We start from the raw sequence: 56,311 nt of genomic DNA on the forward strand, positions 1-56,311 counted from the left end.
CCGTTTTCACCCGGCTCGACGGTATCCCGGCACCCCGGCATGTCGGTCGTGATGATCGGGCGGCCCATCGCCATGGCCTCCTGGATGCTGCGCGGAACGCCCTCGCGGTAGTACGACGGCAGGACGAAGATGCTCGCTTCGGCGATCGCCGGGCGAACGTCGCTGACATGGCCTCGCCATTCGACGACGCCTTCGGCATTCCACGCACGCAGTTCGGCCTCGCTGACGGAACCCGGATTCACGTCGATGCTGCCGAGCAGGATGAAACGTGCGCAAGGATGCATGGCGCGAACCCGCCGGGCCGCCTCGACGTACTCGCGGACACCCTTTTCGGCGAGCAGCCGGGCCGCGAGGAGGAAAGTCGGCGGATCCGTGACCGGCGGCGCGGCGGCGAACCAGCCGAGATCGACGCCGATGCCGCCGAGCATGATGGCGCGCTCGGCAGCGACCATGCGGCTGCGAACGAACAGTTCGACATCATCCCGGTTGAGGAAGAACACGCGATGCGCCGCGGCGAGCCCCGCCCGGTACAAGCCGCTGACCGCGGCGCGCAGCACGCGGCGGCGCAGCGAGAAGCCGGGGCTTTCTTCTGAATAGACATAGCCGGCGCCTTCGACCATCGCGGAGCGATCCGGCACGCCGGCGAGGCGCGCCGCGAAGGTGCCATATATCACCGGTTTGATGAAATACGTGAACGCGTAGTCGGGCTGCAGCCGGCGCAGCAGGCGCACGAGCCGGAAGATGTCGCGCGCGTCGCGCAACGGCCGTATGCCGGCCCGCTCGAGGCTGTAATCGACCGGTTCGGCGCCGAGCGCGGTCACGGCGTCGCGGCTCGCGTCATCGTAGTCGGGTGCGAGCGCGAACACCTGCAGGCCACGCGCGACCCAGTCGCGGATCAACGGACCACGGAAATTGTGGATCGAATACGCCTGGCTCGAGATCAGCGCGAGCCTCGCTTGCCGCAGCGGCGCAGTCGCACGGATTTCCCCCGCAGGCAGCGCCTCAGAACGACCCAAGCTGCTTCCCCGCATGCACCTGGAACACCTTGCGATCCTCGAGTCTCACCGCGGTGAGCTTTTCGCCCCATACGCAGCCGGAATCGAGGGCGAGCAGGTTCGGCTCCCTGCGCAATCCGAGCGCGGACCAGTGGCCGCAGACGAGGGTCGTGTCGCTGCTGGCGCGGTCCGGGTGCGCGAACCACGGCAGATGATTCGCCGGCGCGCTGTCGGGAGGCCCTTTCGCATCGAATTCCATGCGCCCGTCGGGCGTGCAGAAACGCATGCGCGTCATCGCGTTGACGATCACCCGCAGCCGCTCCCACCCGGCGAGGTCATCGCGCCACGCTTTCGGCGAATTGCCCCACATGTGGTGCAGGAACGCTTCGCAGGAATCCCCCGAGAGCGCGGCCTCGACTTCGCGAGCCAGCGCGCGGGCGCGTTCGGCCGTCCACCCGGGCAGCAGCCCGGCATGGACCATCGCGTATCCGCCCTCGAGATGCATCAACGGCAGTGTCCGCAACCAGGCGATGAGTTCGTCGCGATCCGGGGCCTCGAGCACCTGCTGCAGCGTGTCGTGGCGTTTGCGGCTCGAGGCGCCGGTGTAGGCGATCTTGAGAAGGTACAGGTCGTGGTTGCCGAGCACGCTCACCGCGGCGTCGCCGAGCGATTGGACGAAGCGCAAGGTGTCGAGCGACGCGGGTCCGCGGTTCACCAGATCGCCGACCAGCCACAGGCGGTCGCTTGACGGGTCGAAGCCGAACTGGTCGATCAGTTCTCGAAATTCGCGGTAACACCCCTGAATGTCACCGATTGCATAAATTGCCACCCTGGACTTACCTCAACATGCTTCGCGTGCCATTTTCGCCACAACGGGGAAAGGCTTGGGGGGAATTATACGGCGCATATTCCGGAACCCAGCGGCGCAGCACGCGCCGCACCGCGTCGTCGGCGCGGGTGTTGCCGGAGCGCAACCCCTGCAGCCTCTCGGGCATTGCAAACCCGTCCGGCGGCGAGGCGCGCGCGACAGGCATCCGGCTGTTCGAAATTCCGGGGCCCGTTATCCCAAATATACGAGACAATATTCCCAAATCTACGCAGCTAGATTCCCTGTTGCACGATACGATGTTTCACCATGAACAACACGCACTCTCTTTACCCACGGCTGATTGAGGCACGTATTGCCGAAGCAATGGCCGATACGCCCGTCGTGCTGGTTGCCGGTCCTCGGCAGGCAGGCAAGACCACCCTGGTGCGGCAGATCGCCGCGCAGGGGATGCGCTACCTCACACTCGACGACGAGCTCACGTTGCTGGCGGCCAAAGAGGACCCGGTGGGCATGATCCGCAGTCTGGATCGCGCGGTGATCGATGAAATTCAGCGTGCTCCCCAGTTGTTGCTCGCGATCAAAAAGACGGTGGATGAGGATCGACGCCCCGGTCGTTTTCTGCTGACCGGGTCGGCCAACCTGATGGCTTTACCGACCGTGGCCGACTCACTCGCCGGGCGAATGGAGACGCTGACATTGCTGCCTCTGTCGCAAAGTGAAATGCACGGCAGTACAGCAAACTGGATCGACAGCGCCTTTGCCGGACAGATACTGAAGGTGCGACGGGCCATGGTCGGGGATGATCTGGTGGAGGCGGTGCTGCGAGGTGGCTACCCTGAGGCGGTTTCCCGCGCTACGGTCAGGCGGAGAACAGCGTGGGTCCGCCAGTACCTCGACGCCATCATTCAGCGGGATGTCCGCGATGTGGCTGGCATCGACAAGCTTGACCAGTTACCCCGGTTCCTGCGCGCGCTGGCGCAAGTCTCCGGCCAGATGTGCAATTACACCCAATTGGGCGGCCAAGTCGGGCTGGATCACAAGACTGCCGCCCGGTACATCGGGGTGTTTGAGCAAATGTACCTGCTCAAGCGCATTGAGGTTTGGGCAAAGAACCGGCTGAACCGCGTCGTGAAGACGCCGAAAGTTCAATTCATCGATTCGGGGCTGTTGTCCACGCTGGCGGACGTGACCCCAGCGCTTGCTCAGCAGGACCGCGGCCGGTTTGGCAAGGTACTGGAGACCTTTGTTTTCGGCGAGTTGCTCAAGCACACGACGACTGCTGAAGGGGATTACCAGTTGCTCTACTACCGCGACCACGACCAATTCGAGGTGGATTTCGTCATCGAGAATGCGGCAGGCCAGCTGATCGGGGTGGAAGTCAAGGCGGCAGCCACGGTCAGGGAAGGCGATCTTCGTGGCTTGAAGCGGCTGGCGAGTATCGCGGGGGCACAGGTCAAGTTGGGCGTGATTCTTTACGATGGAATGGAGACCCTGCCGCTTGGAGATGGTCTGTGGGCTGCGCCACTGGCTAGTTTATGGGGGCAGTAGTGCTACAACGCCGACGCCGGTCCGCGATTGACCAGACTTACCTCAACATGCTTCGCGTGCCATTTTCGCCGTCACGAGGAAAGGCTTCGGGGGATTATACGGTGCATATTCCGGAACCCAGCGACGCAGCACGCGCCGCACCTCGTCGTCGGTCCGGGTGTTGCCGGAACGCACCCACTGCAGCATCTCGGCCATCTCGAAGCCGTCCGGCAAAGAGGCGCGGGCGACGCGCAGCTTGGGGTGATGAGTCGGCCGGGTGCGTTCGCTGTGCGCGAGGACTTCCTCGAACAGCTTTTCCCCCGGGCGCAGGCCGGTGAACACGATGGGGACTTCGCTCTCGCTCTTGCCGGACAGGCGGATCATGTCGCGGGCGAGATCGAGCACCTTGACGGGCTGCCCCATGTCGAGGACGAAGATCTCGCCCCCCTCGCCCATCGCGGCGGCCTGCAGCACGAGTTGCGCCGCCTCGTGTATCGCCATGAAGTAGCGCGTGATCTCGGGATGCGTGACGGTGACCGGCCCGCCGCGCTCGATCTGCGCCTGGAACTTCGGGATGACGCTGCCGGCGCTGCCGAGCACGTTGCCGAAGCGGACCATCTCGAAACGCGTCCGGCGCGACTGGCGCTGCATTTCCTGGCAGATGATCTCCGCCAGACGCTTGCTCGCCCCCATCACGTTGGTCGGGTTGACCGCCTTGTCGGTGGACACGAGGACGAATCGCTCGACGCCGAGCGCCGCCGACGCCTGGGCGAGGATCCACGTGCCGAGGACGTTGTTGCGCACCGCCTGCCACGCATTCTGCTCTTCCATCAGCGGCACGTGCTTGTAGGCCGCGGCGTGGAACACCACCGCCGGCGCATGGCGCTCGAGGATTTCCATGACGCGGCGGCGATCCTTGACGTCACCAGCGATCGCCACGAGGCCGACCTCCGGAAACTCCTCGGCGAACTCCTCGCTGAGCGTATACAGCGCGAACTCGTTCAGTTCGAACGCAATGATCTGGGCCGGCCCGAAGCGCGCGATCTGCCGGCACAGTTCGGCGCCGATCGAACCGCCGGCGCCGGTCACCATCGCCACCCGCCCCGCGAGCATCTCGCGCACCTGCGGGGTGTCGATCTCCACCGGTTCGCGCCCGAGCAGATCCTCGAGGTCGAGGCTGCGCATTTGCGACAGCGTGTCGTGCCCGGCGATCAGCTGCTCGATCGCGGGGAGGATGAACACCCGCACGCCCGCGCGCACGCACAGGTTTGCAACCCGGCGGTGACGCTCCGCGTTGGCGCCGGGCATGGCGATGATCGCGTGGCGGACCCGCAGCGCGTCCGCCCAGTCGGCGATCTCGCCCACGGACCCCAGCACCCGCACGCCACAGACCTCGCGTTGCCGTTTCGCCGGATCGTCATCGAGCAGGCCCACCACATGCCACTCGCGCGAGCGGCGCAACTCCTGGATCAGGTTCACCGCTTCGCGACCGGCCCCCAGCACCAGAACGGGCTTGCCGACGCCACGCAGCGCACCGAACTCCCGGTGCTCCTTGAAAACACGGTAAGCGGCGCGCCCGCCGCCCATGATCGCCACCAGCAACAGCGGATAGATCAGCAGCAGCGACCGCGGCAGCGCCGGCGCGGGGGCGAGGAACACCGCACCGAGCGCGATCACCACCATGCTGAGCCCGACCGCCCGGCCGATGCGCAGCAGGTCGGGCAGGCTCGCGAACACCCAGATGCCCCGGTACAGGCCCGCGGCGCGAAAGACCACCGCCTCGACCGGTACCAGCAGCAACACCCCGTAGTTGGCGATGGGCAGGTACGCACCCAGCCCTTCGAAATTGAAGCGCAACATGAAGGCCCCGAACCAGGCGGCGACAACTGCCGCGAGGTCGAATCCGAATACCGCCAGCGAACGCCAGCGCACCGCGACGCTCAGGTTCATTTTGCGGGCTCCGTTTCCATATGACGATCCCATTGCCGGTCGATGCGACGCCCGAGGACGACCAGCACCGCGCTCCACGCGGCGGCCCCGATCCATCCGCTCGCCTCGACGAACAGCAACATCAGCACCGCCAGTGACGCGCCGACCAGCATCACGAGCAGCCAGCGCAAGCACATCGCATCGTGGGCGAAGCCGCCGCGTACCATGCGTTGATAATAATGTTCGCGGTGCGCATGCCACACCCGCTCACCCCTGCACGCCCGGCGAACCAGGGTCACTGTCGCGTCGAACAGAAACGGCGCGAACACGAGCGGCGCAAACCACAGCGGCCACGCGCCGATCGAGTAACCATACCAACCGAGGCCGCCGGCAAGAAAACCCGATGGAATCGCGCCGACGTCGCCCATGAAAATTCGCGCCGGATGCCAGTTGAACAGCAGGAAACTCGCCGAAGCAGCGGCCACCGCGATACACAGGCCGGCCAGCGCCGCCTGTCCGGCCTGCGCGAATCCGATCGCATAAGCGGCGAATCCTACCGCGGACATACTGCCAGCGAGGCCGTCGGCGCCGTCCATGAAATTGTAAGCATTTATCGACCACGCAATGACGATGACCTGCAGCGCGACGAGCAGCGGCGATCCCGCGCCGTGAAAAAATACAACAGCCGCGGCCGATGCCAGATGCACGCCGAGCCGCAGCCAGAACGGCAGATCGAGCCAGTCGTCGGCCCACGACACCGCGGCGAGGACCAGCACCGGGATGAGCCATACCGGTGCTGCGCCCGCCCACCCTCCGCACGCCAGCGTTGCCGCGACGATGCCGAGCCCGCCGCCGTGGGGCGTCGGCCGCTCATGGAGCGACCGATGCCCGGGCTGGTCGACGCCGCGATCGGCAAAACGCAGTCGCAGCGCTATCGTGGCCGCCGAGACCACCGCGGCCACCGCAGCCATTGCGGCGAGCGCGATGAAGCCGATTGCCCCGCTCATCGCGCCCGCTCCGCACCGCAGCCCGCGAATGTCTTCTGCAGTCCCTGCTGCAGCGACACCCGCGCACGCCAGCCGAGCTCGCGCTCGATCAGCGCCGGCGAGTAGCTTTCGGGGCCGAGCAGGCGCTCGACCGCCGCCCGGTCGAGTGGAACCGGCCTGCGACACAGCTTCCCGAGCCAATGGCCGATTTCGCCGCCGAATCGAAGGACGCCCGCGGGACAGCGCCAGCGGACCGGCGCCAGCCCCAGTGCCGCGCGCAGCGCGTCGTACAGCTCGCGGCCCGAGTAGCTGCGCGGATCCGCGACGATGTAGGTTTTTCCCGCCGCACGGGCGTCATCCGCGACCAGCAGCATCGCCACGAGCACGTCGTCGACATGCACCAGCGAACGCTTCGCGCCGGTCTCGGGCAGCGGCGGGAACCAGCCCCGGCGGATGCCGCGCGCCATGCGCTCGAGATTTCCCCGGCTGCCGGGGCCATACACCATCGCCAACCGAAGATTGGTCACCCTCATGCCGAAGCGCGGGCCGGCGGCGAGCACGGCGTGCTCCGCGTCGCGCTTGGCCCGCCCGTAGGCGGTTTCCGGCAGCGCCGGCCAGGCCTCATCGACAAGCGCGGCACCGGGCGCGCCCATCGCCTTGACGCTCGACAGGAACACGAAACCGCCCACGCCCTGGCGCCCGGCGGCCTCGACGAGGTTCGCGGTGCCGGCGAGATTCACGTCGCGGTGCCGCCGGTCCGCAGTTTCACCGGGCGAGTCGAAAGCGTGCGCGAGCCCTGCGCAATGGAATACCAGTTCGACGCCGCGGCATGCGCGGTCGAGCGCGTCCGGGTCGAGCAGGTCGGCACGCACCGCCGACGGGCCGGGCAATGCCAGCCGCGACATCCTTCGAACGTATTCGCCCCGCGCCTCGAGCGCCGTCGCGAGCCGGCTGCCGATGAAGCCGGTCGCGCCGGTGACGAGGACGGTGCGTGCTGCCATTCAGGAGCGGTAATAGTCGCGATACCAGGCGACGAAGCGCGCGACGCCTTCCGGCACCGGCGTCGCCGGCGCGAACCCCGTCCATGCGTCGAGCTCCGCGATATCGGCATACGTCGCCGGCACGTCGCCGTCCTGCAGCGGCAGGAAGTTCTTCTCTGCCTTCCTGCCGATCGCGTCCTCGATCGCTTCGATGAACGCCATCAGTTCGACCGGATCGTGGTTGCCGATGTTGAACACGCGGTACGGCGCGTTGCTGCGGGCGGGGTCGGGCTGCAGCGCGTCGAAACCCGGATCGGGTTCGGCGACGCGGTCGAGCGTGCGGACGACGCCTTCGACGATGTCGTCGATGTAGGTGAAGTCGCGCATCATCAGCCCGTGGTTGAAGACGTCGATCGGACGGCCTTCGAGGATCGCCCGCGTGAACAGGAACAGCGCCATGTCGGGGCGGCCCCACGGGCCGTAGACGGTGAAAAAGCGCAGGCCGGTGGTCGGCAGGCCGTAGAGGTGGCTGTAAGTGTGCGCCATCAGCTCGTTGGCTTTCTTGGTCGCGGCGTAGATGCTGACCGGGTGATCGACGCTGTCGTGCTCGGAGAACGGCATCTTCGTGTTGCCGCCGTAGACGCTCGAGCTGCTCGCATACACCAGGTGCCGCACGCCGCCGCGGCGGCAGCCTTCGAGGACGTTCATGAAGCCGACCAGGTTGCTGTCGACGTACGCGTGCGGGTTCTGCAGCGAATAGCGCACGCCCGCCTGCGCCGCGAGGTGGACGACGCGATCGAATCCTTCCACGGCGAAGAGGCGCTCCATACCGCCGCGGTCGGCGACATCGAGCTTGACGAAACGGAAACGCGGATGCGGCGTGAGGCGCGCGAGGCGGTCTTCCTTGAGGCGCGGGTCGTAATAATCATTGAGGTTGTCCAGGCCGACCACCTCGTCCCCGCGCGCGAGCAGCACTTGGCAGGTGTGCATGCCGATGAAGCCGGCTGCGCCGGTGATGAGAACTTTCATGGTCGGGCCCGTCCTGCTCGCGTCGAGCGGTGGATTATCTCATACCCGGTTGTAATGCTGCCTGCGCAACCTCCGGTTACGAAACCGGGCTCGCGCCGCACGCCGCTATACTGCCGAACCGTTTCGGACTCTTTCGATGCTCGCCCGTCTGCTCTACACCCTGCTCTGGATTTTCGCGCTGCCGGTCGTGCTGCTGCGTCTGCTGTGGCGCGCGCGGCGGCAGCCGGAATATCTGCGGCATGTCGGCGAACGTTTCGGGCGTTACCGCGTTGCGGCGCCGGCGCCGGTGTTCTGGATCCACGCGGTGTCGGTCGGCGAGACGCGCGCCGCCGAGCCGCTGGTGCGGGCGCTGCTCGCACGCTGGCCGGATCGCAGCGTCGTGCTGACGCACATGACGCCGACCGGCCGCGCAACCTCCAAGGCGCTGTTCGGCGACGATCCACGCGTGCTTCGCGTTTATCTGCCGTACGACCTCGGTTTTCTTTCGACCCGCTTCCTGCGCCGCTTCCGGCCGCAGGTCGGGCTGATCATGGAAACGGAATTGTGGCCGAACCTGCTCGCAGCCTGTCGACGGCGGCAGGTGCCGGTGCTGCTCGCGAACGCGCGCCTGTCGGAGCGTTCTGCGGCGCGCTATGCGCGCTGGCCGGCGCTGACCGGGCTCACGCTCGGCGCCTTGAGCGCGATCGCGGCGCAGACCGACGCCGATGCACGGCGGCTCGCGGCGCTCGGCGGCGGGCGGGTCGCCGTGACCGGCAACATCAAGTTCGACATCGCGCCGCCCGAGCCACTGTTGCGGCTCGGCGACACTTTCCGCGCGCGTTTCGGCGGCCGCCCGGTGATCCTCGCCGCGAGCACGCGCGAGGGGGAGGAGGGGCCGATTCTCGACGCGTTCGCGGCACGCGCCCCGGACGACGCGCTGCTCGCGCTCGTGCCGCGGCATCCGGAGCGTTTCGACGAGGTCGCCGGGCTGGTCCGGGCGCGCGGCCTGAGCTTGCAGCGGCGCTCCGACGACACGCCGGTGGGGCCGAACACGCGCGTGTGGCTCGGCGATTCGATGGGGGAGATGTTCGCGTATTACGCGGCAGCCGATGTCGCGCTGCTCGGCGGCAGCTGGCTGGCGTTCGGCGGGCAGAACCTGATCGAGGCCTGCGCCGTCGGCACCCCGGTCGTCCTCGGCCCGCATACGTTCAACTTCGCGCTGGTGGCGGACCAGGCGGTCGAGGCGGGCGCCGCGCTGCGCGCGGACGATCCCGGCGCGGGAATGGCTGCGGCGGTCGCGCTGCTCCGGGATCCGTCACGCCGGAAGGCGATCGGTGCTGCGGGACGCGGTTTTGCTTCGACGCACCGTGGGGCGACCGAACGAACGATGACGATCGTCGAAGAGTTGGTCGGCTCCGGCAAAACATCGCCGGCATGCCGCTGGGCCGACGGCGACGACTAACGCGATGCCGGCCCGAGTTGCACCGGCGCAAAGCTCGTCGGGCTCTCGGCGAGCAGCGCGTTGATCACCTGGACGTCCTCTTCGCCGAGCGTCCCCGCCGCCGCCTTCAGCCGCAGCTGGGCAAGCAGCGTGTCGTAGCGGGCGCGGGCGAGCTGGCGCAAGGTGTCGGCGAGCTGGCTTTGCGCGTTCAGCACGTCGATGTTGATCCGTACGCCGACTTCATAGCCGAGGCGGTTCGCCTCGAGCGCCGACGTCGACGAGACCTGCGCGGCCTCCAGCGCGCGCACCTGCGCCATGCCGCTGGTCACGCCGAGATAAGCCTGGCGCGCCGCGAGCGCGGCGTTGCGGCGCGCCTCCTCGAGATCGGCTTCGGCCCTGACCCGCAGCGCCGCCGCTTCACGCGCGCGCGACGAAATCGCGCCGCCCGCGAACAGCGGCAAATTGAACTGCAGGCCGACGGTCTGCGCATCGCTTTCCGTCCGCCCGCCGGCGCCGGCAAAACTGCTGCTGGTGCTGATGCCGCCCTGGTGGCCGTAGGTGGCGACGACATCGACGGTCGGATAATGGCCCGCGCGCGCCAGCTCGACCTGGCGGCCTGCGATCTCGCGCGACACCTGCTGCACCTGCACGCCATAAGCGCCCTGCTCTGCGGCGCTCGCCCACTCGACGATGCTGTCCGGCTGCGGCCGCGACAGCGTGACGCCGCCGCGCAACCCGGCCAGCGGCTCCGGGTCCTTGCCGATGATCTGCGCGAGCGTGTGGCGGCGCACGTCGAGATCGTTGCGTGCGGCGATTTCCTGTGCCACGGCGAGATCGAAGCGCGACTGCGCCTCGTGTACATCGGTGATCGTCACCGTGCCGACTTCGAAGCTCGCTTTCGCGAGCTCGAGCTGTTCGGCCGCAGCGGTGCGCAGCTGCGTCTGCGCGACCAGCACGTCCTGGGCGTTGAGGACATCGAAATAGGCTTGCGACACGCGCAGGATCAGGTCCTGCCGCGCTTCGCCGAACTGCACGCCGGCGAGCGCGGTCTGCAGTTCGCCCTGCTTGTACTGCACCCAGTTCTGCCAGCGGAACAGCGGCTGCGTCAGCTGCACGCCGTACGCGTTGCTGTTGTAGCGCCGCTCGCCGAACTGGCTGCTGTCGACGTCGTTCCACGTCGTGTCGGCCGACGCGCCGATCACCGGCAGCAGGCCTGCACGGCCCTGGACGACCCTTTCCTGGCCGGCATCGAACTGCGCGCGAGCCGCCGCATAGCGGGCGTCGTTCGCCAGTGCGTCGCGATACACATCGAGCAGATCGGCGGACCACGCCACTGCCGGGATCAGGCTCGTCACACAGATTGCCAGCGCCCGCTTCATCGGCTTCACTCTTCGCTTCATTCAGTATCGGGCCATGCCCGGTTCGACCTGCGCCGCCCAGGCTGCGACGCCGCCCGCCAGATTGATGACGTCGCGGAAACCCTGGCGCTCGAGGAACATGCCGACCTGGGCGCTGCGCGCGCCGTGGTGGCAGATGACGACCGTCTCGGCGCCCGCGTCGAGTTCACCGAGGTGGGCAGGCACCGTCGCCATCGGCATCGGCTGTGAACCCTCGATATGGCAGGTTTCGAATTCCCACGGCTCGCGCACGTCGAGCAGCACGGGTTTTTCGCGCGACGCGTCAGCGAGCCGGTCGGCGAGTTCGGAAGCAGTCATCTGGCGCATCGTCACATCCTCCAAAGTGGAGTTTCGCTTACTTTCGCAGCAGTGGCGTGCGCCCGCGATCCGGCCGGCGGAAGCCGCCCGCTGCTCAGAACCTGAATTCGTCGGGGTGCTGCGCGTTCTTCAGCATCGGCACGACGGTTTCGAAAATGTCCTCGCTTTTGTACGCCCCTTCGCCGACACAGGTCACGAGCCGCGCCTTCATCACCGGCGCTTCGCCGACGAATGTGAACAGGCGCCCGCCAAGCTTGAGCTGCGCGAGCAACGCCGGCGGCAGCATCGGCAGGCCGCCAGACATGACGATGACGTCGTAGGGGGCGCGGGCGCTCCACCCCGCGGCCGCGTCGCCGTCCTCGACGATGACGTTCTCGACGCCGTAGCGGGCAAGGTTTTCAGCAGCGAGCTTGACGAGCTCGGGCTCGATGTCGATCGTGCGCACCCAGTCGGAGCACGCGGCGAGCAGCGCGGCGAAGTAGCCGGAACCGGCGCCGACTTCGAGCACGGTGTCGGCGCGCTTGACCTGCAGCGCCTGCAGGATCTTGCCTTCGATGACGGGTTTCAGCATCGACTGGCCGCAGCCGATCGGGATTTCGATATCGGCAAAAGCGAGCGTCTTGTAGGCGGCGGGAACGAACTCCTCGCGCCTGACCGCCATCAGCAGGTCGAGCACGTCCTGATCCAGCACATCCCAAGGGCGGATCTGCTGCTCGACCATGTTGAAGCGGGCTTGTTCGAAATTCATTTTGGGCTTCCTGTGCAAATATTAGCACACGCTAATAGAGTGCGCGACCGGATGAGAAAAACCTTCGCATTCTAACGCACTTGCGGCGCAGCGATGTTCGCCGCGGGACTCCCGGAGCCCTCGCCCGGCGGCGGCTTGACGCGGTACCAGGCCGCATACAGCGCCGGCAGGAACAGCATCGTCAACACCGTCGCGACCGTCAGGCCGCCCATGATCGCGACCGCCATCGGGCCGAAGAACGCGCTGTCCGACAGCGGGATCATCGCGAGGATCGCCGCGGCGGCAGTCAGCATGATCGGGCGGAAGCGGCGCACCGCCGATTCGACGACGGCGTCCCACGCGCTGCGTCCGGCTTCGCGGTCCTGGCGGATCTGGTCGATAAGGATCACCGAGTTCCTCATGATCATCCCCGCCAGCGCGATCGTGCCGAGCATCGCGACGAAGCCGAACGGCTTGCCGAACAGCAGCAGGAACGCGGTGACGCCGATCAGGCCGAGCGGCGCCGTCAGCAGCACCATGAACACCAGCGAGAAGCTGCGCAGCTGCAGCATCAGCACGGTCAACACGACGACGAGGAACAGCGGCACGCCGGCCGCAACCGAACTGCCGCCTTTCGCGCTCTCCTCGGCCGAGCCGCCCACTTCGACGCGGTAGCCGAGCGGCAGTTTCCCGCGCAACGCGTCGATCGCCGGCGCGAGGTCGGCGACGACGCTCGCCGGCTGCGCCGTACCGTACAGGTTCGCGCGCACGGTGACGGTCGGCAGCCGGTCGCGCCGCCAGATCACGCCCTGCTCGAAGCCGTATTCGGCCGTCGCGACCTGCGCGAGCGACACGCTGGCCCCGCTCGCGGTCGGAATCGCGAGGTCCGGCAAGAGGCCCAGATGCACGCGCTCGGACTCGGCACCGCGCAGCACGACCTCGATCGTCTCGGTGCCGTCGCGGAACTGCGTCACCGCGAGACCCTGCAGCGACGTGTTGAGCAGGTTCGCGATATCGCGCGTGCTCAGCCCGAGCAGGCGTGCCTTGTCCTGGTCGATCCTCAGCCGCACCTGTTTCGACGGCTCCTCCCAGTCGAGATGCACGTTCGACAACTCCGGGCGCGCCCGCAGCGCCGCCGCGACCTGGTGCGCGATGCGCCGCATCTGGCCGAAGTCCTGGCCGCTGACGCGGTATTGCACCGGGAAACCGACCGGCGGGCCGTTCTCGAGCCGGTTGACGACGCCGAGCACGTCGGCCGGCCCTCCCTCGAAGAGGCGGATCAGCTTCGTGCGCACCGCTTCGCGCGCCGCCGGACCTTCGGTGAGGACGACGAACTGCGCGAAGTTCGTCTGCGCGAGCGCCTGGTCGAGCGGCAGGTAGAAGCGCGGGCTGCCGCCGCCGAGCCACGCGACGTAGTTCTCGATGCCTTCCTGCTCGTCGAGGAAAGCTTCGATGCGCCGCACCGCTTCGTCGGTCGCATGGTGCGACACGCCTTCGGCGAGCCGCAGGTCGACGAGCAGCTCGGGCCGCGTCGAATCGGGGAAGAACTGCTGCGGCACGAAGCGTCCGAAGACGACGATCGCCCCGGCGAAGGCCAGCACCGTCAGCGCAATGACGATCCAGCGATGCCGCACGCAACCGGTCACGAGCGCGCGCAGGCGCGTGTAGAAGGGGGTGTGGTAGATCGCGTGTTCGTCGTGCAGCTCGTGCCCGTACGCGGCGCGCGCGGCGAAAAACCGCCCGAGCCGCGGCGACAGCCGCCCTGCAACGCGCGCGAGCCGTGACGGCCCGGTGCGCCGGGCGCGAAAGTCCGGCAGCAGATGGAAGCCCAGGTAGGGCACGAACAGCACCGCCGCGACCCACGACACGAGCAGCGCGATGACCGTGACCTGGAAGATCGAGCGCGTGTATTCGCCGGTCGACGACGCCGCGGTCGCAATCGGCAGGAAGCCGGCGGCCGTCACGAGGGTGCCCGACAGCATCGGCATCGCGGTGGAAAAATACGCGAAGCTCGCCGCCTTCGCGCGCTCCCAGCCTTCCTCCATTTTCGTCGCCATCATCTCGACGGCGATGATCGCATCGTCGACCAGCAGGCCGAGCGCGAGGATCAGCGCGCCGAGCGAGATCTTGTGCAGGCCGACGCCGAAGACGTTCATGAACAGGAACGTGATCGCGAGCACCACCGGGATGATGATCAGTACGACGACGCCGGTGCGAAAACCGAGCGACAAGAGGCTGACGATCATGACGATGACGACCGCCTCGGCGAGCACGGTGACGAACTCGCCGACCGAGCGCTGAACGGTGCGCGGCTGGTCGGCGACGCGTTCGAGGCGCACGCCGACGGGCAGCTGCGCGCCGATGCGCTCGACCGCGTCGTCGAGCCCGCGGCCGAGCGCGATGATGTCGCCCCCCGCGCGCATCGACACGCCGAGCCCGAGCCCGTCCTCGCCCATGAAGCGCATGCGCTCGGCCGGCGGGTCGGCGAAGCCGCGCTTGACCTCGGCCACGTCGCCGAGCCGGAACGCGCGGCCCTGGGCGCGGATCAGCGTGTCGGCGATCGCCCTGACGTCGTCGAACGCGCCCGACGGCCGCAGCCACACGCGCTCGTCGGCGGTCTCGAAGAAGCCCGCGCCGGTCAGCGCGTTCTGCTCGGCGAGGGCGTCGACGAAGTCGCGCAGCGACAGGCCGAACGTCGCGAGCTTGGTGTTCGACAGCTCGATGAAGATGCGCTCGGGCTGCTCGCCGAACAGGCTCACCTTGGCGACGTCGGGCACGCGCAGGAATTCGCTGCGGATCGCCTCGGCGTAGCGCTTCAGGTCCGCGTAGTCGAGGCCGTCGCCGACGAGCGCGAAGACATTGCCGTAGGTGTCGCCGAACTCGTCGTTGAAGAACGGGCCGATCACCCCCTGCGGCAGCAAGGGGCGGATGTCGCCGATCTTCTTGCGGATCTGGTACCACACGTCCGGAATCTCGTCCGCGGGCGTCGAATCCTTCGCGGCGAAGAACACCAGCGATTCGCCCGGCTTCGAATAGCTGCGCAGATAGTCCGCCTGCGCGACCTCCTGCAGCTTCTTCTCGATTTCGTCGGTGACCTGCTCGGCGACCTCCCGCGCGCTCGCGCCGGGCCACTCGGTGCGCACGACCATCACCTTGAACGTGAACGGCGGGTCTTCGGACTGGCCGAGCCGGGTGTAGGAATAAAGCCCGACCAGCGTCAGCACGACGATGAAGTACAGCACCAGCGACGGGTGGCGCAGCCCCCACGCCGAGATGTTGAAGCGCCCGTGATCGAGGGGTTCGCCGCCCGCCTCCCCGGCGCCGCGGCTCATCGCCTCACATCCACCGCGACGGGGGCGGTTTCGTCGACCGGCCGCACCATTTCGCCCTCGACCAGGCGATGCACGCCGGCGACGACGACGCGCGCGCCCGGCGGCAGCCCCGAGCGGATCACGACGCCGTTCTCGCGGAACTCGCCGGCTTCGACCGCGAGCGGGCGCACCGTCGAGGCGTCGTCGACGATCCAGACGACGTCGCGCCCGTCGACGCGGGTCAGCGCCGGCAAAGGCAGCACCGTCTGCGCCGCCGCCTCCAACGCGAACGCGACACTCGCTGTCGCCCCGAGCGGGAGCGCCTCGCCGGCGCGCGGGACGCTGACCCGCACTGCGAACGAGCGCGTGGCGGCATCGGCCGCCGGGGCAATTTCGCGTATCACCCCCGCGAACTCGCGGTCCGGATCGGACCACGAGCGCACGACCGCTTTCGCCCCGGCCGCGAGTCCGCCGACGCGGCTCTCCGGCACGTGGATCAGCACCTCGCGTTCGTCGAGCCGTGCCACGCGCACCACCGGCTGGCCGCTGGAAACGACTTCGCCGGGCTCGGCAGGCGCCGCAATGACGACGCCGTCGTGGTCCGCAACGAGCGTCGCGTATTCCGCCTGGTTGCCGGCGCTGGCCGCTTCGGCGCGCGCCTGGCGCAAGCGCGCCTGCGCCGCCTGCAGCGCGGTGCGGCGGCTGTCGAGCGCGGACTCGCTGATGAAATTGCGCTCGCGCAGGCTCTTGCTGCGATCGAACTCGCTGCGCGCGAGCGCCACGTCCGCTTCGGCCGCGACGACCTGCGCGCGGGCGGCGTTCGCGGCGAGCCGGGCATCCTGCGGGTCGAGCCGCGCGAGCACGTCGCCACGCCGGATCCGCGCGCCGACATCGACGCGTCGCTCGGTGATCTTGCCGCCGATGCGGAACGCGAGATCCGTTTCGAAGCGCGAGCGGACTTCGCCCGTGTACACGTTCACGCTCATCGTCGGCACGGACGTCTCGGCGACGCTGCGCACGAGCACCGCGCGCGGCGGCTTGTCGGCGACCGGCGGGTCGGAACAGCCCGTCAGCAGCGCCAGCAGAACCAACGGGGCAGCGAGGAAAATCGGGGCCTTCATCGGGAACCTCCGCTCGCGCGAAAACAGCCGCGAGAGCGTTCAGGATCGAGTCGAAATGGATTTCGGCGTATTTGCCGGTGTCCTGCGCGCGGCAGTACCGGCCGAAAGAATAGCGCGATAGCGCCCGATGGAGCAGCGGCGCAACGAACCGGTAGCGATCGTATCACCTCGACCGGGCGGAACGAGGGGGGGGGCGACAGCGGGATCATCGCCGGCATCGCCGCCGCGGCCAGCACGATCGAACGGAAGCGACGACGCGATACCGGGTACGCGCCTCAGGCGGACCGCAGCGCGGTGAGCCCGCCCTCGAATCGGGCTTTGGCAAACGACGCGCCGGCCCTCAGCAACTCGGCTGCCCCGTAACGGTGGCGCATGTTGCAGCCGTTGCACAGTTCGGCGATCGGCTCCATGCCCTCGCGCCGCGTCAGCACCTCATCCAGGCTGTCGCTCGCCACGTGCCCGATGGCGTGCCGGTGGCCGATGTCGTTGTAGCAGTACAGATATTCTCCCGCCGCCGAAACGAAGACATCGACGTTGCGCGGGATGCAGCGGAAGCGGTTGCGGCGCCATTGCCGCAGCAGGTCGCGGGCGCCGGGAATGAAATCGATTTCCTGCGAGCGCAATCGATGACGCCGGATGAGGTCGCGCAACGTGCGCGTTGCCGGCTCGTCAGCCTTCAGGCTGCCGGCGCGGTTGTACAGCGTCGGCGACATCGTCAGCGTATCCACGCCCTGCGCGCGCAGCCAGTCGATCGTCTCCGGCAGCGAAGGCAGGCATTCGGGCATCGGCGTGAGGCTGATCGCGAGCCGCGTGCGCCGGAGCAGTTTCTGCGCCGCCTGGATGTTCGCCATGACGCGAGCGTGGTCGAGGTTCACATGGACACGTCCATACACCGCAGGATCAATACTGGAAAAGGACACCAGCAGCAGTTCGATCGCGCCATCGAGATGGCGGAGCTTGTCGGGGTCGAGCAGGTGTCCGTTGCTGACCATGTCGAAGCGCACCGGATGGCCGCGAAGGTCGTCGACAAACTCGAAGAACCCCTTGTGCGTGGTCGGCTCGCCATACCCGGCGATGACGACGCGGAAAACCCGCTCCGGCGACAGCCGCCCGAGCACCTGCTGCCAGGTCTCGCGCTTCATGAGCTGAGGGTGCTCGATCAGCTCGCGCGGGCACATCGGGCACAGCGCGTTGCACTTGCTCGTCCATTCGGCGTTGACGGCGATCCGGTAGTCTCCGCCGCTGCGCATTTTCGGTGCTGTCGCGCTCATGGCAAAGGGCCCAGCCGGGGAACGTGGTTCGGGCAGTTCGGCACCACCTGCTCGATGTCGACCACCACTACGCGCGTGCTCCCCGGAAAGAGGGCCAGCAGTTCGCCCGCATCGTGGATGGTCGCCTTGCCGTTGACGCGCAGGCGGCCGCCGTCGGTGAAATCGATGAACAGGCAGCCGACATGCGGATTCGACAGGATATTCCCAAGGCTCATGAAGGCGCCATTGCCGTCGAAATCGGCAAAGACGAAGCGCCTTTCGTCGAGGATGCGCAACAGTCCGGGCCCGCCGCCCTTGAACGAGCAGTCGCAGCGGCCATCGGGCGAGCTGGTTGCGAGGAAGAAGAACGGCGCGTTTTCCAGGCGGGCGTGGAATTCGCCCGGGATGTGGTCCCACAGCAGGCGCCGGCGGCGGGCGTCGTCCCAAATCGTGCGGGTGTTCCAGCGCTGCTGGGCGGCAAGTTCGCCCTCATTGAACGGCGGCAGGTTCATCGGCTGTGGTCGCTCCGGAAAGGGGTCGGTCGGGTGGCGGTGCCCCCCATCACCAGCCGAAAGTCTGTACCGGGAAGATTAAGGTGAGCTTAAGCGGAGAGGGCGAACCAGACTGTTGCTAATCAGCACACAGAATTGCGGCAACCTGTTCGACGAAAACCATCACAGCACGTCGCCGCGCGCCACGACCGCGGCGCAGAATCTCCGGAATCGATAAAAATAACGCTGTGTTTTCAATGTATTGCAAGTAAATTTCGGGTCTCGCCCGACAACTGGCACGGTCTCTGCGATAGGTCTGTCGAGCGCGCGAAAGTGCTCGATGCAAATCCAACCCGTAACAGAGCTCTCAGGAGAACGACCATGAAATCCAGCCTGATCATCAAGGACCTGTCCCTCGACAAAGCCCTCGATCGCAAAGCCATGTCGTCGGTTCGCGGCGGCGTCGGCAACCAGGCCAACGCGACTCAGCAGGGGAACTTCCAGGAAATGTTTGCTCCGGTGGCGGTCGCCAACGGCGCGGACTTCGGCGGCAGCGGCCCGGTGAATTTCCAGGTCACGTCCAAGCCGACCCAGGACGCGTGGAACGACGCCGACAACACGAACAAGATCCGCTATTCGCACTACTACCCCTACGCCGCGTAATACCGACGAGCCCGGCGGAGGCGCCGCCAGCCTCCGCCAGCCTCTGCCGGATCGATACCTCACCAACCTCGCAGGAGAACCATCATGAACTCGACTCTGATCATCAAGGACCTGTCCCTCGACAAGGCGCTCGATCGCAAGGCGATGTCCGCGGTACGCGGCGGCTTCTTCGATCAGGCCAATGCCACCCAGCAGGCGAACGGCCAGACGATGACGGCGCCTGTCGAAGTCGCCAACTTGGCCAACTTCGGCGGCAGCGGCCCGGTGAATATGCAGGTCACGTCCGAGCCGACGCAGTACGCATCGAACGACAGCTACAGCAAGAACAAGATCGGCTATCCGCACTACTACTGGTAATAGCGACGAGCCTGGCGGAGGCGACGACAGTCTCCGCCAGCTTCCGACGGATCAATGCCTGTTTGCCAAACCAACGTTTCAGGAGAACTACCATGAATTCGACTCTCACCATCAAGGATCTGTCCCTCGACAAGGCCCTCGACCGCAAGTCCATGTCCGCCGTCCGCGGCGGCTTCTTCGATCAGGCCAACGCGACTCAGCAGCAGAACTTCCAGTCGATGTTCGCTCCGGTGGCCGTCGCCAACGGCGCAAACTTTGCCGGCAGCGGTCCGGTGATCATCCAGGTCGACTCGATGCCGACGCAGGTGGCATCGAACGACAGCGACAGCAAGAACCGCAACCTCTTCGGCCACCTCTTCGGCGGCATGGCCTGACGACCCCGATCCCGGTGGCGGCCTCGACACGGCCTCCACCGGATTCGAGAAAAGCTGCACCGGAGGCACATCATGGCTGCCATCACCGTCAAGGACCTGCGGACCGACCTTACCCTGGACCGCAAGACAATGTCCTGCGTCAATGGTCGGGGAGGCGCGCCGTGGGTCTATGGATGGATAAGCCCTTATATCGGGCACGCGTCGACCCGCTTCGGCGCCGTCACCAATTTTTACCAGACCAACAACATCTTCGTCGCGGATCAAATGAACAATCAGATCCAGGTGATCGACATCGACAATTCGGCTGCCAATGCGGCCATCAACGTCGCCGCGACCCAGACAGCCATCAACTTCAAGCGGTAGACGCCGCGGTGATGTGCGACCGGAGCATCACCGCACGCGGCGGCGGAGGCCTTGCGGCTTCCGTCGCCACCGCGGCGATGCCGCTCCGGACAGGTCGCGCCGGTGACCTATACTGGGGCATCGGGCGATCGTCATTCCAACCACGAATCTCGAGGAACACACCATGGCCACCATAGTTATCAGGGACTTGCCGGAAAACACGGCGCTCGACCGCGAGGCAATGCGGGCGATCAGCGGAGGCGCCCGCCTGGGCGGACGTTCGAGGGGCGGGCGCGCAGCACCCCGCGCAGCTTTTCGCCCCGCTGCGGTGGAACAGGCACCGCGCCGCGCCGTGCCGACCCTGCTGTTCCAATAGCGGCCGCAAGCGCCCGGCCCGCGAATCGACACCGGACCGACACGAATAGCCGGCGACCTGCCGGCGGCGAGACCCCTCGTGCCCCCTGCCGACCGGATCCGCTGGACCTCAGCGGCCCGCTGCCACGTGGGCCTGGTCCGCAATGTCAACGAGGACGCCTTCCTCGACCGCCCCGAGCGCGGCATGTGGGTTGTCGCCGACGGCATGGGCGGGCATGACGCGGGCGAGCTGGCGAGCCGCATGATCGTGTCGGCGATCGACGGTCTCGCGCCGTGCGCGGACCTGACGAGGTTCATCGCCGCGGCGCGACAACGCCTGCAGGCCGTCAATCGCCAGCTTCGCGCGGAAGCGGCCATGCGCGAAGTCCCGATCATCGGCAGCACCGTCGTCGTCATGCTCGGCTGGGGGCCGTTCTGCGCGTACCTGTGGGCCGGCGACAGCCGCATCTACCTCTATCGCGCCGGCCGGCTGATGCTGCTGAGCCACGACCACAGCCACGCCGAGGAGCTCCGTGCGCGGGGCCTTGTCGACAGCGAAGCGCTCGCGTCCGCGCAGAACCTGGTCACGCGCGCGGTCGGCGCCCTCGACACGCTCGAACTCGACGAAGGCTCGATGCCGGTCGTCGACGGCGACATCTTCCTGCTGTGCAGCGACGGCCTGACGAATTACGCGAGCGAGCGGGACATCGCCAACGCGCTCGCTGCGGGCGACTGCCCGCAGGCGGCGGACACGCTGGTCGAGCTCGCGCTGAAAGGCGGCGGGCGCGACAACATCACCGCGGTGGTCGTGCGCGCCGAAGATTCCTGCAGCGCCGACATGACGATGCTCAACCCCGCACTGTGACGGGGTGCGGGCAAGTAGTCGCTCAGGCTGCCCGCTCAGCGGCCCTCGTCGCCGCGGGACGGCGGGCGGTGGCGGAAGTCCTTCGAGCGGATGCCGTGTTTCTTCAGCAGCGTCTGCAGGTGTGAGCGGTTCATGTCGCAGCGCCGCGCCAGCTCCGCGACGGTGCCGCCGACCTGCTGCAGGCCCCGCTCGAGGAACAGCCTCTCGGCCTCATCGCTGGCGGCACGTTTTGCGTCGCTGAGCGATATCGCGGCTGCCGTCGCGGCCGACGCGTCGCTCGCAGCCGGCAGCGCGGCCGCCGCATTTGCCGGTGCCGACCGCGTCGCATCGGGGCGGATATCGGCAGGCAGATGCTGCAGGTCGGCGGTCTCCCCGGCCAGACAGGAGACGCGGTAAATCATGTTGCGCAGCTCCCGTATGTTGCCGGGATAGGGATAGTCCAGCAGGAACTCCCGCAGCCGCGGCGTCATGCGGACCGGGCGGCGCTTGAGCGCTGCGGCGGCCTCGTCGCCGAAGAACGCGAACAGCAGCGGGATCTCGTCGCGGCGTTCGCGCAGCGGCGGCAGCGTCACGTGGATGACGCCGAGGCGATAGAACAGGTCCTCGCGGAACCGGCCTTCTTCGCTCAGGCGGCGCAGGTTGCGGTTCGTCGCCGCGACGATGCGGGTGTCGACGGCGATCGGCTCGTCGGAGCCGACGCGCTGGATCTCGTGCGATTCGAGCACCCGCAGCAGCTTCACTTGCCCGGACAGCGGCAATTCGCCGATCTCGTCGAGGAAGATCGTGCCGGTGTGCGCGCTTTCGAACTTGCCCTTGCGATCGCTCACCGCGCCGGTGAACGCGCCCTTGCGGTGGCCGAAAAGCTCGGACTCCAGCAGGTTGTCGGGGATCGCGCCGCAGTTGACCGAGATGTAGGGCTTGTCGGAGCGCGAGCCGTTGGCGTGGATCACTTTCGCCATCAGCTCCTTGCCGGTGCCGCTTTCGCCGTCGATGAGGACCGGCAGGTCGGTCGGCGCCGCCTTCTCGGCGATTTCGAGCGCCTCCAGGAGCTGCGGGTTGTCGCCGAACGCGCCTTCGAAGACGAAGCTGCGCTCGAGCAGCGCCCGCCGCCGCGCGCCCGGCGTACGCTCGACGCGCACGCTTTCGGCCGCGGCCGCCTCGACGAAGCGCTCCTTGTGCGACAGCTGCATCACCTCGTCGCGCACCGCGTTGGCCTGCCGCAAGAGCTTCTCGATCTCGGGCCGCGCGAGCGTCGGCGCCCAGCGCAGCGTCGAGCGCAGGATCTCGATCTTCTCGAGCAGCCCGGCGTACGAAATCACCGCACTGCCGCGCAACCCCGGAGTCAGGATCTTCATGCCGCCGCCAGCTGCTTCTGCACCAGTTGGTAATACATGCCGCGCCGCTCGACCAGCTCGTCGTGGCGCCCCTGCTCGACGATGGCCCCTTCGTACAGCACCAGGATCTTGTCGGCGCGCATGATCGTCGACAGCCGGTGGGCGATGACGACCGCGGTGCGCCCGGCGAGGATGTCGTGCATGTTGTTGATGATGTTGCTCTCCGACTGCGTGTCGAGCGCGGAAGTCGCCTCGTCGAACACCAGGAGGCGCGGATCGTGGTACAGCGCGCGGGCGATGCACAGGCGCTGGATCTGGCCGCCGGACAGGCCCACGCCGCGCTCGCCGACGATCTGTTCAAAGCCCAGCGGCATCTTGCGGATGAACGCGTGGGCATCGGCCATGCGCGCGACCTCCTCGATGCGCCGCCGGTCCGGCGCCTCGTCGCCGCTGGCGATGTTCTCGGCGATCGTGCCGGAGAACAGCAGATTGCTCTGCATCACGTAGCCGACCTGCGCGCGGTAGTAGTCCTTGTCGATCGTCGCCATGTCGTAGCCATCGACGACGATGCGCCCGTCGGTCGGCGGGTAGAAGCCGACGAGCAGCTTCGCCAGCGTCGTCTTGCCCGACCCGCTGCGGCCGACGATCGCGACGAGCTCGCCGGGCTTGATCTCGAAGCTGATGTTCTCGAGCACGTACGCCGTCTCGTCGCCGCCGTAGCGGAAATACACGCCTTCGAGGGCGATGTGCCCCTGCAGGTCCGGCAGCACGACGCGCGAGGCGACCTCTTCCGGGCGCTGCTCCGGCTCCATGTCGAGCACGTCGCCGAGGCGCTCCATCGCGACCCCGGCGTCATTGACCTGGCTCCACAGCGCGACCAGCCCCATCAGCGGCGCGAGCACGCTGCCCATCAGGGCGTTGAACGCGATGAGCTGCCCGATCGTGAGCTGGTGCGCCAACACCTGCGACGCGCCGACCCACAGGATCGCGATCGTCGTCGCGGCGTTGAGCACCTGGCTGGCGATGCCGACCAGCACGTTGAAGCGCTGCGCGCGGTATTGCACCTCGAGCGCCTTCGCGTATTTCTTCTCCCATTTCAGGCGCACCGGGCGCTCGATGCCCATGCCCTTGACCGTCTCGACGCCGCCGAGCGCTTCCATCAGGAAGGCTTTGGCGTCGGTCGAGGTGGTGAACACTTCGCGCGCGTAGTTCTTGATCTTCGGCGTCACGAGCACCGTCAGCGCCATGATCGGGATGACGAACGCGAGCAGCAGGAGCGTCATCTTGACGTTGTAGAGGAACAGGATCGTGAAGTAGATGAACACCATCAGCAGGTTGAGCACCGTCGTGACCGTCGATTCGGTCAAAAACGCGCGGATCGTCTGGTTTTCCTGGAAGCGCGCGAAGATGTCGCCGGTCTTGCGCTTGGCGAAGAACGAGAACGGCAGCGACAGCGTGTGCTTGAAGAACTGCGACATCATCGCGAAGTCCATGTTGCGCACCATGAAGTTCGCGAGAAACGCCCGAATGCCCGACATCAGCAGCGTGAAGAGATTGGTGATGACGAGTCCGGCGATCAGGAGGTGCAGCAGGCTGACGTTCTCGTGCACGATCACGCCGTCGAGGATGTTCTGGATGATCAGCGGCGGCACGATGCCCAGCACCTGGATGACGAAAGTCGCCATGACGAGGTGCGCGAGGATCTTCTTGTACGGCCGCAGGTACGAAACAAATCGCAGCCACGGCGAGCGCGACACCGTCAGCTGCGCGAGATTCTGCCCCGGCGTGAACAGCAGGCAGGTGCCGCTCCAGCCGCGCTCGAACTCTTCGATGGCGATCTTCCTGAAGCCGACGGCCGGATCGGCGACCCACACCTGCCGCTTCGAGACGCCATACACGACGATGTAGTGGTAGCCCTCCCAATGCACGATGAACGGCAGCTCGAAGCCGAGCAGCGCATCGAACGTGCACTGCACGCCGCGCGTCGTGAAGCCGAGCGCTTCGCCGGCGCGCGCGAGGCTGTCGAGCGTCGCGCCCTGCGTCGTCACGTTCGCGAGCTCGCGCAGCTTGCCGAGCGTCATCGGGATGTCGTAGTGGCGGCAGATCATCGCCAGGCACGCCGCGCCGCAGTCCATTTCCTCGGCCTGCTCGACGAGCGGGAAGCGCCGGATCAGCCGCTCGCCGAGCTCCGGCTTCGACTGCAGGTCGAGCATGACGCGCAGGTTGCGCCGTTCGGCGAGCTTTTTCTGCCGCTGCAGCTCGCGTTCGACGAAGCGGATGCGCTCGTCGAGCACCTCGCGCAGCTTCGGATTGCGCTCGAGGATCTGGTGGACGGATTTCTCCGGGATCACCAGCAGCGTCGTGTCGACGGTCGCGACGACCGAGGCCGGCTGTTCCTGGCGCATCAGGCACGCTTTCTCGCCGAAGATCTCGCCGTGGCCGAGCGTCGCGAGCGGGTACTCGGTGCCCTGCTCGCTGCGCACGACGCGCACTTCGCCCTGGCGGACCACGTACAGGCGGCGGTCGTCGCGCGCATCCTGCTTGAGGATCTCCCGGCCGGCCGCAACGCGCTTGACGCCGACGCTGCGCACCAGCTCCTCGAGTTCGGCCTTATCGACCTTGCCGCGCAGATCGAACAGCCGCGCGACGACGCCGCCGGCCGAGCCGATCGCGACATAGCTGGTGACGAACGCCTGCGCCGCCGGGTTCTTCGCGAGGACCGGCTCGAACGCCTGGCGCGGGATCAGCAGCAGCTCGGTCTTCGTCGACGCGCGCGCCGAGAATTCGTGCCGGTACTCGCGCAGCATCGCCATCTCGGCGACGGTCTCGCGCGCCTTGCGCACGCCGAGGCTGATTTCCTTGCCGTGCTCGTCGGCGAACACCCGCACGGAGCCTGCGCGGATCACGAACACGCCGTCGGCAGGCTCGCCGGCGTTGCACACGGTTTCGCCGAACGCGAGGAAACGCGGCTGGGCCTGCCCGGCGAGGTGATCGAGTTCGTCGCGCGTGAACGGCGACAGCAGCTCCACCGACGACAGGAAGTCGGCGAGGGAATCGAGTTTCGGTGGGGCGTCGGTGGACATGATCACCTCGGGGGCTAGCGCATTTCGATGATGTGTTCCTGCGCCCGCGCCGCGAGCCAGCCTTCGCGCAGCAGGCGCCGCACTTCGGCCGCGGTCTCTTCGTCGAGCCGCGCCGGGTTCTTCGCGTTCACGAGGAAGATCTCGTGGAACGCGCCGTCGGGCGCGGCGAACGGTCCGAGCAGGTCGCCGGGCGCGGCGTTGAACACCTTGGCCTCGATTTCGGTCTTGAGCGAACCACGCATCACCTTGCCGATGAAGCCGCCGTCGTCGCGCGTGTCGGCGGTCGAGTGCTCGCGCGCGAGCTCGGCGAAGCTGTCGGGATCCTCGGCGAGCAGCGACATCATCTCTTTCGCCTGGCCCTCGGTTTCGAGCACGATGTGGCTGACCTCGATGCTGTCGAACTTCGGCGAGTTGAGCTGGAAGTATTCTTCGACCGCCTGGTCGCTGCAGACGCGCTGCATCATCTTTTCCTGGTACAGGCTGTCGGTGATGAACGCCTCGAACTCGTCGAGGCTCACGCCGCGCGCGTCGAGGTAGTGGTTCATGTCGGCCGCCCGGTGCAGCCCCAGCACGCGGCGGAACTGGTCGGCACGCTCCTGGATCTCGTCGGCCGACACCGCGACGCCCTGCTTCTTCGCCGCATGGACGGTGAGCCGGTCGCGGATGATCTCCTCGATGAGGCTGTCGAAGCGCCCGGTGAGCTTCAGGATGCGGACGAATTCCCCGGTGCCGATGGATTCGTCGTCGATTCGCACTATCGCGGTCATCTGGTGTGCTCCTTGTATAAGCGCGGGGATCGGGTCAGCCGCTGATCTGGCGGAACGGATCGAGCGCGAGGTCGATCAGGCGGCGCTCGCGGACGACGATCTCCGCGGTCGCCGTCATCCCGTAGCGCACCGGATAGCGCGTGTCGGCGACTTCGTAGTGATCGCGCGAGAGCGTCACGTGGCCTTCGTAGACCGGCTCCTTGCTCTGCGCGGCGGGCGAAGTCGCCGGCGAGATGAACTCGAGCCGGCCGTCGATGAGGCCGTAGCGCTGGTACGGGAACGCGTTGAACTTGAGCTTCACCGGCTGACCTTCGCGCAGGAATGCGCGGTCGCGCTCGGCGATGTCCATCTTCAGCACCGCGCGCGCGTCCTTCGGCGCGATGCCGCCGAGCGGCGTGTTCGCCTGGATCTTGTCGCCGGGCTGCGTCGAGGCGACGTCGGTGATGACGCCCGACACCGGCGCGAGGATCAGCAGGAAGTTGTCCTTGTCGATGTTCTCGAAGCGGATCCGTTCGGCCGCGTTCGCCGCGAGGCGCGCGGTCTGCAGCTGCAGCCGCAGCTTGTCCTCTTCGTTCGCGATTTCGCGCGCCGCCGCGTCGTACTGGATGCGCAGCCGCGTCAGCTCCTGGTCGCCGCTTTCGAGCTCGACCGTCGCCCGCGCGGTTTCCTGGCTCAGCCGGAAGTCCAGTTCGCCGAGCCGCGACTGCGCGACGCGCAGCGCATTTTCCGCCGCCAGATACGCGCTCTTCTTCGCTTCGACCTGCAGCTCCGACACCCCGCCGCCGCCGGGCAGCGCCAACAGCCGCTGGAAGCGGTCGAGCTCCAGCCGAGTGCTGTCGCGCATGCGCCGCGCGTTGTCGAGCTCACTGCGCGCCTGCTGCAGCTGCGCGCGCTGGGCTTCGGCGAGCTTCGTCGTGCCTTCCGCGGTGCGCCGCTCGTGCAGCTGCAGCGCCGCTTCGATCTGCTGCTTCAAGGCCGCGACCTTGCGTTCGAACAGCGCTTTGCGTTCGGGAAACTGCTTCCATTCCCGCTCGGCGTCCTCGAGCTTCAACTGCGCCTCGAGTGCGTGCGTCGCCGCCTCGACTGCTCCGCGTGCGTTGAGCCGGGCGAGGACGTCGCCCTGCGACACCGGCTGCCCCGCTTCCATGTAGATGTCGGCGAGCTCGCCGTCGATCGGCGCATAGACGCGCCGGACGTCCGATTCGGGCGCGAGCACGCCGTGCGCGGTGACGATCACGTCGGCGCGCCCGACGAACGACCAGACCAGCGCGGACAGCACCAGCCCGAGGACGGCGGCGACGAGGGCGAGGCCAAAGCGCGACGGCTCGGCGATCAGGATCGCGATCCCTTCGGCGCTGTGATCCTCGAGGGCCTCGGTCAGCGGCTTAAGGTGATTTTCGCTCTTCATCGCTCTGCCCTCCGATCAGCGCCAGCTTGGCCTTGAGCAGCCCCGGCTCCAGCACCCTGTGAAGCTCCTGCAGCGACTGCCGCTGCAGCTCGGCTTCCGCGTCGATCTCGGCCTGGACCGCGACTGCTTGCTCGCCCATCTGCGTTTTCAGCATCTTGTGGATCCGCGCGCCCTGTCGCGCCGCGGACTGCGCCTCGGCGAGCAGCCGGGCCTGCGAGCGGAACGTGCCGGAGATGCCCGATTCGAGCCGCTGCTCGCCGCCGATCCCGCCGGCGCTGCGGTACTGGCGCCACTGCGCCGCGGCGCGGGCCAGCAGGCCGTTGGCGTGCGCGAGCGCCTGGTCCCGGTAGGCGGCGACGTCGGCCCCGGTCGCGCGGATGAAATAGGCGTCCTCGCTCTCATCGAGCGAGGCGTGAAATGCCAGCAGCCGCTCGTCGTAGCCCTTGCCGCCGCGCGCCTGCTGCAGTGCGCCGAACTGCTGCAGCACGGTCTTCTTGCGCGCGAGCTCGGCTGCGGCGACCTCCGCCCACGGCCCCGCGGAAATCTGCTGCAGGCCGGCAAGCGCCTCTTCGCCCCGGCCTTCGCGCCACGCGCGGGCGGCCGCCTGGTGCTGGCGCACGACCTCCCCGGAAGGCAGGCGCGTCTCGCCGAGCCTGGCGAAATGCTGGCGGAAAGGCGGCGTCGAAAAATGCAGTTTCTCGAGCAGCGCGATCAGCGGCTCGAGGCGGCGCGCCTGCAGCGCCCGGTCGAGCTCGACGAACTGGCGCAGATCCTCGCGCACGGCGTCGAGGCCGGCGAGCCGCGGGTACTTCCCGGCGTAGTCGTTCAACAACGCGTCGAGCGTCTCGGCGCGGCCGGCGTCAAGTTCGGCCGCGATGCCCGCATTGAGCCGCTCGATCGCAGCGAGATACACCGACTCGTCGCTTTCGAGCCGGCGCAGATGGGTCAGCACTTCGGCATGGACGTCCCTGAACTCGGGCACGTGCGCCGCGACGCGGGCGAGCGCGCGCTGGCGGGCGCGGGTATCGGCGTGCCAGCGCTGCAGCAGCGTGCCGATGCGCTCCTCGTCAGCGTAGATGCGGATCGGCGCGTCCACGCCACCGCGCTCGACGACGAACCGCTCGAGCTCGCCGACCCACTCGAGCTCGGCGAGCAGCGGCTGCGCGTCGGCGTTGTGCGCGGCCTGCGCCTTCATGTCGGCGACGAGCGCCGCGGCGCGGTCGAACGCGCGCACCTGCAGGTTCCCGACCCACTCGGGGAGCTTCGCCTTCAGCAGCGCCTCGGTGCCGAGCGCCTGCAGCGCCCCATCGTCCGGATCGCTCGCGAGATACGCGTCGGCGACCGCTGCGGCGCGCGCAAAGTCGCCTGCGGCGACGAGGCGCCCGAGCTCGCGTTCCGCACTTCCGGCGCGGTAGAAGCCGAACGCGACCGCGACGAGCAGCGCGACGAGGGGAATGCCCCAGCGCAGCATCCGTTTCACCGTCCCTCGGTCGCCGCCGGCGAAAGCCTTGCCCAGTTCGCGCACGAAGAGCAGGGTCCGGCTGCGCTCCCGCCGCGCCAGCGGCACCGGGCTGCCGGCTTGCGCCGTCTCGTCATTGACTTCGTCCGGCTGCGGCGGCGGGGAAATGCAGAAGATGTCGAGGAACGAGTCGGGCGCCGCGATGAACATCGTCCTGTCCGGGTTGCCCGGATCGTCTTCTGCAGCCGCAGCGGCAGGGGTGAATCCGGTCACCGTCGGCTCGGTCTCGGTCTCGGCTTCGTGTTGCAGGCTCACGCGGTACACGAAGTGATCGCCGCCGAACGCGACGACGTCGCCGTCGTGCAGTTCCACGGCGTGCTCGTCGAGACGCGTGCCGCCGACGAAGGTCCCGTTCGTGCTGCCCAGATCCTCGATGAACGGCGCGCCGCCTTTCAGGAAGATGTGCGCATGGCGACGCGAAATGTAATTGACCTGATGCGGGTACGCGCTCTTGTAGCGCGCGATGATGTCGTCGATCTTGCTGATCAGGAACGGGAAGGAGGCAATGACGACCGGTTCGAGCAGCAGGTCGTCGCGCTCGGGGGTCAGCGTCAGGCTCAGGAGCGTCCCGGCCCGCTGCACTTTCTTCGCCCGCGCCACGAGCCGGACGCGATACGACAGCACGCCGCCGAAGCAGACTTCGTCACCGTCGCGCAGCGCGGAAGGTTTCTCGCCGACGGCGACACCATTGACGCTCGTGCCGTTCTTGCTGCCGAGGTCGGCGACGTACAGCTCGCGCCCCTCCCAGAACACCCGCGCGTGGCGGCGCGACAGCTCGGCGACGATCTCCTTATCGTACGTCGCGAACGGCGGCTCGTTGCGCCCGATCGCGAACAGCGACTCCTCGATCAGGATGTCGCCCAGTTCCGGGCGCGACACCGCCTGCAGGAGCACGTTGCGCTCCTGTCCGGCAACGGTCGGCGTCACGGCGACGAACGCCCCCGCGTCACTCATGCGACAAAACGAACGTCATTAACAGGCCTCTTTCGCATAGCTGATCTGCGTTTCCCCATGGGCACTTCCTCATCTGCGCGCTCAGCGCCGGACATTCGCGACCTCGACGGTCGGCCAGCCGCCGCCGAGCGCTTTGTAGAGCGTCACCGTGTCGGCGAGAATCTGCTGATGGTTGGCGAGCAGCGCGAGCTGCGCCGCGAGCAGCGAGCGCTCGGTCTCGAACACTTCGAGCTGGGAGACGAGCCCTTCCCTGAGCTGGGCCTGGATCTGGGCGGCGACGATCTGCAGCTGGTCGATCTGCTGCTGCAGCTCGGTGCGCTGCTGCCGATGAGCCTCGAGGTTCGTCAGCGCGTTCTCGACTTCCTCGAACGCGGCGATCACGGTGCGCTGGTACTCATGCTCGAAGACTTTGGTCTGGGCCTCGGTCGTCTTGAGGCGCGCCTTGATGCTCGGATCGAACGCGGGGATGTTGATGCTCGGCAGAAAGCCGAACGTGAAGGATTTCAGCAGGTCGCCGAGCGCGAAACTCGACGTGCCGCCGCGACCGGTCAGGCTGATCGACGGCAGCTGCGCGAGCCGCGCCTGCCCGACGAGGTCGTAGGCTTCGAGCAGCCGGAACTCGGCGGCGACGATATCGGGGCGGCGGCTCAGGAGCTCGGAAGGCAGCCCGGCCGGCACCGCCGGGAGCCCGACGCGCTCCTGCAGTTTTCCCGGCGGCACGGTGAATTCGCCTGCCGGCACGCCAAGCAGCGTCGCCAGCGCGTTGCCGGCGAGGCCGCGGGCGCGCTGCAGTTCGAGCAGGTCGCGGGTCAGCGCGTTGTTCTCGGCGCGCTGGCGCAGGACCTGCGTGCGGGGCACGAGGCCCTGCCCGAGCATCGCCTCGAACGTCGCGAGGATCTGCCGGCTGCGGTCGAGCGCGCGCTGCTGCCGGTCGATCTGCTCGTCGAGCTGGAGGATCTGGAAATACGTCGTCGCGACGTCCGAGACCAGCGTCAGATATCCCGCCCGCCAGTCGGCTTCGGTCGCGTGGAATTCTGCGGTCTGCGCCTGGACGCCTTTCTCGACCTTGCCCCAGATGTCGATGTCCCAGTTGACCTGGGTGCCGAGGTTGAACTGCTTGCGGAAGCTCTGTCCGGTGCTTTTCTCGAAGCTCGCGCCGGCGCCGACGTCGAGGGTCGGCAGCGCGCCGGCGCGCGCTTCGCCGATCTGCGCCTCGGCGACCTGGATGCGCGCGGCGAGGATCTTGACGTCGAAGTTGCCGGCGATCGCACGGTTGACGAGCTCGTCGAGGGTCGGATCGCGGAACTCCCGCCACCAGTCGGGCGCGATCGTGTCGGCCGCCGACACCGCGGGACGCGACCACGACGCCTTGCCGGGCGTGTCGGGGCGCTGGTATTCGGGCACCTTCACGCCCGCACAGCTCGCGAGCAGCAGCGCCAGCGAGCCGGCCAGCAACGCCCGCAGCAGCGGCAGGGGCCGCCCGCACGGCCTTGACATCGACATTGGGGAAGCCATTGCGTCTTCACCTTCCACGGGAAAAGTTCGCGCTCCGCGGCCTATGCCGTGGCCCACGCTTTCGATTCGACAAACACCCTGAACAGCCGCGCATCGAGCCGTCCCGCCCGGCATTCCGCATCCAGCAGATCCAGCGCATGCTCGAGCGATATCGCCTTCTTGTACGGACGATCCCCGGCGGTCAGTGCGTCGTAGATGTCCGAGATCGTCAGGATGCGGGTCTGGATGCTGATCTGCGCGCCGCGCAGCCCCATCGGGTAGCCGGAGCCGTCGAGCTTTTCGTGATGGCCGTGGGCGATCGCCGGCACGCCGCCGAGGTCGCGCGTCCACGGGATCAGGATCAGGAACGAATACGAGTCGGCGACGTGCGACTCGATCTGCTTGCGCTCTTCGGCCGTCAGGCAGCCTTTCGACACGCTGAGCGCCGCGAACTCGCTGTCGCTCAGCAACGGCACGGAAACCCCATCCGCTTCGTCGACCGTGCAGCCGAGGATGCGGTCGAGCTCGTGCGAGCGCTCGGTGTACGAGATCGCCGGCTCGTTGGCGCGGCGGATCGCGGCGAGGAACTCGTCGAGACGCGCGACCTCCTCGCGCAGCCCCTGTTCGAGGCGGCGCTTTTCTTCGCGGAACGCGGTGATGCCGAGTTCGCGCTCGCAGTGCAGCTCGGCCAGTTTCCGGTAGGCCTGCCGCTCGAGACACGCGCACGCGTATTTGAAACGCTGTTCGAGCAGGCGCATCTCGGCGTGGTGGAGCTTCTTCTCCTTGCGCAGCACATGCTCGCGCACGCCCACTTTGCCGAAGTCGTGCAAGAGCGCCGCGTAACGGATCTCGCGCAGCTGGTCCGCGGTGAACGCGATGCCGCGCAGTTCGGGTTCGTCAGTGCGGTCGACCGCCCGGGCGAGGTTCTCGGCGTAGTGCGCGACGCGGAACGAGTGCCCGGCGGTCACCGGGTCGCGTTCCTCGATCGCCTGGACCGAGGCGCGGACGAAGCCTTCCAGCAGGCGCTCAATATCCGAGTACAGCTGGAAGTTCTTCAGCGCGACCGCCATCTCCGCGCACACGCCGGTGAGCATTTCGAGATCCTGACCCTTGAACGCGTAGGGATCCGAAGACGTGTCGAGCTGGATCAGTCCCAGCACCTCGCCCTCGAGCAGCAGCGGGACGCACATGACGCTCCGGATGTCCTGTGCAACGATCGATTCCTGGCAGCCGAAGTGGCGATCCGCCAGCGTGTCGACGGAGAGAATCGACAGTTTCCTGTTTAGCACCTCGTCGACGATAGTGCGAGAAATCCTCAGCTGCTCCGGGTCCTCGACGGTGCCGTCGCGCCAGCGCGCCGCGACCGGCACCGGCGCCTCGCCTTCGTTCTTCCTCAGCAGGATGAAGGCGCGCTCGGCGCGCGGAAACAGCTCGAAGATCAGGTTCATGATCTTCTCGGTCAGCGTGGCGGAGTTCGTGACGGCGCCGAGCGCGATGCCGACCTGCGCCATCGCGTGGAGCTTGCGGATCACCCCCTGCGCGTCGCCGTCCTCGCTCTGCGGCGGAGGTCCCTCGAGTGGCCTGGCATACTGGGTCGCGTCCACCGTCTGCCGGATCACGGCCGGCGCGCTGTCGCGAGGCGGCACGAGCAGCGAATGGAACGCGAGCTGCGTGGACGAGATCGACAGCTCGTCGCCGTCGTGCAGCGGATGCCAGACGCCGGGGCGCAAGCGCTTGCCGAGCACGAACGTGCCGTTGAACGAATGCAGGTCCTCGATGAAATACTCGCCGCCGCTCAGGCACACGCGCGCGTGACGGCGGCTGATGGTGTGTTCGGGGATGCAGAGGAACCGCCCCTCCGCCAGCGAATCCTGCGGATCGCGGCCGATCACCGTTTCGTCGTGAAGGGGGAACACCTCGCCCGTTGCGGTGACTTCGAGGTACGCGGTCACTGGGCCCCGTGACTCGGGAACGGCCACTGTGTTTCGCATTCCCCACCCTCCCGCGTGCGCCGGACGATCGCTTAACTTCGACTCGTGATGGAAATAGCGGTTCCGGGCAAGCGGGGCCGCGCCGCGGGGCAGTCCCGCCCGGGTTATCGTCAAAACGCCTGTCCGCCCTGACAGCCGCCACGCACCCCGGCCATCGCGCTGCGGTCCGGTTCTTCGGTCACGGACAGGTCGCTGATCGTCAGGGTTTTCATGGTGGATCTCCTGTGAGGTCTCTGTTACGGGTTGGATTTGCGTCGAGCACTTTTCGCGCGCTCGACAGACCTATCGCAGAGACCGTACCAGCTCACCAGATGCGCTCGGTAAAGCACTACAAATGATTGAAAAATATGATTTTCATTACAGCGCAAGGGAGATCGTCCGCGGCGCTCGCAGGGCGGCGCGCCGAGTAGTGGTTGCTTGCGCCGAACACATTCCCGCAGCTCTGTTCGTCAAGCAGAAACACATGATTCTGGCGCCCGTGTTCTTCGACCGCCGCGCCCACGATCGCAACTCCGCCCACCCACCCGCCAAGCCCGTCCGGATGGGCTATATTTTTTAAGGAAACTTCGATTGACGAATCCCTGCACGGTGACGCCACGATCGTTCTCCCTGTTCGACAATACGCTTCGATGCGCGCCCATCTATCAACCCGCACCATCGCCCCGCTCATCCTCGTCATCCCGACCGGGCGCGAACGTGAGCCCGGAAGACTCCTGACCGACCGAGGGGAAGCAGATGGCTAGTCTTTCGCACGCGATTCACGCTTTCCGCAGCGGCGGTCTGTCTCCCAACGAGTTTTTCGCGCAGGTCGATCGCGTCCTGGCGACGAACGAGCCCGACCAGGCGAAGCTCCTCGAAGTCCTGAGCGAAGAGCACACCAAGCTGCCGCTGCCGCCCGACGTGTACGCCGAGGTGCATCGGCGCATCGAGCACCTCACGGGCACCGGGCACAAGGACGCGAACGACGACCAGACGCGCATGCAGATCGCTCCGGGCGTCCACGCTCCCGGTGTTCCCGGCATTCATTTTCCCGCCGCCGGCACCGCGCCCTCCGAGCCGGACCGCATCAAGGGCGTCGGAGACACGGTCAATGGCCGCTTCCTGCTCGAGGAATGCCTGGGCTTCGGCGGCATGGGCACGGTGTACAAGGCGCTCGACCTGCGCAAGCTCGAAGCTTCCGACCGCAACCCGTATATCGCGATCAAGGTGCTGAACGTCCAGTTCCGCGGCCATCCGAAATCCCTGATCGCGCTGCAGCGCGAGGCGCGCAAAGCCCAGGCGCTCGCCCACCCGAACATCGTCGCGGTGTACGACTTCGACCGGGACGGGTCGATGGTGTATCTGACGATGGAGTACCTGTCCGGCAAGCCGCTGAGCCGGGTGCTGCGCGCGCAGGGTTTCCGCGGCATGCCGTATGCGGAAGCGCTGCCGATCATCACCGGCATGGCCAACGCGCTGGCCTACGCGCACGAGCACGGCTTCGTCCACTGCGACTTCAAGCCGGCGAACGTTTTCCTCACCGACAAGGGTCCCGTCAAGGTCATCGACTTCGGCATCGCGCGGGTCTTCCGCCGCTCGGAGGAGGAGGCCGAAGCGACGGTCTTCGACGCCGGCAGCCTCGGCGGCCTGACTCCGGCGTACGCGAGCCCGGAGATCCTCGAGCACCGCGAACCGGACCCGCGCGACGATATCTACGCGCTCGCCTGCATCACCTACGAGCTGCTGACCGGTGCGCATCCGTTCGGACAACTGCCGGCGACCCAGGCGCGCAACGCCGGGCTGCGTCCGCCGCGACCGAAGAATCTGCCCGCGAAGGCTTGGCGCACCTTGCGCAGCGCGCTGTCGTTCGAGCGGGAAACCCGCACTCCGAGCGTCGCGCAATTCCTCGCCGGGATGAAACCCCAGCGGCGCATCGCGCTGCCCGTCACGGCGGGGATTGCAGCGGTGGTGGCCGCGGCGCTCGTCGCGATCGCGCTCCTCTACGATCGAAAACCCGCGGAGCTCGCGCAGGGCGAAGCACCCTCCCCCGCTGCCGGCGCCCCCCGGGAGGCGCCTCCTCCGGTCGCCGCCGCGCCCGCCGAGCCCTCGGCACCCGAGCCCGCACCGCCCGCCGTGATCCCGCCGCTGTCGGTCGCGTCGGTCGCGCCGGTGCTGGCGAAAGTGCCCTGCTCGGCCCTCGCGGCGTCGAGCAGCGGCAACACGCTGCAAGTGCAGGGCTACCTGCCCGGCACATTCGGGCTCGGACGCTTGCGCGACGCGCTGACCGCGATCCCCGGCGTGACCACGCTGAACACCGATGTGCAGCAGGTCAGCGCCGACAAATGCAGCGTGATCGAAGCATTCGCGCCTTACTGGACGAAGAACCGGCAGGCCGGCGGCAAGACTTCGATCCGCATGCAGGCGGGCGGCACCGCGCTGACGGAGGGCGACTCGCTGATCATCGACGTGACGACTCCCGCATACGAGTCTTATGTCCATGTCGATTATTACGCCCTCGACGGCACCGTCGTCCATCTCGTGCCGAGCCGGCGGGCGAGAGCCAACCGGGCGCCACCGCGTTACAGCGCGACGATCGGCACGGTGGCCGGATGGACGATTTCAAAGCCTTTCGGCACCGAGCTGATCGTGCTGCTGGTCACGCCGGTGCCGCTTTTCGACGGGCTGCGCCCCGAATCGGAATCGCGACCGGATTATCTGCGCGCCGTCGACAAGAGCCTGCGCGAGATCGCCGCGAAGCACGGGCAGGACAAGATCAGCGCGGACTTCGTCCAGATCACGACCCGTGCCCGCGAGCCCTGACCCCTGAAAGCGCCAATGCGCCGGACCGGGGCCACATGCCCGGATCGCCATTTGGCTATTCGATGTCGCGCGCGACGCGGAACCCGTTCTGCGAGTGGCGCACGCTGACACCGTACTTGAAGCGGGTCGACGACAGCATGTAATCGGCCCCTTCGCGCCATGAGCCGCCGCGTATCACGCGCACGCGGCAATCCGGTTCGTCCCACGAACGCCCGTCGGCCGGCGCCCCCTTGTAGGAGTTGTGCCAGCAGTCGCTGACCCATTCCCAGACGCTTCCGTTCATGTCGTGCAGGCCGTACGGATTGGCGCGGAACGAGCCGGCATTCGCCGGGCCGCCCTCACGCCACGGGTCGCCGCATCCCTTGCAGTTCGCGTTGCCGCCGACCATCTGGTTGCCCCACCAGTATCGCGTCGTCGTGCCGCCGCGGAGCGCGTATTCCCACTCCGCCTCGGTCGGCAACCGGTAGGTCTTGCCGGTGACACTGCTCAACCACTTCGCATAAACCCGGGCATCGTCCCAGTGCAGGTCGCGCACCGGGGCGTTCTTCGCTGCGCCCTCCTCCCTCGCCAGTTGCGGACACGCACTGGCGGCGACGCAGGCGTCCCATTGCTCGTTCGTGACCTCATACTTGCCGATCGCGAATGGCCGCGCGATCGAGACACGATGCGCGGGTCTTTCCGACGGATCGTCGGTGTTGCTTCCCATGACGAACTCGCCGCCGGGCAGTCCGACCATCACCGGGCAGGCGGGGCAATCCTTGATCTCGGCCACAGGCGCCGCTGCGGCCGGAGGGTTTCCGGCGCCGGCGCTGCAGGGGCAGGGCGGGGGCAGGGCTGCGCGCGGTCGTTCCGGCGCGGCGGAGCAGCCGGCGCGGGCCGCGCGCGCTCGAGGCGGGCGGTATCGCGCGGGGGCCGGTGGCTCGACCTTTGGCGCCGCCGCGCGCAGCCGCTCGATGCGGGCGCGGGCGAGCGGTGCGAAACGTCCGTTCGGGTACGCCTTCAGGTACGCCTCGTAGTCGCTCGCATGTTCGCTGTCCTTGATCGACTCCCAGAACGTCAGCTCGTACTGCTCCGCGCTGTCCTTGGGGAGGATTCCGGCAAGCAGGGTGGGCGCCGCATGTGTGCTCCACTGCCCCGTGCCGACGCCGGTCGCGCCCTGGGCAAATCCGGATGCGAACGCCCCGAACACCCCGACGATCAGAAGTTCTCGCCACACGTACAGACCCCGCTTGTCCCGTAGTGGAGGTGCAGCTCCCGCAACGCCGCTCCGGGAGCTGGATTCAATACGCTTCGCACGGGAATGCGCCGCACGGAGCAGGACATATTTCCGGCCATCACCGACCGGATTTCCGGCCCCGCACCGGGCCCGGAAGCGGCCATGTCCCGATTCATTATATGTATCTTTCGGCCAACTTCCGTCCTAATCTTAGGTGGCGATCAGGTTGGTCGGAGCGAACGCGACGAGCGTTCGCTCCGCGTTTACCCGACGTTTACCCCGCATGCTTCCTGGGGAGGATGCCCGACATGTCCAGGGAAATCATTCTTGCCTCGATAGCAACAGTCGTCATGACAATCGGGCCCGCGCCTGCCTCCGCGGCGGGAACACCCTCGCCGAAAGATGCCGAGGCCTACATCATCTGGCCGCCGGACGGCGCCGTCATCAGTGGCGGCAAGCTGTGGGTACGCATGGGGCTGCGCAACATGGGCGTGTGCCCGAAAGGCGTCGAACTGCCCAACGTGGGCCATCATCACCTGCTCATCGATACCGAAATCTCCGCCGACGGCCAGATTCCGCTGGACCGGAATCATCTGCATTTCGGCGCCGGCGAAACCGAGGCGCGCCTCGAGCTTCCGCCCGGCAAGCACACGCTGCAGCTGCTGATGGGCGATCACAACCACGAGCCGCACGACCCCCCCGTATATTCGAAGAAGATATCGATCACGGTGCCCTGACCGGGTGACGTCCGGAGTTCCAGTTTGATCTTCCGACAAGACCGGGAGCCGATCCATGCACAAGCTCATGCACAAGCTGTTCATCGCCGCCGCCACCGCGTTCCTGCTGCTCGCCGAGGGCGCCCTCGCCGGCAGCACCGCTGCGCCGCCCAATGCCTATCTTTACATCGGCTGGCCCACCGATGGCCAGGTCCTGCCCGCCGGACGGCCGTTCAAAGTGTGGTTCGGACTGCGCAACATGGGCGTCGCACCGAAGGACGTCAGCTTTCCGAACACGGGCCACCATCACCTGCTGATCGACACCGATCTGCCGTCGCCGGACCAGGAAATCCCCTCCGACCGCAACCACCTGCATTTCGGTGCGGGGGAAACGGAAACGACACTGGAACTGCCTCCGGGCAGGCACACCCTGCAGTTGCTGATGGGCGACGACAAGCACATACCGCACAACCCGCCCGTATATTCGAGGAAGATCACGATCACCGTGCGGTGAGAGCCTCACCCCCGAGCGTGTTACGGGAAGCCGGCGCATGACGCGTCCGTACCGATATCTACAAACCCCTGTAAGACTTACCCCGCGGCGCCGCGCCAGGGCCAGGAGGGAGCACGCTCGCATTCCACCCCCGATCGCACCCGCCCCCTCGCCGCTCACCCCTCCAGCGCCCGCCCAGCGCGGGAACGGCGCTTGCTAGGGTCGACTGCAGTCCTAACTTTTGATGGAGGCCAGTCCATGAACCCGCTGATGCGCAAACTCTCTCCGAGTGCGACGCACATGATCCGCACCGACCACTCGCACGTGCTGTCGGTCTTCCATCAGTACGAGACCGACACCTCGCCGCAGACGAAGAAGGCGCTCGTGAACAGCGCATGCCTGTCGCTCGAGATCCACGCCCAGCTCGAGGAAGAAATCTTTTACCCGGCGATGCGGCAGGCGATGGCCGAAAGCGCGACGGTCGACAAATCCGTCAGCGAGCACGAGGAAATGCGGCGCCTGATCGCGCAACTGCGCGGCATGGAGCCGAGCGACCCGCAATACGACGAGACTTTCATGAGCCTGATGCGCGACGTGCTGCATCACGCGGCCGAGGAAGAGACCATCATGCTGCCGAAGGCGGAACGCCTGCTCGGCAACCGGCTCGCGGAACTCGGCGCGGAGATGATGAAGCGCCGGCTCGAACTGTCCGCCCCGCATGCCGGCGAGATCGCGATGAACGGCGTGCGCACGATGCACACCGGCACGCTGGTAATGACGACGGGGGCGGCGGTAGCGGGCGCGTACCTCCTCAAGAAGGTGTTCGAGCGCGGTCATCATCACGCCTGACCGCCCGCAGCGACGATTTCCCGGCCGCCGCAGCACCACGAGGGCCGCGGGCTTCCAACAGCCGCGGCCTTCGTCGTTCACATCGTGCGTTTACGGACGCAGGGCCACCGGCGGCCACGGCGCAAGCAGCGCCGGCGTCGCCATGTCGGGCGGCATCTCGAAGTCCTTGCGTGCCGCGCCGCGCATTGCCACCGGCGGCAGCGGCAGACCGCGCCGGTCGTGATAGTCGCGCGCCGGAGGCCGCCCCCGCCGCTCGATGCGGTCCAGTGCGTTCGCGCAGCCTGCGTCGAGCGCGGCGACCGCGGCCACCCCGGCAAGCAGCGCCCGCGAGGCGGGCCGGCGGGCATTGCGTGCGTTGCCGAGCGCCGCGAAATCGAACGCGTCGCCGGCGACGCGCACCCACATCCACGGTCCCGGCCGACGTGCGGCCAGGATGCCGATGCCGGTGACGATCTCGCGCACGCCGCACGCGCGGACAAAGCGCTCGCTGCCGCGCATCCCGGTCACGCCGGCCACGAGGCGCGGCATCAGCACCTGCGCGACGCCGAGCCCGATGCTGAACCAGCCGAGGCCGCGGGCGGCGGCACGGGTGCGGCGGTGACGGGTCGCAGTCCTCGTGAAGGCAGTCGCACTCATCGCTCATCTCCTCAGGGCTTCAGGACGACCTTGATGCAGCCGTCCTTCTTGTCGCGAAACGTCTTGTACATTTCCGGCCCGTCCTCGAGCGCGGCAACGTGCGTGACGACGAAGGCCGGGTCGATCTGTCCTTCCTCGATGCGGCGCAGCAGGTCGCTGGTCCAGCGGTTGACATGGGTCTGGCCGGTGCGCAGCGTCAGCCCCTTGTTCATCAGCGCGCCGAACGGCAGCTTGTCGATGAGCCCGCCGTACACGCCCGGCACCGACAGCGTGCCCGCCGGGCGGCACACGTAGATCATCTCGCGCAGCACATGCGGCCGGTCGGTTTCGAGCATGATCGCCTGCTTCGCGCGGTCGTACAGCGAGTCGAGCGACTGCGTTGCGTGGGCTTCCATGCCGACCGCGTCGATGCACTTCTCCGGCCCCTTGCCGCCGGTCAGCTCGTTGAGCCGCTCGACGACGCTCTCGTCCTCGCAGTTGATCGTCGTCGCCCCCCCGGCCTGCGCCATGCCGAGGCGTTCGGGGACGCGGTCGATCGCGATGACCTGCTTCGCGCCGAGCAGCACGGCGCTGCGGACCGCGAACTGCCCCACCGGCCCCGCGCCCCAGATCGCGACCGTGTCGGTCGGCTGGATGTCGCACTGCACCGCTGCCTGCCAGCCGGTCGGCAGGATGTCGCCGAGGAACAGCACCTGGTCGTCGGAAAGTCCGCTCGTGATCTTCACCGGCGCGACGTCGGCGTACGGCACACGCACGTACTCGGCCTGCCCGCCGGCATAACCGCCGGTCAGGTGCGTGTAACCGAAAAGCCCCGCGGTCGAATGTCCGAATGTCTTGTCGGCGAGCGCCTTGTTGCGGTTGCTGCGTTCGCAGACGGAAAAGTTGCCGCGGCAGCACTGTTCGCATTCGCCGCAGCAGATCGTGAATGGCACGACGACGCGGTCACCGACCTTGAGGCGATGGTCCGCCGCCCCGACTTCGACGACTTCGCCCATGAACTCGTGGCCGAGGATGTCGCCGGACTCCATGCCCATCATGAAACCGTCGTAGAGATGAAGGTCCGAACCGCAGATCGCGCAGCTTGTCACCTTCACGATCGCATCGCGCGGATCCTCGATGCGGGGGTCGGGAACGGTGTCGCAGCGAACGTCCTTCTTGCCATGCCAGCAAAGCGCTTTCATCGGGTGGCTCCTTCGATTCCCGGTATATATCTCGGCGACGGCATCGCCCGGCGGCGACCGGCGTCACGCGCGTCCGCAGCAATCGTCATTCCTGTCCCGACCCGCATCGCGGCTGCCGGCACGGGAAAAAAGAGGGTGGAGGACGGTGGAAGCGGGGCCCGGAGCGCAAAATGCTTGGCCGCACGGATTCCCGGCGCGAGGGGCTGTTCATGAGGAAAGTATTCGGCTACTGGTTCGGCGTGCTGCGCAGCACGGTGAATTACTGGCTCGACAGCGACGCGTTCATCCACGCCGCGGCGCTCGCGTTCTTCACCGTGTTCTCGGTTGCGCCGGTCGTCATCATCGTCGTCAGCATCGTCGGCGCGGTGCTCGGCGAGGACGCGGCGCGCGGCCAGATCGCCGCGCAGCTCGAACAGGCGATCGGCCCCGAGGCGGCCGAAGCGGTGCAGACCGCGGTCGCGAGCAGCCGCATCGAAGCCAGCGGCCTGCTGCCGACGCTCGTGGGTATCGGCGCGATGCTGTTCGGCGCGACCACCGTGTTCGCGCAGATGCAGCGCTCACTGAACGCGATCTGGGGGGTGATGGCGAAACCCTCGCGCAGCAGCGTCTTCCTGCTCGTCAAGGCGCGCCTGCTGTCGCTGATGGTGGTGCTGGCGATCGGCTTCGTGCTGCTGGTATCGCTGCTGCTGAGCGTGATCCTGAACTCGATCATCGCCTTCGCGAGCGATTGGCTCCCGGTGCCGGCGCCGTTGCTGGCGGGCGTCGAGACAGTGGTGTCGCTGACGGTCGTCACGCTGCTGTTCGGGACGATCTTCCGCGTGCTGCCGGACGTGATCCTGCGCTGGAAGGACGTCGCGCTCGGCGCCTTCGTCACGGCGGCGCTGTTCACGTTCGGCCGGTCGCTGATCGCGCTCTACCTGGCGAAGACGGCGCCCGCTTCGACTTACGGCGCCGCGGGCTCGCTGGTGCTGTTGTTGTTGTGGGTGAACTATTCGTCGCTGATCCTGCTGTTCGGCGCGGCGTTCACGCGCGCGCATCGGGAATCCCGCGGACTGCCGATCCGGCCGCGCCATTCAGCGGTACTGGTGCATACGGAGGTGGTGGAGGAAAAGGTTTCCGACCTCGAAGGCCGGCCCCCGCCCGCCCCCACGCCGCCCGCGTGACGATGAAACTGCGGGCGGGAGTCACGCCTGGGCAGGTTTCAGCACGACCTCGAAGTCCTGGCCCGGATCGAGCGACAGCACGAGCGCCGCGAAGCGCAGCCGCGCCGCCTCCAGCGACGCCGCGCTCCAGCCCGAACCTTCGGTCATGAACGGGCCTTCCGGGTGGAAATTCCACTGCGTCGGCCCGATGATCGAGTACTCGGCGACGCGTCCGCCGTCGAGCCGCACCGCGTGCAGCACCAGGCCGCCTGCGGTTTCGACCCACGCGAGTCCGGCCCGGTCGCCAAGCGGCGCCGCGTCGAGCAGCGCCGGCATGTCGTCCGCGAGCGGGTGACGCAGGCGGCTCGCGCAATCTGCCAGATCGATGACACGCGCAAACAGCCGCGCCGCGATGCGGTGGCCTTTCGTCAGCAGGATGCGCACCAGCATCGAACCCGCATGGCGCGCGAGCACGCCGGTTTCATGCGCTTGCCCGTGCAGCGACGGCGTGCGACAGAACTGCGGCGAAGGCACGCCTCCGAGCGTCTCGCCCCAGGCCTGCGCCGACAGCGGCGGCAGCAGCGGCACGGCGCCGTGCTCGGAGGTCGAGGTGCCGATTTCGATCAGGTCGGCGAGCGCCTCGCCGATCGTGCCGCCCTGCCGGGCGCGTTCGACGAACTCGCGCAACGCCGTCGGCTCGCGCGTCGCGCGGAAGAAGCCGCCGAGCAGTTCGACCGCGACCAGGTCGAGCAGATCGCCGCCGAGCTCGTAGGCTGCCCGCCCGCCGCCGATCTGCGCGAGCCCGTGGTGCAACACGGCAAACCGCTCCCGGCGCGGCTCGTGGCCAAACAACACCGGCCAGTCGAGCATCAGCCGCGACAGATGCTCCTGCGCGGTTTCCGCTGCGACTGTGCGCTCCTCGTCCCGTGCTTCGCCGCGCGCCGCCCCTTCCGCACCGGCGGCGACGAATGCCGCCATCGCGACGATCGTCTGCGCACGAGGGGCCGCTGCGCACAGCCCGGGGAGCCGCGCCAGCGCCTCCCCGACCGTGCAGCCGGCGAGCTGCCGTGTATCCGGCGTACGCGAATCAAAATCGAGGATGGCCGGCGCCGTGACACGTTGGCCATCCCATTGCGCCTCGAGGCGCAGCGGATCGTGCGGCGCGCGCCGCTCCCGAAGTCGTTGCCCGGTCGCCGCCAAACCCGCCGGGGCAGGGATTCCGACCCTGCGGGCCCCCGCTACCATCCCCTCGAACATGAACCCTCCTTGCCCCGATGTCCGGCATCCGCCCTCCGCCGTCACTGCGATCCGCTCACGAGCGGAGCGGAGGCGGCGGGAGGTCATGATATGCGCCCCCGCGGCCCACGGGAAAACCCGGGTCCGCCATCGAGGGGCAGCGCCCGCGGCGAAGGGGCTGCCCGCCGCAGATCCGCCTCAGCGCGACTCGAGAACCAGGCGGCCGTTGAGCGGCTGGATCGGCCGCCCGTTGCGCGGATAGAGACGCGCAAAGACGCGCACCTGCTCCGCCGATATCTTCACCGGCTCCTTCATGACCGCCCACACGACGCCTTCGGTACAGGGCGGCGTGACCAGCGATCCGACATACAGGTAGTGGGCGGGACTGACCGGCACGAGGCTGGCGAGGTCGATCGGCGACGCCGGCGCGTAGCTGCTGCCGCGCTCCAGCGGCAGGCTGTTCCACAGACTCTGGATCAGCGGATGTCCGCCGGAAGCGCCCTCGAGCAGCACCGCGACGACCGCTATCCGTCCGGCCGCATCGCGATGATGGAAATGCACCGCCATGTCGGAGGCCTGCCCGCCCACCCGCGCCAGCGACGGCCGGTGGAACTCGAGATGCTCGAGTTCATAGCGCTGGCCGCGGATCTCGACCCCCATGCCTTCGCCGACCCGCACCTCGAGCGTGCGCCCCGTGTCGGTGATGCGAAACTGCGTCTCCCGGTAATCGAAGCGCAGCGCCTCGAGATCGACGACGACCCCGCCGCCCAGCTCGATCGGCGACTGGCGCCTGCCTTCGGCACACAGCGACCAGTCCGGCCGCAGCCTGCCCCAGTGCTCCGGGCCCGTCGCACCTTCGTAGCTCCAGGCGGCATCGCTCACGAAGGGAACCCAGGGGGCCGGCGCGGACTTGGGGATCGGCGACCGGGAAGCCTGCGCCGCACGCAACTTGAGCTCGGGTTTCGGCCCGGGTTTCGGCTCGAGTTTCGGCTCGGGTTTCGGCTCGGGTTTCGGCTCGGGCTTCGGTTCTGGCTTCGCCTCCGGCCGCGGTGCAGTCGAAGCGGCGGCAGAAGGCGCCGTTCGGGGCGACGCCTTCGGTGGCGGCACCGGGGGCGCCTGGGTCGCAACCGCCGGGAGCCTGACCGGCGGGCCGATCGCGGAATCATCGATGACTGCCGCTGCCGAGGCGACGGCGTCGTGTGCAGCTTTTTGCAGGTCGCTCGCCGACGCGGGCCGGCAGACCTCCTGCCACAAGCGCTCATCGACGCTGTTGCGCGCCGCGGATATCGGCCGCTGGTCGAGCACAGCTTCTTCGCGCAGCACGAACTGGCGCGCATCGAGATAGACGCGCTTGACCGTATGGAACCTGCGGTTGTGGCAATCGAAGCGGTTCAGCGCCTTCACCACGGCATATCCTTCCAACGCGGCCCGTTCCGGCGACAGCACGATCCGTCCCCACGCGACCTTGCTGCCGGCATCCGACGCCATGACGCTGGAGCGGTCGATCTCCACCTGGCGCTCGCGGTCCCTGATGACAACCTCCCAGGGCTCGGCGAGCGCCGCGGGGCTGACGAATGCCAGCGCGACGACCAGGCAGCAGTGCAGGAGGGGCGGCGAGGATTTCATCGTCATGAAGGAGTTCCGGGAGATGTTACGGTCTTCGGCCGGGATCGGGATATCTTTAGCGACAACCGGCTGCGATTCGTGAAGGGGTGAAGGGGCCGGGCAGCCGGCGCCGATCCATTCCGGATTGCGCTTTGAATGTCTGTCTTCCAATCAACGTATCACACCGGTAGAATGCGCGCCGTCATCAGGGAGTAGCCGCCCGCGCGGATTCGCGGGGACCACGTCAACAGACTTGCCCGTCGGGCATGGCGTGGCCAGCCTTCGGGCCTGGCGAGACTTTTGGCTGCATGCCCTCCGATTTTTCGGGCCGGGGAGGCGTGCAGTCATCGGTCATCAGCCGGCCCGGAGAACCTGATGAATCTTCCTGCCGAAGCCTTCCTGATGTCCTCGGGCATCGTCGCGCTCGCCGAAATCGGCGACAAGACCCAGCTGCTCGCCTTCATGCTCGCGGCCCGCTTCCGTCGCCCGTGGCCGATCGTCGCCGGCATCCTGATCGCGACCGTCGCGAACCATGCGTTCGCCGGCGCCGTCGGCACGTGGGTCACGACACTGCTCGGCCCGGACCTGCTGCGCGGGGTGCTCGGCGCGTCCTTCCTCGCCATGGCGGCGTGGATTCTGGTTCCGGACAAGCTCGACGACGAGGATCTCGCGACGCCGAAGTTCGGCGTGCTCGCGACGACGATCGTCGCGTTCTTCCTCGCCGAGATGGGCGACAAGACGCAGATCGCGACGGTCGCGCTCGCTGCGCAGTACGGCGCCTTCGCTGCGGTCGTCGCCGGCACGACGTTCGGCATGATGGTCGCGAACGTGCCGGCCGTCGTCGCCGGCGACCGCATCGCGAACCGGTTGCCGATCCGCCTGATCCACGGCATCGCGGCGGCATTGTTCGCGCTGCTCGGCGTCGCCGCGCTGGCCGGCTTCGGCGGCGGGTGATCGCATCGGGGGTTCATGAGGAAATGAACGGTTTCGATCGAGACGCTAAAAATCCTTGCCGAAGCCCCCTCCCGTCCGGTAACGTTCGCAGCTCGTTGGGGGTGCCCGTGCGGTTTTCGCACGCGCTGAGAAAAACCCTTTGAACCTGATCCGGATCGCACCGGCGTAGGGAAACGCTTTCATGCAGACCTGTTCACCACCGCTCCAGCCATTCTCCCGCACGGGACTCCCCGCATGACGCGCCCGCCTCCGAACGTCGTGTCGATCGCCGGCGTCGACCCGAGCGGCGGCGCCGGCGTGTTCGCCGACATCAAGACTTTCTCCGCGCTCGGCGCCTACGGCTGCGGCATCGTGGCCGCGCTGACCGCGCAGAACACGCAGGCCGTCACCGGCGTGCATACGCCACCGGTCGCGTTCCTGCGCCTGCAGATCGACACGCTGTTCGCCGACGTCAAGCTCGCCGCAGTCAAGCTCGGCATGCTCGGCACCGCCGAGGTGGTCGCGACCGTCGCCGACCGGCTCGCCCGTTTCGACGCGCCGTTCGTCGTCTGCGACCCGGTGATGGTGGCGAAAAGCGGCGATCACCTGCTCGCGAAGAACGCCGTCGCGATGTTGATCGAGGCGCTGCTGCCGCAGAGCTTCATGATCACGCCGAACCTCCCGGAAGCGGGCGTGCTGCTCGAACAGCGCGCGCCCGAGTCGGTCAAGGAGATGTACCGCGCCGCCGAGCGGCTGCGCGACATGCTGCCGCTGTCCTCCGAGCGCTGGGTGCTGCTCAAGGGCGGCCACCTGCCCGGCAACGAAGTCGTCGACCTGCTGTTCGACGGCGACCGGATGATCGAGCTGCCGTCGCCGCGCCTCGACACGAAGAACACGCACGGCACCGGCTGCACGCTGTCGTCGGCGATTGCCGCGCTGCTGCCGCAGCATGCCGGAAGCCTGCGTCCGGTCGAAGCCGCGGTGCGCGACGCGCGCAACTATCTGCTGCGCGCGATCGCGTCCGCCGGCGCCCTCGCCGTTGGCCAGGGTCACGGCCCGGTCCACCATTTCCACGCCGTGTGGCCGCGCCAGCACGCATAACGACACGCCGCACCATAGAGCGGCCCGACTATCCCCCAGATACGGAGACACCATGAACGCCAGCGAAAAATTCATCGCCGCGAAAGCCCATGTCGACGAAGCCGCGGTCGCGCCGCTGCCGAACTCGCGCAAGATCCACGTCGAGGGCTCGCGCCCGGACATCCGCGTGCCGATGCGCGAAATCTCACAGGCCGACACGCCCGCGTCGATGGGCGCCGAGCCGAACCCGCCGATCTTCGTCTACGACTGTTCCGGCCCCTACACCGATCCCGCCGCGAAAATCGACATCCGGTCCGGCTTGCCGGCGCTGCGCCAGCAGTGGATCGAGGAGCGCGGCGACACTGAAGTGCTCGCCGACCTGTCGTCCGAGTTCGGCCGCAGCCGCGCCGCCGACCAGGCCCTCGACGAGCTGCGCTTCCCCGGCCTGCACCGCAAGCCGCGCCGCGCGAAAGCCGGCGCGAACGTCAGCCAGATGCACTACGCGCGCCGCGGTCTCATCACGCCCGAGATGGAATACGTTGCGATCCGCGAGAACATGAACCGCCGCGCCTACGTCGAAGCGCTGCGCGCTGCGGGGCCGACCGGCGAGAAGATGGCGAAGCTCCTGACCCGCCAGCATCCGGGCCAGTCGTTCGGCGCGTCGATCCCCGAGGAAATCACGCCCGAGTTCGTGCGTTCCGAAGTCGCGCGCGGTCGCGCGATCATCCCGAACAACATCAACCACCCGGAAAGCGAGCCGATGATCATCGGCCGCAACTTCCTCGTGAAGATCAACGCCAACATCGGCAACTCCGCGCTCGGCTCGTCGATCAGCGAGGAAGTCGACAAGATGACGTGGGCGATCCGCTGGGGCGGCGACACGGTGATGGATCTGTCAACCGGCAAGAACATCCACGAGACGCGCGAGTGGATCATCCGCAACAGCCCGGTGCCGATCGGCACGGTGCCGATCTATCAGGCGCTCGAAAAAGTCGATGGCAAGGCCGAGGAGCTGACCTGGGAAATCTTCCGCGACACGCTGGTCGAGCAGGCCGAACAGGGCGTCGACTACTTCACGATCCATGCCGGCGTGCTGCTGCGCTACGTGCCGATGACCGCGAACCGCATGACGGGCATCGTCTCGCGCGGCGGCTCGATCATGGCCAAGTGGTGTCTCGCGCACCACAAGGAAAGTTTCCTCTACACGCACTTCGAGGACATCTGCGACATCATGAAGGCCTACGACGTCGCCTTCTCGCTCGGCGACGGCCTGCGACCGGGGTCGATTTTTGATGCGAACGACGACGCGCAGTTGGGCGAACTGAAGACGCTCGGCGAACTGACCGACATCGCGTGGAAGCACGACGTGCAGACGATCATCGAAGGTCCGGGGCACGTGCCGATGCATCTCATCAAGGAGAACATGGATCTCCAGCTCGAGCACTGCAAGGAGGCGCCGTTCTACACGCTCGGGCCGCTCACCACCGACATCGCGCCGGGCTACGACCACATCACGAGCGGCATCGGCGCCGCGCAGATCGGCTGGTACGGCACGGCGATGCTCTGTTACGTGACGCCGAAGGAGCACTTGGGCCTGCCGAACAAGCAGGACGTCAAGGAAGGGATCATCACGTACAAGCTCGCCGCCCACGCCGCGGACCTCGCGAAAGGTCACCCCGGCGCGCAGATTCGCGACAACGCGCTCTCCAAGGCGCGCTTCGAGTTCCGCTGGGAAGACCAGTTCAACCTCGGCCTCGACCCGGACAAGGCGAAGGAATTCCACGACGAGACGCTGCCGAAGGATTCCGCGAAGGTCGCGCACTTCTGCTCGATGTGCGGCCCGCACTTCTGCTCGATGAAGATCACGCAGGACGTGCGCGACTTCGCCGCGCAGGAAGGCATCAAGGAAGACGAGGCGCTCGCGAAAGGGATGGAAGTTAAGGCCGTCGAGTTCGTCAAGAGCGGGGCCGAGGTGTATCGGCAGGTGTAGGCCCTCATGGCGGTGACCGCGGCCCGGGCATTTCTTGCCGCGGCCGCGGCCGATGTTTATACTTCGTATAAACATCATGAGGCCACCTGACATGCCCGAAGCCATCCTCGTCATCAAGCACTGGGGCAACAGCCTCGGCGTCCGTTTGCCGGCGGCAGTGGCCCGCGAAGCGCACCTCAATGCCGATCAGCCGGTGCGAATCACGGTCGAGGAAGGGCGGGTGGTGATTACGCCGCTGCCGGAAGACGTACTGACTCTCGAACAACGTCTGGCGCGCTTCGATCCCGGGCGCCACGGCGGCGAAGCGATGGTGAGCGGGAATGTCGGAGCCGAGCGTTGGTAGCGGCCCGCGGCAAGGCTGCGTGGGCTCCCGAGCGGCAGGACATCATCTGGATCGACTGCAATCCGCAAGCCGGACGCGAAATGCGCGACCGGCATCCCTTTCTTGTGCTGTCGCCACGCGCGTTCAATGAGCGCACCTCGCTGGTCGTAGGTCTGCCGATGACCACCGCCGCGTACAACGCCGACAATCCCTTTGCTATTGCCGTCGGGGAAGCGGGCGGAAGCCGAGCGGGCAAGACGAGCTACGTCCTCTGCCACCAACCCAAATCCTTCGACTGGCGCGTCCGCGAAGGGGCACCACACCCGATGAAACGACTGCCGGACGAGTTGTTCGCCAAGGCGTGCGCGGTATTGAATCAGATCGTTCGTCTTGCCTGAGATCACTCGCGGGAAAGCGCAGCGCTTGCCGCCCGCCGGCTCGGCGCAGTGGATCGCGACGGGCCTGTAAAAATCAGATGACGCGGATGGTGCTGCCGTAGCGCGCGAGCTTGGTGTCGACGGTGAGCAGGATCAGCGGCTGCCGTCCTGCAGGCAGGAAAACAGCTCATCGACCGGCGCATCGAAATCGTCCGCCATCTGCCAGTCGAGCCCCTTCATGCTGCCGGGCGGGGCAATTCGGCGGCGTGGCGGATGGTAAGCGGCCAGCCTGGCCACCGGCTGGCCGGCACGCGCGATGACCACCTCCTCGCCACGCTCGACGATTTCGAGCAGGCGGGACAGGTGGGTCTTGGCTTCATGGATGTTGACGACGTGCATGAGAACCTCAGGCTCTGTTGAGCCAAATGAGTGAGCTAAGGTTTAGTCTAGCTCCTTCAGGATGCATTCATGAGCTCGAACACGGCGCTGCGCCGGTTTGGCAGCCCTTCATCGTGGCAGGCATCCTGGATTCTGGGAGGCTACGCCCCTCGCTCCAGTGAGGCTGAATTGCTTATGCCGGGGAAGAATTCCTTGCAATCACCCACAGAAAATCCCGCCATCCCTTCATCGCTGCCGCAGCGGATGAGACAATCGCACCCTCATCCCGCCAGCCCGAGTCCGCCATGTCCTCCGATGCCCTGCCGATCGCCGCGATCCTCTACACGCCCGCCGACCACATCGAGCCGGTGCTGATCGAAGCCGCGCGGCGGCTGGCGCAGCAGGGGGTGCGGCTCGGAGGCGTGCTGCAGCACGACATCCCGACGACGACCGACGATCCGTGCGGCATGGAACTCGAAGACCTGTCGGGCGGCGAGCGGTTTCCGCTGTCGCAGGATCTGGGCAGCGGTTCGGAAGCGTGCCGGCTCGATCCGGACGCGCTTGCGCACGCGGCGATGGCGGTGCGCTGCGCGCTCGAACGCGGCGCGTCGGTGGTGTTCATCAACAAGTTCGGCGCGCAGGAGGCCTGCGGGTCGGGGCTGCGCACCGAGATGGCGATGGCGGTCGCCTCCGGCGTGCCGGTCGTGACCGCGGTCGGCGAGCGCTTCCTTGCGGAATGGCAACACTTCACCGGCGGCGGCTCGACGCTGCTGCCGCCCGACGTCGGGGCGATCCTCGAATGGTGGGACACCGTGCGCGTCGCGGCGCGGCCGGCGTGACACTGCGCGTGCCGGACTCCCGCGGCGCCACGCTCGTCCCGCAGGTTTCGCCTCCGGCTGCGGCGACAACCGGCGGCAGCACTTCGAGCGCGATGCAATGCCGGGCCGGCTGCGGCGCTTGCTGCATCGCGCCGTCGATCTCGTCGCCGATCCCCGGAATGCCGAACGGCAAGGCGGCGGGGGTCCGGTGTGTCCAGCTCAGCGCGACGAACCTCTGCGCGATATTCGGCGAACCGGAGCGGCCGGCCTGCTGCTCCGGCCTGAAGCCCGCCGACGAGATGTGCGGCGCCTCCCGCATCGATGCGTTGCTGTGGCTGGCGAAGCTGGAAGCGGCGACGAAGCCGTAGCGTGCCGCCCGGCGCCGCGCGCCTTTCCGAAAAAAACGCGGCTTGCGCCGCGCGCCTTCCCGGCCCCTTCGAGGGGAGCCGGCCTTCCCGTCAGATGCCGATCTCGCCGCCGTCCTCGCGCGTGATCACGATCGTCGCCGAGCGCGGCCGGGCGCTGTGGCCGTCCGGCCAGTGGCTGCCGAAGCGGGCCGTCGCGTAATCGGGCTGCGTGGCCTCGCCCGGGTGCTGGATGTTGATGAACAGCGCCCGCCCGTCCGGTGTCTCGGCGAGCCCGGTGATCTCGCACTCCTTCGGCCCGACGAGGAAGCGCCGCAGGTTCTCCTCGCCGAGCGGCGCGCCGACATAGGTGTTGACCGCCCTGCTCGAGACGCCGTCGCTGCTGACGATGGTGCGCGGCCCGCCGTCGCCGACACTTCCCGGGACCGCGGCGAGCAGCATGCAGTTCGTGACGTCCGTGTAGGCGCCGTCGTCGGTCTCGATCCACAGCACGCCGGTCGCCGGGCTGAACCACAGGCCGTCGGGGCTCGAAAAGTCGTTCGCATCGGTGAGGCCGGAGATGTTCACGTCGCTTGCGTCCGCGGTCGCGCGCGCGCCGAACAGGAACACGTCCCACGTGAAGCGCGTCGCGCCCGCTTCGCCGCCGGCCTCGGCGAAGCGAATGATGTGGCCGTTGGGATTGCCGAGTTGGTTCTGGCCGGTCGTCTTGCGGTCGTTGTAGAAACGCGGATTCGCGGCGTCGAGCTCGGCGAGCGGGCGGGCCGACGCGTTCGTGTTCGTCAGCGCGACGTACACTTCGCCATTCCTCGGATTGACCGCGGCCCACTCGGGCCGGTCCATCCTTGTCGCGCCGGCGGCGTCCGCGGCGAGCCGCGCGTGGACGACGACGTCGGCCTGGTCGGCGAACGAATACGCGGCATTCCCCGCCGTGACGTTGCCGACGCCAAAGCGCAGCTCGATCCACTCGCCGGTGCCGTCGACGTCGAAGCGCGCGACGTAGAGCCGGCCGTCGTCGAGGTACTTGTCGCCTGCGGCAAGCCCGCCATCCGCGTCCGCGGGGTTCCACGGCTGGTTCGACACGTACTTGTAGATGTACTCGTCGCGCGAATCGCAGCCCATGTACCACACGAGCGGCGCGCCGGCCCGCACCGGCCCGAGCCACGCCCCCTCGTGCGCGAAGCGGCCGAGCGCGGTGCGCTTCTTCGGTGTCGACGCGGGGGCGAACGGGTCGATCTCGACGACCCAGCCGTAGGTGTTCGCGGCGTTGCGATAGTCGTCGCTGCCGTCGTCGGACGTGCCGAGCTTCATCGCGTTCCAGCGCCCGTAGAGATCGTCGGGCGTGTCCGGCGTCACCGTCGCCCACCGCTCGCGGCCGTTGCCGCGCACGCCGTAGCGCGCGAACGCGGCGAGCTCCTTCGCGCTGCGGCGCGGGTCGTCGACCGCCGCGACGCGGCGGAAGTAGCCTGCCCAGTTCTCCTCGCACGTCAGGTATGTGCCCCACGGCGTATGTCCGCTCGCGCAGTTGTTGACCGTGCCGCGCGTTCGGCTGCCGTCCGGCGCGTATTTCGTGACCATGTAGCGCGTCTTCGCCGCCGGCCCGGCCAGCTCCATGCCGGTCAGCGTGTGGATGCGGCGGTTGAAGCGCGAGTTCCGCTCGTAGCGCCATTCCCCGCCCGCGTTGACCGTCTCGACGATGGCGACGCCGTGGGCGTAGAACTCGCGCAGCACCTCGCCGGCGTCGGTGCGCACGCCGTTGGTGACGGTCTGGCCGCGCGGGTGCAGGTACTCCGGCGTGATCGCTTCGTGGTTCATGCACAGCAGCCCGCGCCGCGACTCGTTCTTGTGGTGCCGGCCGTTTGCGCCGAGCCCGAAGTAATGCATGCCGTCGTGGTGGTCGCCGGCGCGCAGCGCGAAGCTCTCGGGGTCGTCCCCGCCGTTGTTCAGGTATTCGCCGACGCTCGGCGCGATCGGGTCGCCGAGGCGAAACAGGACACTGTAACGGTAGCCGTCCGGCAGGACGACGGCATCATCGAGGCTTTTTGCGACCGGCGCGAAGCCGAGCCGCGCGGCGCGGCGGACGGGAGCGGCAGTACCCGGGACGGCCGGCGCAGCGAAAGCGTTCGGCAGACCGGCGCCGGCCAGCGTCAGCACCGCGGCGCCGAGCGTGCCGCCGAGCAGTTGGCGGCGCGACAGCCGCGCGTGCAGCACGGCGTCGAAGCGCGTGTTCCCGGAGGTGTTCGTCGATTCGTCGTCGTGGGACGGGGGCAAGCGGGGATCGGTCATCGGGGAATCCTCTGCAGGGTTTCTTGTGTCGCGGGAGTGCCCCGGCACGGTATCCGGCGATTGTTAGAGATGCATGACAACGCCCGCCGGCGCCCGCCGCATCGGCTCAACAGCGTGCTTAAAGATCATTTCGCTGCCCCGCAACAATCCGCTCCGTATAATCCCGGCTTCGAACGCACAAGGCCTCCGGCATGGATCTTCCCCTCCTCGTTATCGCGCTCATCCTCGGCATCGTCGAGGGGCTGACCGAATTCCTGCCGATCTCTTCCACCGGCCACCTGATCATCATCGGCGACCTGCTCGGCTACAACGACGCGACGAGCAAGGTGTTCAAGATCGTCATCCAGTTCGCCGCGATTCTCGCCGTGTGCTGGGACTATCGCGAACGGCTGGTGAGGGTCGCGGCCGGCGTCGGCAGCGAGGCCGCGGCGCAGCGCTTCGTCGGCCTGCTGTTCATCGGCTTCCTGCCGGCGGCGGTGCTCGGCCTGATGTTCCATTCGACGATCAAGGGCCTGCTGTTCAACCCGCTGACCGTCGCCACGGCTCTGGTCGTCGGCGGCCTGCTGATTCTCTACCTCGAGCGCCGCGCGTACCATCCGCACATCAATGCGATCGACGAGATGCGCTGGCCCGATGCGCTGAAAGTGGGTTTCGCCCAGGCCGCGGCGATGATTCCGGGCACGTCGCGCTCCGGGGCGACGATCCTCGGCGGGCTCGTGTTCGGGCTGTCGCGCAAGGCCGCGGCGGAATTCTCGTTCTTCCTCTCGATTCCGACGATGTTCGCGGCGACCATCTACGACCTGTACAAGAACCGCGACCTGCTCCACATGGCCGACCTGCCGGTGTTCGCGATCGGCTTCGTCGCGTCCTTCTTCGCGGCGATGTTCGCCGTCAAGGCCTTCATCCGCTTCATCTCGAACCACACTTTCGTCGCCTTCGCGTGGTATCGCATCGTGTTCGGGCTGGTGGTGCTCGCGACGTGGCAGCTGGGGCTCGTCGAGTGGAGCGAGTTCTAGCCGCGCCGCATCCCGCCGGCCGCGGCTAGACTGTCGCTTTCCGGCCGTTCCGAGAGGCTCCGATGATCATCTACCTGCACGGCTTCCGCTCCGCTCCGGCGTCGATCAAGGCGCAAGCGCTGCAGCGCCACATGGCGGCGAAAGGATTGGCGCACGCGTTCTGGTGCGAGCAGCTGCCGGTGTCGCCGCGCGCGGCGATCGCGCTGGTCGAGACGCAGATCGCGCACTGCCGCCGCGAACGGCCGGAGCTTCCGCCGACGCTGGTCGGCAGCTCGCTCGGCGGCTTCTACGCGACCTGGCTCGCCGAAAAACACGGGCTCGCGGCGGCGCTCGTGAATCCGGCCGTCGTCGCGCCGCTGTCGCTCGAAGCGTGGATCGGCCCGCAGACGAACCTCTACACCGGCGAGCGCTTCGACTTCACGTCGCGGCACATCGAGGAGCTGCGCGCGCTCGACGTCGCCGCGATCACCCGGCCGGAGCGCTACTGGCTGCTCGTCGAAACGGGCGACGAAGTGCTCGACTACCGCGACGCGGTGGCGAAATACGCCGGCGCGCGGCAGACCGTGCTCGCAGGGGGCGACCACGGCTTCTCGCGCTGGAACGACTATCTCGACGCGCTGCTCGCGTTTGCGGGACTGGCATCATGAGCGCGCCCGATTTCGACGCGCGCCGCTTCAAGTCGATCGAGCGGGCCGGTTTCAACCGCATCGCCGCCCGCTATGCCGACGGCGCCCACCTGCGTGCGGACCTCGCCGACGCGCTGCTCGGCGCGGCACGGCTCGCACCGGGCCGGCGGGTACTCGACCTCGCCAGCGGCCCCGGCCTGCTCGCCCGTGCGGCCGCCCGCCAGGTGCAGCCCGGCGGCTGGGTGCTCGCGAGCGACATCGCCGAGGAGATGCTCGCCGAAGGCGCGCGTCGCACGCTCGGCGAGACTGCGGCAGCCGCGCCGTCCGCCGGCGCATCCGGGCTTTCGTTCGCCGCCGCCGATGCCGAACAGCTGTGCCTGCCGGACGCGAGCTTCGACTGCGTGCTCGCCGGCCTCGCGCTGTTCATGTTCCCGC

The 56,311-nt window shown here is 67.7% G+C and carries 51 protein-coding genes and 2 riboswitches (2 of these 53 running past the window's edge); of the genes, 24 read left to right on the top strand and 27 right to left on the bottom strand.

Annotation, left to right across the window (positions count from 1 at the left end; genetic code table 11):
* Positions 1-1,016: the 5' portion of a glycosyltransferase family 4 protein gene (locus GO606_RS21175; protein ID WP_169118583.1), read on the bottom strand. The gene continues 172 nt to the left of window position 1, outside the view; only the first 1,016 of its 1,188 coding nucleotides appear in the window; it begins with the start codon at positions 1,014-1,016; its stop codon lies beyond the left edge, outside the window.
* Positions 1,003-1,824 (bottom strand): symmetrical bis(5'-nucleosyl)-tetraphosphatase, encoded by an 822-nt coding sequence (locus tag GO606_RS21180; RefSeq protein WP_169118584.1) that lies wholly within the window; start codon positions 1,822-1,824, stop codon positions 1,003-1,005. Before GO606_RS21180 ends, GO606_RS21175 begins: the two co-directional genes overlap by 14 nt.
* A 306-nt stretch (positions 1,825-2,130) precedes the next feature.
* Here GO606_RS21180 and GO606_RS21185 point away from each other — a divergent pair, with 306 nt between their 5' ends.
* Positions 2,131-3,372, top strand: a complete 1,242-nt coding sequence (locus GO606_RS21185) for an ATP-binding protein (protein WP_169118585.1) — start codon at positions 2,131-2,133, stop codon at positions 3,370-3,372.
* Between the two features lie 42 nt (positions 3,373-3,414).
* On the opposite strand, the gene GO606_RS21190 is transcribed toward GO606_RS21185, so the two are convergent.
* From GO606_RS21190 to GO606_RS21205, 4 genes are read right to left on the bottom strand one after another with little or no spacing between them, the layout of a single operon-like run.
* Complete coding sequence (locus tag GO606_RS21190) at positions 3,415-5,301, bottom strand: polysaccharide biosynthesis protein (protein WP_169118586.1); 1,887 nt, start codon at positions 5,299-5,301, stop codon at positions 3,415-3,417.
* Entirely contained in the window at positions 5,298-6,287 is a 990-nt protein-coding gene (locus tag GO606_RS21195; protein ID WP_169118587.1) for an MraY family glycosyltransferase, read from the bottom strand. The genes GO606_RS21190 and GO606_RS21195 overlap by 4 nt, the downstream gene beginning before the upstream one ends.
* Positions 6,284-7,267, bottom strand: coding sequence for a UDP-glucose 4-epimerase family protein (locus GO606_RS21200; RefSeq protein WP_169118588.1), 984 nt, complete (start codon positions 7,265-7,267; stop codon positions 6,284-6,286). Before GO606_RS21200 ends, GO606_RS21195 begins: the two co-directional genes overlap by 4 nt.
* Complete coding sequence (locus tag GO606_RS21205) at positions 7,268-8,275, bottom strand: NAD-dependent epimerase (RefSeq protein ID WP_169118589.1); 1,008 nt, start codon at positions 8,273-8,275, stop codon at positions 7,268-7,270.
* Between the two features lie 136 nt (positions 8,276-8,411).
* Here GO606_RS21205 and waaA point away from each other — a divergent pair, with 136 nt between their 5' ends.
* Positions 8,412-9,716, top strand: a complete 1,305-nt coding sequence (gene waaA / locus GO606_RS21210; RefSeq protein ID WP_169118590.1) for a lipid IV(A) 3-deoxy-D-manno-octulosonic acid transferase — start codon at positions 8,412-8,414, stop codon at positions 9,714-9,716.
* On the opposite strand, the gene GO606_RS21215 is transcribed toward waaA, so the two are convergent.
* The 7 genes from GO606_RS21215 to GO606_RS21245 all read right to left on the bottom strand — a co-directional run bounded on the left by GO606_RS21215 (position 9,713) and on the right by GO606_RS21245 (position 18,331).
* The gene (locus tag GO606_RS21215; protein ID WP_169118611.1) at positions 9,713-11,074 is read right to left on the bottom strand and encodes a TolC family outer membrane protein; all 1,362 of its coding nucleotides are present in this window, start codon (positions 11,072-11,074) and stop codon (positions 9,713-9,715) included. The two genes, waaA and GO606_RS21215, sit on opposite strands and share 4 nt — an antisense overlap.
* Positions 11,075-11,095: 21 nt before the next feature.
* Positions 11,096-11,419, bottom strand: a complete 324-nt coding sequence (locus tag GO606_RS21220) for a rhodanese-like domain-containing protein (protein WP_168953627.1) — start codon at positions 11,417-11,419, stop codon at positions 11,096-11,098.
* Between the two features lie 85 nt (positions 11,420-11,504).
* Positions 11,505-12,158: a protein-L-isoaspartate O-methyltransferase family protein gene (locus tag GO606_RS21225; RefSeq protein WP_169118591.1), complete on the bottom strand. Its 654-nt coding sequence runs from the start codon at positions 12,156-12,158 to the stop codon at positions 11,505-11,507.
* 71 nt (positions 12,159-12,229) lie between these two features.
* Positions 12,230-15,469 carry an efflux RND transporter permease subunit gene (locus tag GO606_RS21230; RefSeq protein WP_169118592.1) on the bottom strand — a complete coding sequence of 1,080 codons (3,240 nt, stop codon included), beginning with the start codon at positions 15,467-15,469 and terminating at the stop codon, positions 12,230-12,232.
* On the bottom strand, positions 15,466-16,569 hold the full coding sequence (locus GO606_RS21235; protein ID WP_168953630.1) for an efflux RND transporter periplasmic adaptor subunit: 1,104 nt from the start codon (positions 16,567-16,569) through the stop codon (positions 15,466-15,468). The genes GO606_RS21230 and GO606_RS21235 overlap by 4 nt, the downstream gene beginning before the upstream one ends.
* A gap of 275 nt (positions 16,570-16,844) precedes the next feature.
* Entirely contained in the window at positions 16,845-17,840 is a 996-nt protein-coding gene (locus GO606_RS21240) for a radical SAM protein (protein ID WP_169118593.1), read from the bottom strand.
* Positions 17,837-18,331 carry a pyridoxamine 5'-phosphate oxidase family protein gene (locus GO606_RS21245; RefSeq protein ID WP_169118594.1) on the bottom strand — a complete coding sequence of 165 codons (495 nt, stop codon included), beginning with the start codon at positions 18,329-18,331 and terminating at the stop codon, positions 17,837-17,839. Before GO606_RS21245 ends, GO606_RS21240 begins: the two co-directional genes overlap by 4 nt.
* Before the next feature lie 360 nt (positions 18,332-18,691).
* Here GO606_RS21245 and GO606_RS21250 point away from each other — a divergent pair, with 360 nt between their 5' ends.
* The 6 genes from GO606_RS21250 (at position 18,692) to GO606_RS21275 (ending at position 21,265) form a co-directional block, all read left to right on the top strand.
* Positions 18,692-18,973, top strand: a complete 282-nt coding sequence (locus tag GO606_RS21250; protein WP_169118595.1) for a hypothetical protein — start codon at positions 18,692-18,694, stop codon at positions 18,971-18,973.
* Positions 18,974-19,057: 84 nt separating this feature from the next.
* Positions 19,058-19,330, top strand: a complete 273-nt coding sequence (locus GO606_RS21255) for a hypothetical protein (RefSeq protein WP_169118562.1) — start codon at positions 19,058-19,060, stop codon at positions 19,328-19,330.
* 92 nt (positions 19,331-19,422) lie between these two features.
* Entirely contained in the window at positions 19,423-19,704 is a 282-nt protein-coding gene (locus GO606_RS21260) for a hypothetical protein (protein ID WP_169118563.1), read from the top strand.
* A gap of 72 nt (positions 19,705-19,776) precedes the next feature.
* On the top strand, positions 19,777-20,067 hold the full coding sequence (locus GO606_RS21265) for a hypothetical protein (protein WP_169118596.1): 291 nt from the start codon (positions 19,777-19,779) through the stop codon (positions 20,065-20,067).
* A gap of 163 nt (positions 20,068-20,230) precedes the next feature.
* Positions 20,231-20,422 (top strand): hypothetical protein, encoded by a 192-nt coding sequence (locus tag GO606_RS21270; protein WP_169118597.1) that lies wholly within the window; start codon positions 20,231-20,233, stop codon positions 20,420-20,422.
* Between the two features lie 78 nt (positions 20,423-20,500).
* Positions 20,501-21,265 carry a PP2C family protein-serine/threonine phosphatase gene (locus GO606_RS21275; protein ID WP_169118598.1) on the top strand — a complete coding sequence of 255 codons (765 nt, stop codon included), beginning with the start codon at positions 20,501-20,503 and terminating at the stop codon, positions 21,263-21,265.
* 35 nt (positions 21,266-21,300) lie between these two features.
* Here the strand turns inward: GO606_RS21275 and GO606_RS21280 are convergent, their stop codons facing one another.
* From GO606_RS21280 to GO606_RS21310, 7 genes are all read right to left on the bottom strand, one after another.
* Entirely contained in the window at positions 21,301-22,620 is a 1,320-nt protein-coding gene (locus GO606_RS21280) for a sigma-54 interaction domain-containing protein (RefSeq protein ID WP_169118599.1), read from the bottom strand.
* Positions 22,617-25,682, bottom strand: a complete 3,066-nt coding sequence (locus GO606_RS21285; protein ID WP_169118600.1) for a peptidase domain-containing ABC transporter — start codon at positions 25,680-25,682, stop codon at positions 22,617-22,619. Before GO606_RS21285 ends, GO606_RS21280 begins: the two co-directional genes overlap by 4 nt.
* Before the next feature lie 14 nt (positions 25,683-25,696).
* Entirely contained in the window at positions 25,697-26,449 is a 753-nt protein-coding gene (locus GO606_RS21290) for a peptidylprolyl isomerase (protein WP_169118601.1), read from the bottom strand.
* Positions 26,450-26,483: 34 nt separating this feature from the next.
* Positions 26,484-27,857: a beta-barrel domain-containing protein gene (locus tag GO606_RS21295; protein WP_169118602.1), complete on the bottom strand. Its 1,374-nt coding sequence runs from the start codon at positions 27,855-27,857 to the stop codon at positions 26,484-26,486.
* Positions 27,835-30,330 (bottom strand): FHA domain-containing protein, encoded by a 2,496-nt coding sequence (locus GO606_RS21300; protein WP_169118603.1) that lies wholly within the window; start codon positions 30,328-30,330, stop codon positions 27,835-27,837. Before GO606_RS21300 ends, GO606_RS21295 begins: the two co-directional genes overlap by 23 nt.
* An 81-nt stretch (positions 30,331-30,411) precedes the next feature.
* A complete protein-coding gene (locus tag GO606_RS21305; protein WP_246979828.1) occupies positions 30,412-31,833 on the bottom strand; it encodes an efflux transporter outer membrane subunit in 1,422 nt (473 codons plus the stop codon).
* 53 nt (positions 31,834-31,886) lie between these two features.
* Positions 31,887-33,815, bottom strand: coding sequence for an HD domain-containing phosphohydrolase (locus GO606_RS21310; RefSeq protein ID WP_169118605.1), 1,929 nt, complete (start codon positions 33,813-33,815; stop codon positions 31,887-31,889).
* A 334-nt stretch (positions 33,816-34,149) separates the two neighbouring features.
* On the opposite strand from GO606_RS21310, the gene GO606_RS21315 reads away from it, so the two are divergent.
* The gene (locus GO606_RS21315; protein ID WP_169118606.1) at positions 34,150-34,374 is read left to right on the top strand and encodes a hypothetical protein; all 225 of its coding nucleotides are present in this window, start codon (positions 34,150-34,152) and stop codon (positions 34,372-34,374) included.
* A 176-nt stretch (positions 34,375-34,550) separates the two neighbouring features.
* The gene (locus GO606_RS21320; protein ID WP_169118607.1) at positions 34,551-36,614 is read left to right on the top strand and encodes a serine/threonine protein kinase; all 2,064 of its coding nucleotides are present in this window, start codon (positions 34,551-34,553) and stop codon (positions 36,612-36,614) included.
* Positions 36,615-36,669: 55 nt separating this feature from the next.
* On the opposite strand, the gene GO606_RS21325 is transcribed toward GO606_RS21320, so the two are convergent.
* The gene (locus GO606_RS21325) at positions 36,670-37,830 is read right to left on the bottom strand and encodes a formylglycine-generating enzyme family protein (protein WP_246979830.1); all 1,161 of its coding nucleotides are present in this window, start codon (positions 37,828-37,830) and stop codon (positions 36,670-36,672) included.
* Positions 37,831-38,138: 308 nt separating this feature from the next.
* Here GO606_RS21325 and GO606_RS21330 point away from each other — a divergent pair, with 308 nt between their 5' ends.
* The 3 genes from GO606_RS21330 (at position 38,139) to GO606_RS21340 (ending at position 39,888) form a co-directional block, all read left to right on the top strand.
* A complete protein-coding gene (locus GO606_RS21330; protein ID WP_169120907.1) occupies positions 38,139-38,567 on the top strand; it encodes a DUF4399 domain-containing protein in 429 nt (142 codons plus the stop codon).
* A 55-nt stretch (positions 38,568-38,622) separates the two neighbouring features.
* Complete coding sequence (locus GO606_RS21335; protein WP_211166863.1) at positions 38,623-39,060, top strand: DUF4399 domain-containing protein; 438 nt, start codon at positions 38,623-38,625, stop codon at positions 39,058-39,060.
* A 237-nt stretch (positions 39,061-39,297) separates the two neighbouring features.
* A complete protein-coding gene (locus tag GO606_RS21340; protein ID WP_169119798.1) occupies positions 39,298-39,888 on the top strand; it encodes a hemerythrin domain-containing protein in 591 nt (196 codons plus the stop codon).
* A gap of 90 nt (positions 39,889-39,978) precedes the next feature.
* On the opposite strand, the gene GO606_RS21345 is transcribed toward GO606_RS21340, so the two are convergent.
* Complete coding sequence (locus GO606_RS21345; protein WP_169119797.1) at positions 39,979-40,524, bottom strand: hypothetical protein; 546 nt, start codon at positions 40,522-40,524, stop codon at positions 39,979-39,981.
* Positions 40,525-40,535: 11 nt separating this feature from the next.
* Positions 40,536-41,705: a zinc-dependent alcohol dehydrogenase gene (locus GO606_RS21350; protein ID WP_169119796.1), complete on the bottom strand. Its 1,170-nt coding sequence runs from the start codon at positions 41,703-41,705 to the stop codon at positions 40,536-40,538.
* Between the two features lie 209 nt (positions 41,706-41,914).
* On the opposite strand from GO606_RS21350, the gene GO606_RS21355 reads away from it, so the two are divergent.
* Entirely contained in the window at positions 41,915-42,868 is a 954-nt protein-coding gene (locus GO606_RS21355) for a YihY/virulence factor BrkB family protein (RefSeq protein WP_169119801.1), read from the top strand.
* A gap of 21 nt (positions 42,869-42,889) precedes the next feature.
* On the opposite strand, the gene GO606_RS21360 is transcribed toward GO606_RS21355, so the two are convergent.
* Together GO606_RS21360 and GO606_RS21365 are read right to left on the bottom strand one after the other, a co-directional pair.
* Positions 42,890-44,104, bottom strand: coding sequence for a hypothetical protein (locus GO606_RS21360; protein ID WP_169119795.1), 1,215 nt, complete (start codon positions 44,102-44,104; stop codon positions 42,890-42,892).
* A gap of 177 nt (positions 44,105-44,281) precedes the next feature.
* On the bottom strand, positions 44,282-45,715 hold the full coding sequence (locus GO606_RS21365; RefSeq protein ID WP_246979833.1) for a carbonic anhydrase: 1,434 nt from the start codon (positions 45,713-45,715) through the stop codon (positions 44,282-44,284).
* 168 nt (positions 45,716-45,883) lie between these two features.
* A riboswitch (yybP-ykoY riboswitch) is annotated at positions 45,884-46,058 on the top strand.
* A gap of 5 nt (positions 46,059-46,063) precedes the next feature.
* Here GO606_RS21365 and GO606_RS21370 point away from each other — a divergent pair.
* The 5 genes from GO606_RS21370 to GO606_RS21390 all read left to right on the top strand — a co-directional run bounded on the left by GO606_RS21370 (position 46,064) and on the right by GO606_RS21390 (position 50,411).
* On the top strand, positions 46,064-46,642 hold the full coding sequence (locus GO606_RS21370) for a TMEM165/GDT1 family protein (RefSeq protein WP_169119794.1): 579 nt from the start codon (positions 46,064-46,066) through the stop codon (positions 46,640-46,642).
* Positions 46,643-46,729: 87 nt separating this feature from the next.
* Positions 46,730-46,831, top strand: a riboswitch (TPP riboswitch).
* A 45-nt stretch (positions 46,832-46,876) separates the two neighbouring features.
* Entirely contained in the window at positions 46,877-47,722 is an 846-nt protein-coding gene (gene thiD, locus GO606_RS21375) for a bifunctional hydroxymethylpyrimidine kinase/phosphomethylpyrimidine kinase (protein ID WP_169119793.1), read from the top strand.
* 52 nt (positions 47,723-47,774) lie between these two features.
* Positions 47,775-49,691: a phosphomethylpyrimidine synthase ThiC gene (thiC, locus tag GO606_RS21380; RefSeq protein WP_169119792.1), complete on the top strand. Its 1,917-nt coding sequence runs from the start codon at positions 47,775-47,777 to the stop codon at positions 49,689-49,691.
* A 91-nt stretch (positions 49,692-49,782) separates the two neighbouring features.
* Entirely contained in the window at positions 49,783-50,034 is a 252-nt protein-coding gene (locus GO606_RS21385) for an AbrB/MazE/SpoVT family DNA-binding domain-containing protein (RefSeq protein WP_169119791.1), read from the top strand.
* Positions 50,028-50,411, top strand: coding sequence for a type II toxin-antitoxin system PemK/MazF family toxin (locus GO606_RS21390; RefSeq protein ID WP_169119790.1), 384 nt, complete (start codon positions 50,028-50,030; stop codon positions 50,409-50,411). Before GO606_RS21385 ends, GO606_RS21390 begins: the two co-directional genes overlap by 7 nt.
* Positions 50,412-50,543: 132 nt before the next feature.
* On the opposite strand, the gene GO606_RS21395 is transcribed toward GO606_RS21390, so the two are convergent.
* Positions 50,544-50,789, bottom strand: a complete 246-nt coding sequence (locus tag GO606_RS21395; RefSeq protein WP_169119789.1) for a type II toxin-antitoxin system Phd/YefM family antitoxin — start codon at positions 50,787-50,789, stop codon at positions 50,544-50,546.
* 284 nt (positions 50,790-51,073) lie between these two features.
* Here GO606_RS21395 and GO606_RS21400 point away from each other — a divergent pair, with 284 nt between their 5' ends.
* Together GO606_RS21400 and GO606_RS21405 are read left to right on the top strand one after the other, a co-directional pair.
* Positions 51,074-51,607, top strand: coding sequence for a DUF2478 domain-containing protein (locus GO606_RS21400; RefSeq protein ID WP_169119788.1), 534 nt, complete (start codon positions 51,074-51,076; stop codon positions 51,605-51,607).
* A gap of 92 nt (positions 51,608-51,699) precedes the next feature.
* Positions 51,700-51,954 (top strand): YkgJ family cysteine cluster protein, encoded by a 255-nt coding sequence (locus tag GO606_RS21405; protein WP_169119799.1) that lies wholly within the window; start codon positions 51,700-51,702, stop codon positions 51,952-51,954.
* Positions 51,955-52,044: 90 nt separating this feature from the next.
* On the opposite strand, the gene GO606_RS21410 is transcribed toward GO606_RS21405, so the two are convergent.
* Entirely contained in the window at positions 52,045-54,234 is a 2,190-nt protein-coding gene (locus GO606_RS21410; RefSeq protein ID WP_169119787.1) for a PhoX family protein, read from the bottom strand.
* A 191-nt stretch (positions 54,235-54,425) separates the two neighbouring features.
* Here GO606_RS21410 and GO606_RS21415 point away from each other — a divergent pair, with 191 nt between their 5' ends.
* From GO606_RS21415 to GO606_RS21425, 3 genes are all read left to right on the top strand, one after another.
* Positions 54,426-55,250, top strand: coding sequence for an undecaprenyl-diphosphate phosphatase (locus GO606_RS21415; protein ID WP_169119786.1), 825 nt, complete (start codon positions 54,426-54,428; stop codon positions 55,248-55,250).
* A 62-nt stretch (positions 55,251-55,312) separates the two neighbouring features.
* Positions 55,313-55,897 (top strand): YqiA/YcfP family alpha/beta fold hydrolase, encoded by a 585-nt coding sequence (locus GO606_RS21420; protein ID WP_169119785.1) that lies wholly within the window; start codon positions 55,313-55,315, stop codon positions 55,895-55,897.
* A protein-coding gene (locus GO606_RS21425) for a methyltransferase domain-containing protein (protein WP_169119784.1) crosses the window boundary here: on the top strand, positions 55,894-56,311 show its beginning. The gene runs 461 nt beyond the window's last position; 418 of the gene's 879 nt are visible here — the first part of the coding sequence; it begins with the start codon at positions 55,894-55,896; its stop codon lies beyond the right edge, outside the window. Before GO606_RS21420 ends, GO606_RS21425 begins: the two co-directional genes overlap by 4 nt.

This window comes from Aromatoleum anaerobium, from assembly GCF_012910705.2.
Lineage (GTDB): Bacteria > Pseudomonadota > Gammaproteobacteria > Burkholderiales > Rhodocyclaceae > Aromatoleum > Aromatoleum anaerobium.

Bases quoted from the DNA above. Each gene is read 5' to 3' on its own strand.
- GO606_RS21200 (WP_169118588.1), bottom strand. From the start codon at position 7,267: ATGGCAGCACGCACCGTCCTCGTCACCGGCGCGACCGGCTTCATCGGC.
- GO606_RS21285 (WP_169118600.1), bottom strand. From the start codon at position 25,682: ATGTCCACCGACGCCCCACCGAAACTCGATTCCCTCGCCGACTTCCTG.
- thiC (WP_169119792.1), top strand. From the start codon at position 47,775: ATGAACGCCAGCGAAAAATTCATCGCCGCGAAAGCCCATGTCGACGAA.
- GO606_RS21420 (WP_169119785.1), top strand. From the start codon at position 55,313: ATGATCATCTACCTGCACGGCTTCCGCTCCGCTCCGGCGTCGATCAAG.
- GO606_RS21255 (WP_169118562.1), top strand. From the start codon at position 19,058: ATGAACTCGACTCTGATCATCAAGGACCTGTCCCTCGACAAGGCGCTC.
- GO606_RS21215 (WP_169118611.1), bottom strand. From the start codon at position 11,074: ATGAAGCGGGCGCTGGCAATCTGTGTGACGAGCCTGATCCCGGCAGTG.
- GO606_RS21290 (WP_169118601.1), bottom strand. From the start codon at position 26,449: ATGACCGCGATAGTGCGAATCGACGACGAATCCATCGGCACCGGGGAA.
- thiD (WP_169119793.1), top strand. From the start codon at position 46,877: ATGACGCGCCCGCCTCCGAACGTCGTGTCGATCGCCGGCGTCGACCCG.
- waaA (WP_169118590.1), top strand. From the start codon at position 8,412: ATGCTCGCCCGTCTGCTCTACACCCTGCTCTGGATTTTCGCGCTGCCG.
- GO606_RS21305 (WP_246979828.1), bottom strand. From the start codon at position 31,833: ATGTCGATGTCAAGGCCGTGCGGGCGGCCCCTGCCGCTGCTGCGGGCG.
- GO606_RS21400 (WP_169119788.1), top strand. From the start codon at position 51,074: ATGTCCTCCGATGCCCTGCCGATCGCCGCGATCCTCTACACGCCCGCC.
- GO606_RS21385 (WP_169119791.1), top strand. From the start codon at position 49,783: ATGCCCGAAGCCATCCTCGTCATCAAGCACTGGGGCAACAGCCTCGGC.
- GO606_RS21185 (WP_169118585.1), top strand. From the start codon at position 2,131: ATGAACAACACGCACTCTCTTTACCCACGGCTGATTGAGGCACGTATT.
- GO606_RS21345 (WP_169119797.1), bottom strand. From the start codon at position 40,524: ATGAGTGCGACTGCCTTCACGAGGACTGCGACCCGTCACCGCCGCACC.
- GO606_RS21250 (WP_169118595.1), top strand. From the start codon at position 18,692: ATGAAATCCAGCCTGATCATCAAGGACCTGTCCCTCGACAAAGCCCTC.
- GO606_RS21295 (WP_169118602.1), bottom strand. From the start codon at position 27,857: ATGAAGAGCGAAAATCACCTTAAGCCGCTGACCGAGGCCCTCGAGGAT.
- GO606_RS21260 (WP_169118563.1), top strand. From the start codon at position 19,423: ATGAATTCGACTCTCACCATCAAGGATCTGTCCCTCGACAAGGCCCTC.
- GO606_RS21245 (WP_169118594.1), bottom strand. From the start codon at position 18,331: ATGAACCTGCCGCCGTTCAATGAGGGCGAACTTGCCGCCCAGCAGCGC.
- GO606_RS21220 (WP_168953627.1), bottom strand. From the start codon at position 11,419: ATGCGCCAGATGACTGCTTCCGAACTCGCCGACCGGCTCGCTGACGCG.
- GO606_RS21320 (WP_169118607.1), top strand. From the start codon at position 34,551: ATGGCTAGTCTTTCGCACGCGATTCACGCTTTCCGCAGCGGCGGTCTG.
- GO606_RS21270 (WP_169118597.1), top strand. From the start codon at position 20,231: ATGGCCACCATAGTTATCAGGGACTTGCCGGAAAACACGGCGCTCGAC.
- GO606_RS21365 (WP_246979833.1), bottom strand. From the start codon at position 45,715: ATGACGATGAAATCCTCGCCGCCCCTCCTGCACTGCTGCCTGGTCGTC.
- GO606_RS21355 (WP_169119801.1), top strand. From the start codon at position 41,915: ATGAGGAAAGTATTCGGCTACTGGTTCGGCGTGCTGCGCAGCACGGTG.
- GO606_RS21330 (WP_169120907.1), top strand. From the start codon at position 38,139: ATGTCCAGGGAAATCATTCTTGCCTCGATAGCAACAGTCGTCATGACA.
- GO606_RS21230 (WP_169118592.1), bottom strand. From the start codon at position 15,469: ATGAGCCGCGGCGCCGGGGAGGCGGGCGGCGAACCCCTCGATCACGGG.
- GO606_RS21395 (WP_169119789.1), bottom strand. From the start codon at position 50,789: ATGCACGTCGTCAACATCCATGAAGCCAAGACCCACCTGTCCCGCCTG.
- GO606_RS21315 (WP_169118606.1), top strand. From the start codon at position 34,150: ATGATTGAAAAATATGATTTTCATTACAGCGCAAGGGAGATCGTCCGC.
- GO606_RS21205 (WP_169118589.1), bottom strand. From the start codon at position 8,275: ATGAAAGTTCTCATCACCGGCGCAGCCGGCTTCATCGGCATGCACACC.
- GO606_RS21240 (WP_169118593.1), bottom strand. From the start codon at position 17,840: ATGAGCGCGACAGCACCGAAAATGCGCAGCGGCGGAGACTACCGGATC.
- GO606_RS21410 (WP_169119787.1), bottom strand. From the start codon at position 54,234: ATGACCGATCCCCGCTTGCCCCCGTCCCACGACGACGAATCGACGAAC.
- GO606_RS21360 (WP_169119795.1), bottom strand. From the start codon at position 44,104: ATGTTCGAGGGGATGGTAGCGGGGGCCCGCAGGGTCGGAATCCCTGCC.
- GO606_RS21335 (WP_211166863.1), top strand. From the start codon at position 38,623: ATGCACAAGCTCATGCACAAGCTGTTCATCGCCGCCGCCACCGCGTTC.
- GO606_RS21235 (WP_168953630.1), bottom strand. From the start codon at position 16,569: ATGAAGGCCCCGATTTTCCTCGCTGCCCCGTTGGTTCTGCTGGCGCTG.
- GO606_RS21415 (WP_169119786.1), top strand. From the start codon at position 54,426: ATGGATCTTCCCCTCCTCGTTATCGCGCTCATCCTCGGCATCGTCGAG.
- GO606_RS21370 (WP_169119794.1), top strand. From the start codon at position 46,064: ATGAATCTTCCTGCCGAAGCCTTCCTGATGTCCTCGGGCATCGTCGCG.
- GO606_RS21405 (WP_169119799.1), top strand. From the start codon at position 51,700: ATGCAATGCCGGGCCGGCTGCGGCGCTTGCTGCATCGCGCCGTCGATC.
- GO606_RS21350 (WP_169119796.1), bottom strand. From the start codon at position 41,705: ATGAAAGCGCTTTGCTGGCATGGCAAGAAGGACGTTCGCTGCGACACC.
- GO606_RS21190 (WP_169118586.1), bottom strand. From the start codon at position 5,301: ATGAACCTGAGCGTCGCGGTGCGCTGGCGTTCGCTGGCGGTATTCGGA.
- GO606_RS21195 (WP_169118587.1), bottom strand. From the start codon at position 6,287: ATGAGCGGGGCAATCGGCTTCATCGCGCTCGCCGCAATGGCTGCGGTG.
- GO606_RS21310 (WP_169118605.1), bottom strand. From the start codon at position 33,815: ATGCGAAACACAGTGGCCGTTCCCGAGTCACGGGGCCCAGTGACCGCG.
- GO606_RS21340 (WP_169119798.1), top strand. From the start codon at position 39,298: ATGAACCCGCTGATGCGCAAACTCTCTCCGAGTGCGACGCACATGATC.
- GO606_RS21265 (WP_169118596.1), top strand. From the start codon at position 19,777: ATGGCTGCCATCACCGTCAAGGACCTGCGGACCGACCTTACCCTGGAC.
- GO606_RS21300 (WP_169118603.1), bottom strand. From the start codon at position 30,330: ATGAGTGACGCGGGGGCGTTCGTCGCCGTGACGCCGACCGTTGCCGGA.
- GO606_RS21225 (WP_169118591.1), bottom strand. From the start codon at position 12,158: ATGAATTTCGAACAAGCCCGCTTCAACATGGTCGAGCAGCAGATCCGC.
- GO606_RS21280 (WP_169118599.1), bottom strand. From the start codon at position 22,620: ATGAAGATCCTGACTCCGGGGTTGCGCGGCAGTGCGGTGATTTCGTAC.